The organism is Thauera sp. ZXT1-4 (assembly GCF_052598215.2).
In genome coordinates, this window is the sequence record NZ_JBQWSN020000019.1 from 1 (window position 1) to 57,671 (window position 57,671).

At 65.2% G+C, this 57,671-nt stretch carries 51 protein-coding genes, 1 tRNA gene and 1 other RNA gene (1 of these 53 running past the window's edge); 27 read left to right on the top strand and 26 right to left on the bottom strand.

Annotated features, from left to right (window positions below; translation table 11 throughout):
* Positions 1-107 precede the first annotated feature (107 nt).
* The 4 genes from ACUH78_RS13745 to groES all read right to left on the bottom strand — a co-directional run bounded on the left by ACUH78_RS13745 (position 108) and on the right by groES (position 4,579).
* Positions 108-1,595 (bottom strand): sensor histidine kinase, encoded by a 1,488-nt coding sequence (locus ACUH78_RS13745; protein WP_418364876.1) that lies wholly within the window; start codon positions 1,593-1,595, stop codon positions 108-110.
* A complete protein-coding gene (locus tag ACUH78_RS13750) occupies positions 1,564-2,256 on the bottom strand; it encodes a response regulator transcription factor (RefSeq protein WP_418364875.1) in 693 nt (230 codons plus the stop codon). Before ACUH78_RS13750 ends, ACUH78_RS13745 begins: the two co-directional genes overlap by 32 nt.
* A 326-nt stretch (positions 2,257-2,582) precedes the next feature.
* Positions 2,583-4,235 (bottom strand): chaperonin GroEL, encoded by a 1,653-nt coding sequence (groL, locus tag ACUH78_RS13755; protein WP_418364874.1) that lies wholly within the window; start codon positions 4,233-4,235, stop codon positions 2,583-2,585.
* 53 nt (positions 4,236-4,288) lie between these two features.
* A complete protein-coding gene (gene groES / locus ACUH78_RS13760) occupies positions 4,289-4,579 on the bottom strand; it encodes a co-chaperone GroES (protein WP_002926786.1) in 291 nt (96 codons plus the stop codon).
* A gap of 292 nt (positions 4,580-4,871) precedes the next feature.
* Between groES and ACUH78_RS13765 the strand changes: the two genes are divergently transcribed.
* Positions 4,872-7,274: a Lon protease family protein gene (locus ACUH78_RS13765; RefSeq protein WP_445333763.1), complete on the top strand. Its 2,403-nt coding sequence runs from the start codon at positions 4,872-4,874 to the stop codon at positions 7,272-7,274.
* 18 nt (positions 7,275-7,292) lie between these two features.
* Here the strand turns inward: ACUH78_RS13765 and ACUH78_RS13770 are convergent, their stop codons facing one another.
* Together ACUH78_RS13770 and ACUH78_RS13775 are read right to left on the bottom strand one after the other, a co-directional pair.
* Entirely contained in the window at positions 7,293-9,062 is a 1,770-nt protein-coding gene (locus tag ACUH78_RS13770) for an autotransporter assembly complex protein TamA (RefSeq protein WP_445333762.1), read from the bottom strand.
* Positions 9,063-9,091: 29 nt separating this feature from the next.
* Positions 9,092-10,093 (bottom strand): class 1 fructose-bisphosphatase, encoded by a 1,002-nt coding sequence (locus tag ACUH78_RS13775; protein ID WP_418364871.1) that lies wholly within the window; start codon positions 10,091-10,093, stop codon positions 9,092-9,094.
* Between the two features lie 156 nt (positions 10,094-10,249).
* Between ACUH78_RS13775 and ACUH78_RS13780 the strand changes: the two genes are divergently transcribed.
* Complete coding sequence (locus ACUH78_RS13780; protein ID WP_418364870.1) at positions 10,250-11,512, top strand: D-amino acid dehydrogenase; 1,263 nt, start codon at positions 10,250-10,252, stop codon at positions 11,510-11,512.
* Between the two features lie 21 nt (positions 11,513-11,533).
* On the opposite strand, the gene ACUH78_RS13785 is transcribed toward ACUH78_RS13780, so the two are convergent.
* The 9 genes from ACUH78_RS13785 to dnaX all read right to left on the bottom strand — a co-directional run bounded on the left by ACUH78_RS13785 (position 11,534) and on the right by dnaX (position 19,294).
* Entirely contained in the window at positions 11,534-12,028 is a 495-nt protein-coding gene (locus ACUH78_RS13785) for a hemerythrin domain-containing protein (protein ID WP_445333761.1), read from the bottom strand.
* Between the two features lie 9 nt (positions 12,029-12,037).
* Entirely contained in the window at positions 12,038-12,559 is a 522-nt protein-coding gene (locus tag ACUH78_RS13790; protein ID WP_418364868.1) for a ClpXP protease specificity-enhancing factor, read from the bottom strand.
* Positions 12,560-12,617: 58 nt separating this feature from the next.
* A complete protein-coding gene (locus tag ACUH78_RS13795) occupies positions 12,618-13,214 on the bottom strand; it encodes a glutathione S-transferase N-terminal domain-containing protein (RefSeq protein WP_418364867.1) in 597 nt (198 codons plus the stop codon).
* Positions 13,215-13,321: 107 nt separating this feature from the next.
* A complete protein-coding gene (locus ACUH78_RS13800; protein ID WP_418364866.1) occupies positions 13,322-14,077 on the bottom strand; it encodes a cytochrome c1 in 756 nt (251 codons plus the stop codon).
* Positions 14,074-15,342, bottom strand: coding sequence for a cytochrome b (locus tag ACUH78_RS13805; protein WP_418364865.1), 1,269 nt, complete (start codon positions 15,340-15,342; stop codon positions 14,074-14,076). Before ACUH78_RS13805 ends, ACUH78_RS13800 begins: the two co-directional genes overlap by 4 nt.
* 3 nt (positions 15,343-15,345) lie before the next feature.
* Positions 15,346-15,939, bottom strand: coding sequence for a ubiquinol-cytochrome c reductase iron-sulfur subunit (petA, locus tag ACUH78_RS13810; RefSeq protein WP_418364864.1), 594 nt, complete (start codon positions 15,937-15,939; stop codon positions 15,346-15,348).
* Between the two features lie 185 nt (positions 15,940-16,124).
* Positions 16,125-16,718, bottom strand: a complete 594-nt coding sequence (gene recR, locus ACUH78_RS13815; RefSeq protein WP_418364863.1) for a recombination mediator RecR — start codon at positions 16,716-16,718, stop codon at positions 16,125-16,127.
* 13 nt (positions 16,719-16,731) lie between these two features.
* A complete protein-coding gene (locus tag ACUH78_RS13820) occupies positions 16,732-17,055 on the bottom strand; it encodes a YbaB/EbfC family nucleoid-associated protein (RefSeq protein WP_435749715.1) in 324 nt (107 codons plus the stop codon).
* Between the two features lie 82 nt (positions 17,056-17,137).
* The gene (gene dnaX / locus ACUH78_RS13825; protein WP_445333760.1) at positions 17,138-19,294 is read right to left on the bottom strand and encodes a DNA polymerase III subunit gamma/tau; all 2,157 of its coding nucleotides are present in this window, start codon (positions 19,292-19,294) and stop codon (positions 17,138-17,140) included.
* A gap of 136 nt (positions 19,295-19,430) precedes the next feature.
* Between dnaX and ACUH78_RS13830 the strand changes: the two genes are divergently transcribed.
* The 10 genes from ACUH78_RS13830 (at position 19,431) to ACUH78_RS13875 (ending at position 30,593) form a co-directional block, all read left to right on the top strand.
* Positions 19,431-21,017, top strand: coding sequence for an acyl-CoA ligase (AMP-forming), exosortase A system-associated (locus tag ACUH78_RS13830; protein ID WP_445333759.1), 1,587 nt, complete (start codon positions 19,431-19,433; stop codon positions 21,015-21,017).
* Positions 21,018-21,021: 4 nt separating this feature from the next.
* A complete protein-coding gene (locus ACUH78_RS13835; RefSeq protein ID WP_418364860.1) occupies positions 21,022-22,215 on the top strand; it encodes a right-handed parallel beta-helix repeat-containing protein in 1,194 nt (397 codons plus the stop codon).
* Between the two features lie 78 nt (positions 22,216-22,293).
* Positions 22,294-24,921, top strand: coding sequence for a leucine--tRNA ligase (gene leuS, locus ACUH78_RS13840; protein ID WP_418364859.1), 2,628 nt, complete (start codon positions 22,294-22,296; stop codon positions 24,919-24,921).
* 11 nt (positions 24,922-24,932) lie between these two features.
* On the top strand, positions 24,933-25,541 hold the full coding sequence (locus ACUH78_RS13845; RefSeq protein ID WP_445333758.1) for an LPS-assembly lipoprotein LptE: 609 nt from the start codon (positions 24,933-24,935) through the stop codon (positions 25,539-25,541).
* A 23-nt stretch (positions 25,542-25,564) separates the two neighbouring features.
* A complete protein-coding gene (gene holA / locus ACUH78_RS13850; protein WP_418364857.1) occupies positions 25,565-26,575 on the top strand; it encodes a DNA polymerase III subunit delta in 1,011 nt (336 codons plus the stop codon).
* 56 nt (positions 26,576-26,631) lie between these two features.
* On the top strand, positions 26,632-27,909 hold the full coding sequence (locus ACUH78_RS13855; protein WP_418364856.1) for a glutamate-5-semialdehyde dehydrogenase: 1,278 nt from the start codon (positions 26,632-26,634) through the stop codon (positions 27,907-27,909).
* A gap of 120 nt (positions 27,910-28,029) precedes the next feature.
* A complete protein-coding gene (locus ACUH78_RS13860; protein ID WP_418364855.1) occupies positions 28,030-28,536 on the top strand; it encodes a methylated-DNA--[protein]-cysteine S-methyltransferase in 507 nt (168 codons plus the stop codon).
* On the top strand, positions 28,533-29,462 hold the full coding sequence (gene xerD / locus ACUH78_RS13865) for a site-specific tyrosine recombinase XerD (protein WP_418364854.1): 930 nt from the start codon (positions 28,533-28,535) through the stop codon (positions 29,460-29,462). Before ACUH78_RS13860 ends, xerD begins: the two co-directional genes overlap by 4 nt.
* A 108-nt stretch (positions 29,463-29,570) precedes the next feature.
* The gene (ybaK, locus tag ACUH78_RS13870) at positions 29,571-30,059 is read left to right on the top strand and encodes a Cys-tRNA(Pro) deacylase (protein ID WP_418364853.1); all 489 of its coding nucleotides are present in this window, start codon (positions 29,571-29,573) and stop codon (positions 30,057-30,059) included.
* A gap of 174 nt (positions 30,060-30,233) precedes the next feature.
* A complete protein-coding gene (locus ACUH78_RS13875) occupies positions 30,234-30,593 on the top strand; it encodes an H-NS histone family protein (protein WP_418364852.1) in 360 nt (119 codons plus the stop codon).
* Between the two features lie 128 nt (positions 30,594-30,721).
* Here ACUH78_RS13875 and ACUH78_RS13880 read toward each other — a convergent pair whose 3' ends face one another.
* Positions 30,722-31,096 (bottom strand): dihydroneopterin aldolase, encoded by a 375-nt coding sequence (locus ACUH78_RS13880; protein WP_418364851.1) that lies wholly within the window; start codon positions 31,094-31,096, stop codon positions 30,722-30,724.
* Positions 31,097-31,255: 159 nt separating this feature from the next.
* On the opposite strand from ACUH78_RS13880, the gene plsY reads away from it, so the two are divergent.
* Positions 31,256-31,867 carry a glycerol-3-phosphate 1-O-acyltransferase PlsY gene (plsY, locus tag ACUH78_RS13885; protein ID WP_418364850.1) on the top strand — a complete coding sequence of 204 codons (612 nt, stop codon included), beginning with the start codon at positions 31,256-31,258 and terminating at the stop codon, positions 31,865-31,867.
* 20 nt (positions 31,868-31,887) lie between these two features.
* Here the strand turns inward: plsY and tsaD are convergent, their stop codons facing one another.
* Positions 31,888-32,916: a tRNA (adenosine(37)-N6)-threonylcarbamoyltransferase complex transferase subunit TsaD gene (gene tsaD, locus ACUH78_RS13890; RefSeq protein ID WP_418364849.1), complete on the bottom strand. Its 1,029-nt coding sequence runs from the start codon at positions 32,914-32,916 to the stop codon at positions 31,888-31,890.
* A 138-nt stretch (positions 32,917-33,054) separates the two neighbouring features.
* On the opposite strand from tsaD, the gene rpsU reads away from it, so the two are divergent.
* The 4 genes from rpsU (at position 33,055) to ACUH78_RS13910 (ending at position 37,456) form a co-directional block, all read left to right on the top strand.
* A complete protein-coding gene (rpsU, locus tag ACUH78_RS13895) occupies positions 33,055-33,267 on the top strand; it encodes a 30S ribosomal protein S21 (protein ID WP_004260978.1) in 213 nt (70 codons plus the stop codon).
* 147 nt (positions 33,268-33,414) lie between these two features.
* Positions 33,415-35,310 (top strand): DNA primase, encoded by a 1,896-nt coding sequence (gene dnaG / locus ACUH78_RS13900; RefSeq protein WP_445333764.1) that lies wholly within the window; start codon positions 33,415-33,417, stop codon positions 35,308-35,310.
* A gap of 48 nt (positions 35,311-35,358) precedes the next feature.
* Positions 35,359-37,368, top strand: a complete 2,010-nt coding sequence (gene rpoD / locus ACUH78_RS13905; protein ID WP_418364848.1) for an RNA polymerase sigma factor RpoD — start codon at positions 35,359-35,361, stop codon at positions 37,366-37,368.
* A gap of 9 nt (positions 37,369-37,377) precedes the next feature.
* A tRNA-Ile gene (locus ACUH78_RS13910) sits at positions 37,378-37,456 on the top strand.
* Positions 37,457-37,735: 279 nt separating this feature from the next.
* Here ACUH78_RS13910 and wrbA read toward each other — a convergent pair.
* Positions 37,736-38,338 (bottom strand): NAD(P)H:quinone oxidoreductase, encoded by a 603-nt coding sequence (gene wrbA / locus ACUH78_RS13915; protein ID WP_418364117.1) that lies wholly within the window; start codon positions 38,336-38,338, stop codon positions 37,736-37,738.
* A 320-nt stretch (positions 38,339-38,658) separates the two neighbouring features.
* Positions 38,659-39,504, bottom strand: coding sequence for an IclR family transcriptional regulator (locus tag ACUH78_RS13920; RefSeq protein WP_445333757.1), 846 nt, complete (start codon positions 39,502-39,504; stop codon positions 38,659-38,661).
* 137 nt (positions 39,505-39,641) lie between these two features.
* Between ACUH78_RS13920 and ACUH78_RS13925 the strand changes: the two genes are divergently transcribed.
* From ACUH78_RS13925 to ACUH78_RS13945, 5 genes are all read left to right on the top strand, one after another.
* Entirely contained in the window at positions 39,642-40,838 is a 1,197-nt protein-coding gene (locus tag ACUH78_RS13925) for an acyl-CoA dehydrogenase (protein WP_435749782.1), read from the top strand.
* 2 nt (positions 40,839-40,840) lie between these two features.
* Complete coding sequence (locus ACUH78_RS13930; RefSeq protein WP_445333756.1) at positions 40,841-42,031, top strand: CaiB/BaiF CoA transferase family protein; 1,191 nt, start codon at positions 40,841-40,843, stop codon at positions 42,029-42,031.
* Positions 42,032-42,182: 151 nt separating this feature from the next.
* A complete protein-coding gene (locus tag ACUH78_RS13935; RefSeq protein WP_445333755.1) occupies positions 42,183-43,142 on the top strand; it encodes a TAXI family TRAP transporter solute-binding subunit in 960 nt (319 codons plus the stop codon).
* 170 nt (positions 43,143-43,312) lie between these two features.
* Positions 43,313-45,346, top strand: coding sequence for a TRAP transporter permease (locus ACUH78_RS13940; RefSeq protein ID WP_445333754.1), 2,034 nt, complete (start codon positions 43,313-43,315; stop codon positions 45,344-45,346).
* Positions 45,343-45,768 (top strand): DUF1850 domain-containing protein, encoded by a 426-nt coding sequence (locus ACUH78_RS13945; protein WP_445333753.1) that lies wholly within the window; start codon positions 45,343-45,345, stop codon positions 45,766-45,768. The genes ACUH78_RS13940 and ACUH78_RS13945 overlap by 4 nt, the downstream gene beginning before the upstream one ends.
* 45 nt (positions 45,769-45,813) lie before the next feature.
* On the opposite strand, the gene ssrA is transcribed toward ACUH78_RS13945, so the two are convergent.
* Positions 45,814-46,141: a transfer-messenger RNA gene (gene ssrA, locus ACUH78_RS13950) on the bottom strand.
* Positions 46,142-46,198: 57 nt separating this feature from the next.
* Complete coding sequence (gene acuI / locus ACUH78_RS13955) at positions 46,199-47,182, bottom strand: acrylyl-CoA reductase (NADPH) (RefSeq protein ID WP_445333752.1); 984 nt, start codon at positions 47,180-47,182, stop codon at positions 46,199-46,201.
* A 165-nt stretch (positions 47,183-47,347) separates the two neighbouring features.
* On the opposite strand from acuI, the gene ACUH78_RS13960 reads away from it, so the two are divergent.
* Together ACUH78_RS13960 and ACUH78_RS13965 are read left to right on the top strand one after the other, a co-directional pair.
* Positions 47,348-48,592 carry a nitronate monooxygenase gene (locus tag ACUH78_RS13960; protein WP_445333751.1) on the top strand — a complete coding sequence of 415 codons (1,245 nt, stop codon included), beginning with the start codon at positions 47,348-47,350 and terminating at the stop codon, positions 48,590-48,592.
* Positions 48,593-48,661: 69 nt separating this feature from the next.
* Positions 48,662-49,780, top strand: a complete 1,119-nt coding sequence (locus ACUH78_RS13965) for an HD domain-containing phosphohydrolase (RefSeq protein ID WP_418364126.1) — start codon at positions 48,662-48,664, stop codon at positions 49,778-49,780.
* Position 49,781: 1 nt separating this feature from the next.
* On the opposite strand, the gene gloA is transcribed toward ACUH78_RS13965, so the two are convergent.
* Genes gloA through ffh form a run of 5 tightly spaced genes read right to left on the bottom strand, consistent with a single transcriptional unit; the run spans position 49,782 to position 53,881 of the window.
* Positions 49,782-50,168, bottom strand: a complete 387-nt coding sequence (gene gloA, locus ACUH78_RS13970) for a lactoylglutathione lyase (RefSeq protein WP_418364127.1) — start codon at positions 50,166-50,168, stop codon at positions 49,782-49,784.
* Positions 50,169-50,194: 26 nt separating this feature from the next.
* Complete coding sequence (locus ACUH78_RS13975; protein WP_445333750.1) at positions 50,195-50,962, bottom strand: M48 family metallopeptidase; 768 nt, start codon at positions 50,960-50,962, stop codon at positions 50,195-50,197.
* Positions 50,959-51,708 carry a competence/damage-inducible protein A gene (locus ACUH78_RS13980; protein WP_418364129.1) on the bottom strand — a complete coding sequence of 250 codons (750 nt, stop codon included), beginning with the start codon at positions 51,706-51,708 and terminating at the stop codon, positions 50,959-50,961. Before ACUH78_RS13980 ends, ACUH78_RS13975 begins: the two co-directional genes overlap by 4 nt.
* An 8-nt stretch (positions 51,709-51,716) precedes the next feature.
* Complete coding sequence (locus ACUH78_RS13985) at positions 51,717-52,481, bottom strand: EI24 domain-containing protein (RefSeq protein ID WP_445333749.1); 765 nt, start codon at positions 52,479-52,481, stop codon at positions 51,717-51,719.
* A 29-nt stretch (positions 52,482-52,510) separates the two neighbouring features.
* The gene (gene ffh / locus ACUH78_RS13990; protein ID WP_445333748.1) at positions 52,511-53,881 is read right to left on the bottom strand and encodes a signal recognition particle protein; all 1,371 of its coding nucleotides are present in this window, start codon (positions 53,879-53,881) and stop codon (positions 52,511-52,513) included.
* Positions 53,882-53,929: 48 nt separating this feature from the next.
* On the opposite strand from ffh, the gene ACUH78_RS13995 reads away from it, so the two are divergent.
* The 3 genes from ACUH78_RS13995 to pilB all read left to right on the top strand — a co-directional run.
* Positions 53,930-54,772 (top strand): cytochrome C assembly family protein, encoded by an 843-nt coding sequence (locus ACUH78_RS13995; RefSeq protein WP_418364132.1) that lies wholly within the window; start codon positions 53,930-53,932, stop codon positions 54,770-54,772.
* A gap of 99 nt (positions 54,773-54,871) precedes the next feature.
* Positions 54,872-56,152 (top strand): HlyC/CorC family transporter, encoded by a 1,281-nt coding sequence (locus ACUH78_RS14000; protein ID WP_445333747.1) that lies wholly within the window; start codon positions 54,872-54,874, stop codon positions 56,150-56,152.
* Positions 56,153-56,239: 87 nt separating this feature from the next.
* Positions 56,240-57,671: the 5' portion of a type IV-A pilus assembly ATPase PilB gene (gene pilB, locus ACUH78_RS14005; RefSeq protein ID WP_418364134.1), read on the top strand. Its footprint extends 284 nt past the window's final position; 1,432 of the gene's 1,716 nt are visible here — the first part of the coding sequence; the start codon lies at positions 56,240-56,242; its stop codon lies beyond the right edge, outside the window.

Below are 57,671 nucleotides of genomic sequence, written 5' to 3' on the forward strand. Positions count from 1 at the left end.
ACCGAGCGGACAATTCATTTGCTACAACACCGGACAGTTCTATTTGTTGCCAACAGGGGTCTTTGATCTTTTGGCCTGCTATCTCTTCTCGAAGCGCCTGTCGCAACCTACAGGGCATCGTAGTCGCCCTGCACGATCGGGGGCGGATGCAGGTGGGTACGGGGGAACACCACCCGAGCCAGGGTGCCTTTCCCTCCAGGTGCCGAATCGAGCGTAACGGCTGCGCGGTGCAACTCGGCGATCTCGCGCACGATCGGCAGCCCTAGGCCGGAGCCATCCACGCCGCTGCCGAGCACGCGAAAGAAGCGCTCGAAGACCCGCTCGCGGTCGCCCTCAGGAATCCCCGGGCCAGTATCTTCGACCTCCAGGATCGGCGAGCCGGCGAAGCGCGTGCGGGCCGTGACACTGCCTCCGGACGGCGTGTATTTGACCGCATTGTCGACCAGGTTCTTGACCAGCTCCCGCAGCAGGACGGTGTTTCCCTCAATGAACAGTTCCTGCTCGCCCGCCTCGACCCCCAGGTCGATGTGCTTGGCCTGCGCACGTGGGAAGAGATCGAGGGCGACCTCCCTCACCACGGCATCCAGGCTCACCCGTTCAACCGCATAGAGCTTCTCGAAGCTGGCCTCTGCACGCGCCAGCGACAGAAGCTGGTTGATCAGGTGCGCGGCGCGGTCCGTACTCTCGGCAATCCGGGCCAGCGACTCGCGCAACTGGTCGGGATCGGTTTCGTGCATCGCCAGGTCAGTCTGCATCTTTAGACCCGTCAGCGGGGTGCGCATCTGGTGGGCCGCGTCGGCGATGAAGCGTTGCTGCGCCTGCAGGTTCTCTTCCAGGCGGACCATCATGTCGTTGTAGGCAACGATCAACGGCCGCACCTCCTCGGGCACCGCTGACGGTTCGACCGGAGAGAGGTCCGTCGGCCGCCGTCGCCGGATCAGACTCTGCAGGCGGTTGAGCGGGGCAATGCCTCGGCTCAGACCCACCCACACCAGCACCACCGCAAGCGGGATGATGGCGAACTGCGGCAGCAGCACGCCAGTCACGACGCGCGAGGCCAGGTCGGTGCGCTTGTTCCGCGTCTCCGCCACCTGCACCACCACCAGTCGGTCGGAAACCTCAGGAGCCGGCCTCAGGAAACGGTAGGCAACCCGAACCTCTTCGCCATGAATGAGCTCGTCGCGCAGCAATACCTCCTCGCCGACGAGACTACGGGGCGTGGGCGCAGGCGGGATCTCGGCGTCGCCGGAGAGTGTGCGGCCCTCATCGTCGGCGACCTGGTAATACACCACGTCGTCCTGATCCGCCCGGAACAGCGCCCGTGGCGGCGCGGGGAAGCTCACCGCGACCTGCCCGCCATCGATCGACACGAATCGCGCCAGCGTGCGCACGCTGTCAGCGAGCGCGAGATCGTAGGGCTGGTTGGCGATATTGTCGGCAACGTTGTGCGTGACGATGATGGAAATCGGCCACAGGAACAGCAGCGGCGCGAGCATCCAGTCCAGGATCTCGCCAAACAGGGAGTTCGGCGGGCCGGACTTGCGCGGCGCAGCGCCGCCCTTGTCAGCCTTGGGCTTTCGCCGCAGGGGCAGCATCGGGGTTTTCCAGGCAGTACCCCAGACCGCGCACCGTCACGATGCGTACACCGCTGTCCTCGAGCTTCTTGCGCAGGCGATGCACATAGACCTCGATGGCGTTGCTGGAGACTTCCTCCCCCCAGCCACACAGGTGATCGACGAGCTGGTCCTTGCTCACCAAACGTCCCATGCGGAGAAGGAAGATCTCGAGCAGACCGATCTCGCGGGCGGACAACTCGATGAGCTGACCGCCGATCTTCACGACCCGATCGGCCTGATCGTAACTGAGCTGCCCCACCTCGACACAACGCGGCTGGCCCGTACCGCGCCGGGTCAGCGCCCGCACCCGCGCTTCCAGCTCAGGAAGCGCGAACGGCTTGGTCAGGTAGTCGTCTGCGCCGGCATCGAGCCCGCGCACACGGTCGTCCACCCCGTCCTGTGCGGTCAAGATCAGCACCGGCTGCGCGGACTTGCGCGCGCGCAGGCGCTTGAGCACGTCGATCCCGTTCATGCGTGGCATGCCAAGATCGAGAATGGCGAGATCGTAGGTCTGGCCCGCCAGCGCAGCGTCCGCCTCCATGCCATCCGCTACGTGATCAAGCGCGTAGCCACCGCGACGCAGCGCACGGCAGATGCCATCGGCGATCACGGGATCGTCTTCCGCCAACAGAATACGCATAGGACCTGAGCTGTAAGTTCGTTGTAAGCGGAGCTTCCGAGAATGAAGCCGCTGTTCTCCTTTTGCTCGGTCTTCGGGAACGTTGCCGTCAGCGCGGCGACGTTCCGGGGAGCGGCGCCGGACCGAATCCGCACGCTCCCCACCGACCTTTCTCCCTCGAACACGGCCAGATTATCCCACGCTTCGGCATGCTTCGCGCACCGAGGATCCGTAGCACTGTCGACTCGCAGCCCGGTAAACGAAGAACGGCCCCGCACTTCGCGGAGCCGTTCTTCGTTTACCGCGGCTTGCGCCCCGCCCCAAGAAGAAGGCGAGGCGCGGGCACATTACATGCCCATACCGCCCATGCCGCCCATACCACCCATGCCGCCCATATCGGGCATGCCGCCCATCGGCTTGTCTTCCGCCAGCTCGCCGACCATGCAGTCGGTGGTCAGCATCAGACCAGCGACGGACGCGGCGTTCTGCAGCGCGGTGCGGGTGACCTTGGTCGGATCCAGCACGCCCATCTCGACCATGTCGCCGTACTCGCCGGTAGCGGCGTTGAAACCGTAGTTGCCCGAACCCTCGACAACCTTGTTCACCACCACGCTCGGCTCGTCACCGGCGTTGGCGACGATCTCGCGCAGCGGCTGCTCCATGGCGCGCAGCACGATCTTGATGCCGGCATCCTGGTCGTGGTTGTCGCCCTTCAGCTCGCCCAGTGCAGCACGGGCACGCAGCAGCGCAACACCGCCGCCGGGGACGATGCCCTCTTCCACTGCAGCGCGGGTGGCGTGCAGGGCGTCTTCGACGCGGGCCTTCTTTTCCTTCATCTCGACTTCGGTGGCGGCACCGACCTTGATCACCGCAACACCGCCCGCCAGCTTGGCGACGCGCTCCTGCAGCTTCTCGCGGTCGTAGTCGGAGGTGGCTTCCTCGATCTGCACGCGGATCTGCTTGACGCGGGCTTCGATGCGCTCGGCCTGGCCGGCGCCATCGATGATGATGGTGTTTTCCTTGCCGATCTCGATGCGGGCAGCCTGGCCGAGGTCGTCCAGGGTGGCCTTCTCAAGGGTCAGGCCGACTTCTTCGGCGATGACCTGGCCGCCGGTCAGGATGGCGATGTCTTCCAGCATGGCCTTGCGACGGTCGCCGAAGCCCGGCGCCTTGACGGCGCAGGTCTTGAGGATGCCGCGGATGTTGTTCACCACCAGGGTGGCCAGGGCTTCGCCCTCGACGTCTTCGGCGATGATCAGCAGCGGACGGCCGGCCTTGGCGACCTGCTCGAGCACCGGCAGCAGGTCACGGATGTTGGAGATCTTCTTGTCGAACAGCAGGACGAAGGGCTGCTCGAGGATGGCAACCTGCTTGTCCGGGTTGTTGATGAAGTAGGGCGACAGGTAGCCGCGGTCGAACTGCATGCCCTCGACGACGTCGAGTTCGTTCTGCAGCGACTTGCCGTCTTCGACGGTGATCACACCTTCCTTGCCGACCTTGTCCATCGCCTTGGCGATGATGTCGCCGATGTCGCTGTCCGAGTTTGCGGAGATCGAGCCGACCTGGGCGATTTCCTTGTTGGTCGAGCAGGGCTTCGACAGCTTCTTCAGCTCGTCGATGGTGGCGATGACGGCCTTGTCGATGCCGCGCTTCAGGTCCATCGGGTTCATGCCGGCGGCAACGAACTTCATGCCTTCACGCACGATCGACTGGGCCAGCACGGTGGCGGTGGTGGTGCCGTCACCGGCGATGTCGGAGGTCTTGGAAGCAACTTCCTTGACCATCTGCGCGCCCATGTTCTCGAACTTGTCCTTCAGTTCGATTTCCTTGGCGACGGAGACGCCATCCTTGGTGACGGTGGGGGCGCCGAAGGAGCGCTCCAGCACCACGTTGCGGCCCTTCGGGCCCAGGGTGACCTTGACCGCGTTGGCCAGGATGTTGATGCCGGCGACCATGCGCTCGCGGGCGGAATCGCCAAACTTGACTTCTTTAGCTGCCATTCTTCAGAACTCCGGAAATATTTCGGTTAGCGTTTCTGGGATTCGGGGGAGGCTCAGGCCTCGACCACGCCCATGATGTCTTCCTCGCGCATCACGAGGAGCTCTTCGCCTTCGACCTTCACGGTCTGGCCGGCGTACTTGCCGAACAAGACCTTGTCGCCCACCTTGACGGCCATCGGACGCACCTTGCCGTCGTCCAGGATCTTGCCGTTGCCGACGGCCAGGACCTCACCCTGATCGGGCTTCTCGCCGGCGCTGTCCGGGATCACGATGCCGCTCGCGGTCTTGCGCTCGGCTTCCAGACGCTTGACGATCACGCGATCGTGCAGGGGACGAATCTTCATCGAGTTCTCTCCTTTCGGTTCGACTGTTTGGGTTGGTTCGCGGGACGAGCCCGCAGGACAAAATTCGCAGTGACGCGGATCGGCGCAGGAAGCGCCGCCCGACGCTTGTTAGCACTCACCGCTAACGAGTGCTAATAATAGGGACGGGGTCGGTGGATTTCAAGTCCGAGCCATGCAACTTTTTCTGCGCCGGTCCGGCACACCGGATGGAAGTTCGGCCAGCGCCGGGTTGGGTCGTTCCGCAGGGGCGGTTAAGATGACGCCGAGACGCCCGAATGCGCGAGGCCCCGTCATGCCCAAGCTCGCCCCGCTTGCTGCTGCACAGCTGCATACCGCCTGCGACCCGGAAGCCCTCGGCTTCCAGCGCTCCGACGAACTCCCCGAACTGGACGCCGCAGACCTGCATGGCCGCGCGGTGGACGCAATCCACCTGGGACTCGACATTGCCGGAGAGGGTTTCAATCTGTTCGTGCTCGGCGACGCCGGAAGCGGCCGCCAAGAGATCGTCGCACGCCTGCTCGACGAAAGGCGGCAAGAGGGGCCACCGCCGGGCGACTGGTGCTATGTGTGGAACTTCGAGCACGCCTCGCGACCACGCCTGCTGCGCCTGCCCTGCGGTCGCGGCCCTGCCTTCCGCGACGACATGCAGCACTTCGTAGAGGAGCTGATCCCAGCGATCGCCGCGGTGTTCGAAGGCGACGAGTACCGCGAGCGCATCGAAGCCCTGCAGGACGAAGCAAAACAGCGCGAGGAAACCGCGCTGCGCCAGCTTGGTGACGAAGCCCAGCAACTGGGCATCGCCCTGCTGCGCACCCCGCACGGCTTCGCCTTCCTGCCTATGAAGGACACCGAGAACACGCTCACGCAAGAGGAGTTCGAGAAGCTACCCGAGGACCGCCAGCATGCTCTGGGCGAACACATCAAGGCCCTTCGCGAACGCATGCACCGTCTGGTCGCTGAGTTCCCACGCTGGCGGCGCGAGCTGCAGAATCGCATCCGCGATGCCGGCCGTGACGCACTCGGCGCGACCGTCACCCACATGATCGAGGAGCTCAAGCCACGGTACGCCGATCTGCCCGAGTTGTGCGAGCACCTGGACGAGGTGCTCAAGGACATCATCGCCAGCGGCGAATCGCTACACACCTCACCGCGCAGCGATGAGGACACGGAGACGCTGACCTTTTCGGGCAGCATTTCCGTGCAGCGCTACCTGGTGAATGTGCTGGTGGCCAACCCCGCCGACGGGGCCCTGCCCGTGGTGTACGAGGACCACCCGACCCTGCAGAACCTGGTCGGCCGCATCGACCACCTGGTGCACATGGGTACACTGGTGAGCAATTTCACGCTGATTCGCGCCGGCGCCCTGCACCGCGCAAACGGCGGCTTCCTGGTGCTGGATGCAATGAAGCTGCTCGCCCAGCCCTTTGCATGGGAAGGCCTCAAGCGCGCACTGAAGTCCGGCCGGCTGCGCATCGAGTCTCTGTCAGAACTGATTGGCGTCGCCGGTTCGGTGCAACTCGAACCCGAACCGATGCCGCTCGAACTCAAACTGATCCTGATCGGCGAACGGGTGATCTACTACCTGCTCGGCCAGTACGATCCGGAGTTCCCGGCACTGTTCCGCATCAACGCGGACATGGAGAGCGAGATCGTGCGCAGCGCGGACAACACCGCGGCCTACGCACGCCTGATCGCCGCCCTCGCCCGCCGCGCCGCACTGCCTCCGCTCTCGGCGCCCGCGATGGCGCGCCTGATCGATCAAGCGGCGCGGATCGCCGGCGATGCCGAGCGCCTGAGCACGCATACCCAACCGATCGACGACCGCCTGCGCGAGGCAGCGCACTTTGCCACCGCGAGCGGCGCCGACCGCATCGAGCGCGACCACGTGGAGGCTGCACTTGAGGCCCATCGGCGGCGCCACGAACGCATCCGCTTGCGCCACCAGCAGGAGATCCTGCGCGGGCAGTGGCTAGTGGACACCGACGGCAGCCATGTCGGACAAGTCAACGGGCTGGCCGTGGTGCCCCTCGGCGAGGACAGCTTCGCCCATCCGGTCCGCATCACCGCCACCGTGCGCGTGGGCGAAGGCGAGATCATCGACATTGAGCGCGAGGTGAAACTCGGCGGACCGATCCATTCCAAGGGCGTGCTGATCCTGTCCTCCTTCATGGCTGCGCGTTTCGGCTGGACGATGCCGCTCTCGCTCAAGGCCAGCCTGGTGTTCGAGCAGTCCTACGGCGGCGTCGAGGGAGACAGCGCCTCGCTCGCCGAGCTCACGGCCCTGCTGTCGGCGCTCTCGGGCGTAGCCGTCCGGCAGGCGCTGGCCGTCACCGGCTCGGTCAACCAGTTCGGCGTGGTGCAGCCGGTCGGCGGCATCAACGAGAAGATCGAAGGCTTCTTCGACATCTGCGTAGCGCGCGGCCTGAGCGGTGCGCAGGGCGTGCTCATCCCGCGCGCCAACGTGTGCCACCTGATGTTGCGCGCGGATGTGGTTGAGGCCGTGCGCAGCCGCCGCTTCAGTGTGTGGGCGGTCGCCGACGTCGATGAGGCCCTGGAGTTGCTCACCGGCGTCCCTGCGGGGAAGCCGGATGCGGACGGCGCGATGCCAGTGGGTTCGCTCAACGCAAAGGTGCTTGAGGGGCTGAAGAAGCTCGCCGACCTGCGCGCGCTGGCGGGGCGACTGGACCGGCCGTAGAGTTGAGCCGTCCACAGCTCAGAAAGCGATCGCCACCCCGAAGTGGAGGCGCAGGCGGCGTTCCTGATGGCCCCAGGCAAGATCGATCGCGAGCGGGCCGGCTGGGCTGCGCCAGCGTGCGCCAAGTCCGTAGCCCACGCGCAGGTCGATGTCTTCGCGCGTGTCGGCTGCGTCCCCTGCATCCACAAACACTGCGGCACCCCACTGGGGCTGGAACCAGCGCACGTATTCTGCGCTGGCGGTGGCGAGGTAGCGCCCGCCTACCGTGGCGCTGCCTTCCCTGACGCCCAGGCTCTGGTAGTCGTAGCCGCGCACCGATTGCGCACCCCCGGTGCGGAAAAGGAAATCCTGTGGAATCCCTTCGCGGCTGTCGGCAAGGGTCACCCCCGCCTCGCCACGCAGGATGAACACATCGGTGCCTCGCACGGGCTGGTAGCGCACAAAGCGCGAATACAGCCGCAGAAAGTCCTGCTCGGCGAGGGCGATCTCAGGCGCACCACCGACCTGGAACTCGAGCAGATAACCATCGGTGGGGTCGAGCAGATCGTTCACCGCACGCTTGATCCACGTCCAGTTTGCGGTGAGCGTGTTGCTGCTGCGCGCGTCTGCGCCCGCGGGCTGGATCTTCTCGTGCTGCAGCCGCAGTGCGAGCTGGGTCTCGGTGTCACCACGCTGGCTCGCGCGGGTCGCACCGAGGATCTGGGTGTCGACCTTCAGGCCCTCGAGATCGCTGCGTTGGATGAGCGCGCCAACGCTGTCGCGATGCTCCCCACGCGGCGGCAGGAAGATGTCGGCATACAGCGACTGTCGGTACTGCTCGTAGCGCAGGCCGGTGGAAAACTCCCAGCCACGCTGGCGCAGGTTGGAATCGCGATAATTGAACTCCACCCGTGCGCCGGTGTTGGTCGAGTAGCCCACGCCCATGCCCGCATAGCGCGGCAGAGCCTCCGTCACCTGCACCCGCACCGGAACCGCGGCCGCAAGCGCGGGATCACGCTCGATATCGACGATCACCGAGCCGAAGTGCGGCGTGTTCTGCAATCCCGTCTGAAATGCGAGCAAGGCCTCGCGGTCGTAGGGCGCGCCGCGCTCGAGCTGGCTGTAGCGCGCCACGAGGTCCTCGGGCAGATGTTCGATGCCCTGCACGTCGAGCTCGCCAAGGTAGAAGCTGGGGCCACTGTCGATACGCACGCGCAGCCAAGCCTGAGCGGTCTTGGGATCGATCTCCGCGCGGCTCTCCGCGATGCGCGCGGCGGCATAGCGTCGGGCGTTGATGGCGTCGAGAAGTCCCTGCTTGGCGGCGTCCCACGTCGTCTGGCGGAAGGCTTGCCCGACCGGCAACTGCCAGCGCGCACGCAATTCCTCCAGGTAGGCTGCGGCCCCTTCGCCGCCTGCAGCCCCTTCCACGCCCGCAACCACCTCACCTTCGAAGACGAGCTCCACGCCGGCCACCACGGTCCGCTCGCCGGGCTCGACCTGCAGCACCCAGCGCCGGTCATCACTGCGGTCGAATCGAATGCGCGGGGAAAAATACCCCTCGGTCGCGAGCAGATCCGCCACTTCGCGCCGGGTACGCCGGGTCATCGCAGCACGATCGGCGCTCTCCTCGGGCAGCACGAGCGGCGAGCGCTTGAGCAGCCGCACGTGCTCGGACAGCAGGCCACGCACCGAATCCGGCGTATCGAGACTGACCTCCAGCGTGGGCTGCGCTTCACCCCCATCCTGCGCGGACGCAGGAGACGCCAGAAGGATCGCCGCCAAGCCACAGGCCGCGATGCAGCGGTGCATATCGCGCGCCCTGCTTCCCGCCACGGGGGTCAGCCGCCCTGGTGGTAGGCGGTCACACGCTCGACTTCGTTCTTCGAGCCCAGAATCACCGGGACACGCTGGTGCAGGTGGGTGGGCTTCAGGTCGAGGATGCGCGCACGCCCGGTGGTGGCTGCACCGCCCGCCTGCTCGATGAGCATCGCCATCGGGTTGGCCTCGTACATCAGGCGCAGCTTGCCGCCCTTGGCGCGGCACTTCTCGTCCATCGGATACATGAAGACGCCGCCACGGGTGAGGATGCGATGCACATCCGCGACCATCGAGGCCACCCAGCGCATGTTGTAGTCCTTCCCAAGCGGCCCCTCCTTGCCGAGGGTCATCTCGTCGACGTAGCGCTTGACCGGCGCCTCCCAGTGGCGGGAATTCGATGCGTTGATGGCGAACTCGTGCGTATCGGGCGGGACCGTCATGTAGGGCTGAGTGTAAATGAAGCTGCCCATCTCGCGATCGAGGGTGAAACCATGCACCCCCTTGCCTACGGTGAGCACCAGCATCGTCGATGGACCATATACCGCATAGCCTGCGGCCACCTGCTCATCGCCAGGCTGAAGGAAGTCCTCCTCGGTCGGCTCTGTGTGGTCGGGCGGGTTGCGCAGCACGGAGAAGATCGTGCCAACGGAGATGTTCACGTCGATGTTGGAGGACCCGTCGAGCGGATCGAACAGCAGCAGATAACCGCCCTTGGGGTAGTCGAACGGGATCTGATGCACGGTCTCGACCTCCTCCGAGGCCATTGCAGCCAGGTGGCCGCCCCATTCGTTCGCCTGCAGCAGGATCTCGTTGGCGATCACGTCGAGCTTCTTCTGCGCCTCGCCCTGCACGTTGTCGGTGCCGGCCTCGCCGAGAACACCCGCGAGCGCACCCTTGGAAACGTTGACGCTGATCGCCTTCACCGCGCGCGCGACCACCTCGATCAGGAGACGCAGCTCGGGGTTGATGCGGCCGGCGCGCTGCTGTTCGATCAGAAACTGGGTAAGGGTCACTCGACGCATGAAAGGGCTCCACAAGACACTTAACGGACAGCCTGCGATTATCCCGGTTCCGCACCGCAAGCGCACGGATTAACGCGTCCCCGGAACGGCGCGGCACGGGCAGGTCAGCAGGCAAGGGGGTATCATCCGGGGCAAGTTCATTGCGCAGCACTTCAAATGCACGTCCTGGTTCTCGGCGCCGGCCTGTCCGGTGTCACGACCGCTTGGTACCTGAGCCAGGCGGGGTTTCGCGTGAGCCTGGTCGACCGGCAGGCCGAAGCGGCCTGCGAGACAAGCTTTGCCAACGGCGGACAGATCTCGATCAGCCACCCGGAGCCTTGGGCCAACCCCTCTGCGCCTGGGCTGATCCTGCGATGGCTGGGGCGCGACGAAGCGCCGCTGAAGTTCCGTCCGAGCGGAGATCCCGCACAGTGGCGCTGGGGCGCGCGCTTCCTGTTCGAGTGCCTTCCTGCGCGCGCACGACGCAACACCGCGGCGATCGCAGCACTGGCCGTGTGGAGCGGTATGCAGTTGCGCGCGCTCCGTACGCAGCTCGGCCTCGAGTACGATCAGCTCGAACGCGGCATCCTGCATCTGTTCCATGATCGGGCGGAGTTCGCCCGTGCAAGCGCCCGCGCCGAGGCGCTGCGTGCATTCGGGATCGAGGCCCGCCCCTGTTCTCGCGATCAATGTCTCGCACTGGAGCCGGCGCTCGCTCCACACGCGCACAGGCTCGCCGGCGGGCTGTTCGCGCCTGGCGACGAATCCGGCGACGCGCGCCGTTTCACACGCGCGCTGGCAGCCGAAGTGAGCCGCACAGGCGCAGCGCTGCACTGGAACAAGGAGGTCACCGCACTGCACGCGAACCCCGACGGCAGCATCGGGGGCGTTGACGTGCGCGACACGGCCGGCCGCACCGCCAGACTGGAGGCGGACGCGTATGTGCTCTGCCTGGGCAGCTACGGACCGCGACTCCTCGCCCCGCTCGGGCTGTCGCTTCCGATCTACCCGGTCAAGGGCTACTCGGTGACGATTCCGATCGTGAAGCCGGAGCACGCGCCCAAGGTCAGCCTGACGGATGAATCGCGCCGCATCGTATGCTCACGCTTGGGCCAGCACCTCCGCGTGGCGGGGACGGCAGAGCTGAACGGCTTCGATACTCGCATCCGCCCGGAGCGGGTCGCGCCCATCCTCGCTTGGGCAAGCACGCATTTTCCGGAGGCGCTTGATCTGGCCGGCGCGGAAAGCTGGGCCGGACTGCGCCCGGCGACGCCCGGCAACCTCCCGCTCATCGGACGCAGCGCACGCCAGAAGCTGTGGCTGAACACCGGACACGGCACGCTCGGCTGGACGCTTGCCTGCGGCTCCGCAGCCGCTCTCGCGCAGTTGATGCAGGGCAGCGTACCCCCGGTGGCCTTCCCGTTCCTGCGGACAGGCTGATCCGCGCGCAGCTGGCAGGCTTCAGGCGACAGCGCCCTCGGCCGGCGCATCCTCGGCGGAGAGCGCGGCGCATGCACAGCCGGCCCCACGTGTCTCGCCATCCGCCAGCGGACGCAGTGCGCAGGTGTCGACGTCGAAACCGATGCTGTCGAGATGGAACGCCAGTGCGGCGTCCATGCCGTTGACGTGGTTCTCGAACCACGCTGGCAGTTCCTCGATGAGCCTGCGTGCGAAGAAGAGATCACCGGCAGCAACGCGCTTGCGGATGTCCAGCATCACCGCAAGTACCCGGTCGTGTTCTGCACGATGGCAACCGGGGAAGTCCACGGCCTGCATCCACGCGTTTTCCAGATCGAAATGCCCCTTCGCATGTTCGATCAGGCGATCGAAGGCGGACAGGAAATTTTCCGGCGCTGCGTTCGCGACCGTGTTGTAACACTCGACGAACTCGCGGTGGGTTTCGTCCATCGGAGCGAGGTTGTTGGAGAGCGATTCGCTCCAGGTCATGCTGGGCATGGTCGATCCTTACTTCACGAGCTTCAGATGGCTTCCGCGGCGCGCGGGTGGCGGGACGTGGCCTTCGTCCTCCTCCGCGCTGCCCTCACGATCGTTCTTGCTTCGGTCAGCACCCGCCTCGTCTTCCAGGCGCCCGGCCTGCAGGGCCGCGGTGACCTCAGCCATGTCCTCGGGAACGGCCTGCGCCTCAGGCTGCGTCTCATCTTCCGGCAGATCCGGCTCGAAGGCCATGCCTTGGCCGTTCTCGCGCGCGTAGATCGCGATGACGTTGCCGACCGGAACCACGATCGAATGTGCCACCCCACCGAAGCGCGCCTGGAAGCTCACATACTCGTTGTCCATCTGGAGCTGGCCAGTCGCATCGGGCGACAGGTTCAAGACGATCTGGCCATCGCGTGCGTAGCCGGGCGGCACCCGCGTGCCGGCGTCCACCAGGCAGGCGAGGTAGGGCGTGAAGCCCTGATCCACGCACCACTCCCAGATGGCCCGCAGGAGGTAGGGCTTGGTCGAAACGGTTCTATCGTTGCTCATCGGCTCTCCGGCAGCCATCGGCCGGCGAGCGGCGATGGCTGGATCTGGGGATTGGCGCTCAGCGGCGCATGACCTTTTCAGACGGGGTCAGCGCATCGATGAACCCCTGGCGGCTGAAGATGCGCTCGGCGTACTTCATCAGCGGCGCGGCTGCCTTCGGCAGCTCGATGCCGTAGTGCTCGAGGCGCCACAGCAGCGGCGCGATCGCAACGTCCAGCATCGAGAACTCGTCGCCAAGCATGTACTTCTGCTTGGTGAAGACCGGCGCGAGTTGGGTGAGATGATCGCGGACGTGGGCACGCACCTGGTCGACACCCTTCTGCGCGGCCTCGAGCGCATCGAGGTGGGTAAACAGTTCCTGCTCGAAGGTGTGCAGCAACTGTCGTGCGCGAGCGCGCATGATCGGATCGGGCGGCATCAGTTGGGGATGCGGAAACCGTTCATCGATGTACTCGTTGATGATGTTGGACTCGTACAGCACGAGGTCGCGATCAACGAGGACCGGTACGCGGTTGTAGGGGTTGATGACGGCGATGTCTTCGGGCTTGTTGTAGAGATCAACATCGATGATCTCGAAATCCATGCCTTTCTCATACAGCACGATCCGGCAACGATGGCTGAAGGGATCGGTCGTGCCGGAATAAAGGTTCATCATGGTGTTGCGACTCCGGATTTCAAATGCAAAAGCGCACCACGCGGCTTCGCGTGGTGCGTCTGGGTCAGGATCTGGCTAAACGGCCTGCGGGGCCGTTACGGCTCTGATCAATGAATGTCCTTCCAGTAGTTCTTCTTCAGCGCGTAGGTCAGGAAGAACATACCCACCAGGAAGATCAGCACGAAGGTGCCGATCATCTTGCGCTTCTCGGCGACCGGCTCACCCATCCAGACCAGGAAGGAGACAAGGTCTGCAACGGCCTTGTCGTACTCCTCGACCGACAGCTTGCCGGGCTTGGCCAGCGACAGCTCGAAGTGCTTGGTGCCGTCAGGGTTCTGGGTGACCTTGGCCACCTGTTCACCCTGCAGTTCCCAGAACACGTGCGGCATGCCGACGTTCTCAAAAACCACGTTGTTCCAGCCGCTGGGGCGCTCTGCGTCGCGGTAGAACTGGCGCAGGTAAGTGTAGAGCCAATCTGCACCACTCCCATCGCCCGAAGCACGCTGACGCGCGATCAGGGTCAGGTCGGGGGGCGTGGCGCCAAACCAGACCTTCGACTCCTTCGGACGCATGGCGACCGTCATCAGGTCTCCGACGCGCTCGCCGACAAACATCAGGTTGTCGCGGATCTCGTCTTCCGAAAGGCCGATGTTGGTCAGCTGGTTGTAGCGCATGAAGCTGGCGCTGTGACAGTTCAAACAGTAGTTCACGAACAGCTTCGCGCCATGCTGCAGCGCAGCCGGGTCAGTGCTTACGGGTGCCTTGTCCAGGTTGACCGAGGCGCCCGCCGCCAGCGCCACCGCCGGGGCGAACAGCAGCACCGCCGCCGCCCGCTTGATGAGGTTGATCACGCGCATTTTCATTTGGAAGTCACCCTTTCCGGTTCGGGTTTGCACTTGTCGAGCTTGCTGTACCACGGCATCAGCAGGAAGAACGCGAAATACAGCACCGAGCAGATCTGCGAAACCAGGGTACGGCCCGGAGTCGGCGCCAGCACGCCGAGGTAGCCGAGGATGAAGAAGGCCACCAGGAAGATCGCCAGGGCGATCTTGAAGATCGGCCCCTTGTAGCGGATCGACTTCACCGGGCTGCGGTCGAGCCAAGGCAGGAAGGCAATGATCACGACCGACGCGCCCATGGCCACCACACCCCAGAATTTCGCATCGAGACCGAACAGCGGGTAAGTGACCGCACGCAGGATCGAATAGAAGGGGGTGAAGTACCAGACCGGCGCGATGTGCGGCGGGGTCTTCAGCGGATCGGCCGGGATGAAGTTGTTGTACTCGAGGAAGTAGCCGCCACCCTCGGGCATGAAGAACACGACCGCGCTGAAGAAGAACAGGAAGACCACCACGCCGACGATGTCCTTCACCGTGTAATACGGATGGAAGGGGATGCCGTCGAGCGGTACGCCGCGCGAGTCCTTCTTCTTCTTGATCTCGACGCCGTCGGGGTTGTTGGAGCCGACTTCGTGCAGCGCCACGATGTGCGCCAGCACCAGACCGATCAGCACCAGCGGCACCGCGATAACGTGGAAGGAGAAGAAGCGGTTCAGGGTGGCGTCGCTGATCACGAAGTCACCACGGATCACGAGCGAGAGATCCGGTCCGATGATCGGGATTGCGGAGAACAGGTTCACGATCACCTGCGCGCCCCAGTACGACATCTGCCCCCACGGCAGCAGATAGCCCATGAAGGCCTCGGCCATCAGCGCCAGGAAGATCAGCGTACCGAAGATCCAGATCAGCTCGCGCGGCTTGCGGTACGAGCCGTAGAGCAAGCCGCGGAACATGTGCAGGTACACGACGATGAAGAATGCCGAGGCGCCGGTCGAGTGCAGGTAGCGGATGAGCCAGCCCCCGGGCACCTCGCGCATGATGTACTCGACGCTGGCAAAGGCCACCGGCACGCCCGAGGCGTTGAGGGAGGCGTCCGGCTTGTAGTGCATCACCAGGAAGATGCCGGTAACGATCTGGATCACCAGCACCATCAGGGCCAGCGAGCCGAAGAAGTACCAGAAGTTGAAGTTCTTCGGTGCGTAGTATTCGGACAGATGCGCCTTCCAGGTGGACGTGAGCGGGAAACGCTCATCGATCCAGTTGAGAACGGCTTGGGATTTGGTAGTCATCGCTTATGCCTTCCCGTCTTCGCCAACAAGAATCTTGGTGTCCGCCAGGTACTGGTGCGGCGGAACCTCCAGGTTGGTCGGCGCAGGCATGCTCTTGTACACGCGGCCGGCCAGATCGAAGAGCGAACCGTGGCAGGGGCACAGGAAACCGCCGGGCCAATCCGCACCCATGCCGCTCTCGGCCCCTTCCTTGAACTTGTCGGTCGGCGAACAGCCCAGATGGGTGCAGATACCGACGGCAACCAGGTACTCGGGATTGATCGAGCGATGTTTGTTGGCGGCGTAGTCGGGCTGCTGCGGCTCTTCCGACATCGGGTCGGTGACCTTCTCGTCCGTCTTGTCGAGCGACGCCAGCATCTCGGGCGTGCGGCGGAGGATCCACACGGGTTTGCCGCGCCACTCCACAGTCATCATCTCGCCCGGAGCAAGCTTGCTCACATCGACTTCGACCGGCGCACCGGCCGCCTTGGCGCGCTCGGACGGCGTCAGGCTGGCAACAAACGGCACCGCGGTCGCCACTGCGGCAGCGCCGCCAGCGGCGGACGTTGCCAACAGCAGTGTGCGGCGGCTGCTGTCCATCTTTTGATCAACGCTCATGACCCTCTTCCCAAAAATGGAAAACGAAAGACCTGGATACAAAATAACCGTCTAATTATATCCAAGACGCTGCAGCATAGAAAGCACATCGCTCTGTTCGCCTGATGGAACAAGGCTTTCCGGGCAAAACACGACAAGGATCATGCAATTGCGACGCATTCTCTGCTGCGTTGCAACAAAGACATTCAGAGTGCGCGCCGCTCGAACAGCGCCTGCGCAATGGTTCCGCCGTCAGTGTGCTCCAGTTCGCCGCCCACCGGAACACCTCTGGACAGGCGAGTGACACGCACGCCACGGGCACCGAGCAGGGTCGCGACCGTGTGCGCCGTCGCCTCGCCCTCGTTGGTGAAATTGGTGGCCAGGATCACCTCGCGCACACCCTCCTCGGTGGCGCGCGCGATCAGCTTGTCCAGTCGCAGTTCGCGTGGCCCCACGCCATCGAGCGGCGACAGGCGCCCCATGAGGACGTAGTAGAGGCCGTTGTAGGCCTGCGTCTGTTCGATCACGGCGAGATCCGCCGGCATCTCCACCACGCACAACAGCGAAGCGTCACGGCGCGGATTGGCGCAGCGCTGGCAGATCGATGCCTCGGTGAAGGTATTGCAGCGCTCGCAATGGCGCAGCACCTCCAGCGCATGTGCGAGCGCGTGCCCCAGCCGCGCAGCGCCACGCTGGTCGCGCTGGAGCAGGTGGTACGCCATGCGCTGGGCGGACTTCGGCCCAACCCCAGGCAGGCAGCGCAGCGCCTCGATCAGTTCGTCGAGGCTGGAAGGTGCCATCGGCGCAGCAAGCTCAGAACGGCAGCTTCATGCCCGGGGGCAGGTTCAGACCCGCGGTCACGCTGGCCATCTTTTCCTGCGTGGCGGTCTCGACCTTGCGCACGGCATCATTCAGCGCTGCGGCAACGAGGTCCTCCAGCATCTCCTTGTCGTCCATGACCGACGCGTCGATGGAGACGCGACGCACGTCGTACTTGCAGGTCATCTGCACCTTGACCATGCCTGCGCCGGACTGCCCCTCGACCTCGATCGAGGCGAGCTGATCCTGCATCTTCTTCATGTTGTCCTGCATCTGCTGGGCCTGCTTCATCAGGCCGGCGATTCCGCCTTTCATCATGTCGTCTTCTCCAGTAGGTCGATTGAACGTGGTGCGGGCGCTACGACCACGGGCCGTGCCCCGCATGGCCGCACCACAGGGATCACAAAGGTTTCACCGAGCTCTCGACGAGCGTGGCATCGAAGCGCTCGATCAGTTCGCGAACGAAAGGGTCCGCCTCGAGCGCGGCCACCGCCTCCGCATGACGTGCGCGGCGCTCGAGCGCGTCACGCTGCGCCGGCGTCTCGCCGGCGATGTCGCCGATCTCGATGCGCAGCTTGAGCGACCGGCCAAGCGCGGCCGACAGTTGATCCTGCATGCGTTCAAGCGCGCCGCGGTTCATGTCGAGGAGATGACGATGGGCGGTCGATAGCCGCAACTGCAGGCCATCGTCGCCACACTCGACCCATTCGCAATGCTGTGCCAGTTCGCGAACCAAGCCTCCGAGCCCGAGCGCGCGAATCAGCCCACGCCAGTCGCCCAACGCAAGCAGCGCAGCCGCATCGCCACTTGCCCCTGCGGTCGTCGCGCTTGTCCGGAAAGAATCCCTGCTCGCATCCTGCGCCTCCCCCTCCCGCTGAACGAGAGCCGCGGCCCGCTCGCCCTCCCCGCGCAAATCGGCTGCGGCCTCTGCATGCGACGGATGGCTTCTCGACAGCGCCTTCGGGAGCTGCACCGGCACTTGTGGCACATGCCGCTGCGCGTCGCGCAATTCAGGGCCATCGTCCGCATACGCCTCGGCCGGAATGTCCTCCCAGGGGGGGACGTCAGCCAACACAGCCTGCGAGGCCGCAGGCCCAGAGACTGCAGGATTCGCGGACGAGCCCGCGCCCGCGGGCGGCATGGCCGCATTGGCCGTTACGGCCGCCTGCGTTGCGCCAGGCACTGGCCCCACGGGCGGCTTCGCCTCCACATCGGGTGGAATGGGGTTCTCCGGCGCGCTCGCCCCGGCCAGGCGCGGCGCCGCGGCATTCCCCTTCGCGTCTTGCGGCACGATGACGGCTTGCGGCGCTGCGTTGTCCGGCGAAACGCCCGGCGCGGGCCTGGACGCCCCAGCGGGCGAGAAGGCGGAGCTGCCGGGCAACGCCGCAGCCGCATGCCCCGGTGCCGGAGCGTCCATCGCCCGCGCCCGCCCGGACGGTCCCGCTTGCACTCCGGGCCCGCCCAGCGCCGCAGGCTGCTCGGGGCGAAAAGCGTGCAGGCGCAGCAAGGCCATGGTGAAACCGGTGTAATCGTCCGGCGCCAGCGGCAATTCGTCGCGGCCATGGATTGCGATCTGGTACGCGAGTTGCAGGTATTCCGCATCGAAGCGCGCCGCGTGGGTAAGGATGCGTGCGCGCTCGGTCTCGTCCGCAATCGCCTCCGGCGCGAACTGCGCCAGCGCGGCGCGATGCAGCAAGGTTGCCAGCGCCTGCAGCGCGGCATCGAACGACAGACTGCGCGCCTCCATCCCATCCGCCACCGCGAGCAGCGCCGCCACGTCGGCCGCAGCGAGTGCGTCAAGCACCGCATGCAGGTGATCGTCGCCGACGGTGCCCAGCATATGGGTGACCTGCTCCTCCTCGACCCTGCCGGCGCCGTGCGCGATCGCCTGGTCGAGCAGCGACAACGCATCGCGCATCGACCCAGCGGCAGCCTTGGCGAGGTGGCGCAACGCGCCCGGCTCGAAAGCCACCTCTTCGGCCTGCAGGATGCGCGTGAGGTGGTCGACGATGTGCCCCTGCGGCATCTGCTTTAGATTGAACTGCAGACAGCGCGAAAGCACCGTGACCGGAATCTTCTGCGGGTCGGTGGTGGCCAGGATGAACTTGACGTGCGCCGGAGGCTCCTCGAGCGTCTTCAGCATCGCGTTGAAGGCATGCCCGGTGAGCATGTGCACTTCATCGATCATGTAGACCTTGTACCGCCCCTGCACCGGTGCATAAACAGCCTTGTCGAGCAGCGCAGCCATGTCGTCCACGCCGCGATTGGAGGCAGCATCCATCTCGACATAATCGGGAAAGCGGTCGGCGTCGATCGCACGACAGGCATCACACTCGCCACAGGGCTCTGGGGTGACGCCCGCCTCGCAGTTCAGTGCCTTGGCGAGGATTCGGCTGATCGTGGTCTTGCCCACGCCACGGGTGCCGGTAAACAGCCAGGCGTGATGAAGTCGGCCGGTCGCGAGGGCATGCGTCAGCGCACGCACCACGTGCTCCTGACCGACCAGCGTGCCGAATGATTTCGGCCGCCACTTGCGTGCGAGGACCTGATAGCTCATGGCGGGCGATTCTAGCAGAGCCGGGGCCTCGACTCGGGGCACGATTGTGATTGTCATCGCGCGGCGTTAACCTTCTGCCGTACACGCCCGGAACCCTGCGAATCCAGGCGTCCATATCGATCCTCGCCCGGCCATCATGAACCACACCTCCCTGCTCCATCACCTCATCGCGGCCTCCGCGCAACGCATGCCTGACGCGCCGGCGCTCACCTTCTCGGGGGCCACGCAGAGCTACGCCGAACTCGATGCGGCACTCGGTCGCATCGCGAACGGACTCCTGGCGCTGGGGCTGGAGCGCGGCGAGCGCGTGGCGATCTACCTCGACAAGCGGCCCGAGACGGTCACCGCCTTCTTCGGCACCAGTGCGGCCGGGGGCGTGTTCGTGCCGGTCAACCCGATCCTGAAGGCCGAGCAGGTGGGCTACATCCTGCAGGACTGCAACGTGCGCGTGCTGGTGACCTCGCCGGAGCGCTTCGCCACGCTGCGCGACACGCTCGCCACCTGCCACGACCTGCGCCATGTCGTGCTCACCGGCAAGGCAGATGTACTCCCCGAGTTGCCCGGCGCCAGCGTGGTGCACTGGGATGTGCTGTGCGCCGCGCCACCTGCCGCAGGCCACCGCATCATCGACACCGACATGGCGGCGATCCTGTATACGTCGGGCAGCACCGGCCGCCCGAAGGGGGTGGTGCTATCGCACCGCAACATGGTCGCCGGAGGCAAGAGCGTTGCGCAGTACCTCGGCAACCACCCCGGCGACACCCTGCTTGCCGCGCTACCGCTGTCCTTCGACGCCGGCTTCTCGCAGCTCAGCACCGCCTTCCACGCGGGCGCACGCGTGGTGCTGCTCAACTACCTGATGCCACGCGACGTACTCAAGGCTGTGGAAAAGGAACAGGTCACCGGCCTCACAGCAGTGCCACCGCTGTGGATCCAGCTTTCGCAGTTGCAGTGGCCGGAAACCATTACCGAACATCTGCGCTACATCGCCAACACCGGGGGGCGCATGCCGCTGGAGACGCTCACCACGCTGCGCGGCATGCTGCCGAAGACCAGACCTTTCCTGATGTACGGCCTCACCGAAGCCTTCCGTGCCACCTTCCTGCCCCCGGAGCAGGCAGACGTGCGCCCCGACTCCATCGGCAAGGCCATCCCCAACGCCGAGATCATGGTGCTGCGCGAGGACGGGAGTGAATGCGCGCCCAACGAACCGGGCGAGCTCGTGCAACGCGGCGCGCTGGTGGCCATGGGCTACTGGAACGACCCGGAGAAGACCGCCGAGCGCTTCAAACCCCTGCCCCCTAAGGCGCCCGGCCGCCAGAGCGGGCTGGTGCTGCCCGAAATCGCGGTATTCTCGGGCGACACCGTGCGCCGCGACGAGGAGGACTACCTTTACTTCATCGGCCGTCGCGACGAGATGATCAAGACCTCCGGCTATCGCGTCAGCCCCACCGAGGTGGAAGAGATCCTCTATGCCACAAAACTGGTCGGCGAGTGCGCGGCCTTCGGGGTCGCCCATGACACCCTCGGTCAGAGCATCGTCGTCATCGCCACACCGCCCGAAGGCGGCACGCTCGACACCACTGCGCTCCTGGCTGAATGCCGCAGCCGCATGCCGGCCTACATGGTGCCCGGGCGCATCGAACTGCGCGCGGGCCCGCTGCCGCGCAACCCCAACGGCAAGATCGACCGCAAGACGCTGGCGGGCGAACTCGGGGACTGAGGGCGTGCGCGCAGCCGCGCTACGCACCACGGCCGCAAGCACGCAGGCAAGGCGCTTCACCGCGGCTGCAATCGGCACCCTGGTCTGCCTCTCGGCACAAGCCGACACCCTTCGCGTCGGCCCCAACGAGGCCTTCACCCGCATCGCCGATGCGGCCAAGGTCGCCAGGGACGGCGACACCGTCGAGATCCTGCCCGGCGAGTACCGCGGCGACGTCGCGGTCTGGAAGCAGAGGCGACTGCACATCCGCGGCACCGGCGAAGGTCCGGTACTTATCGCCGACGGGCACATTGCAGAAGGCAAGGCGATCTGGGTACTCCGCGAAGGCGACTTCCTGATCGACAACATCGAATTCCGCGGGGCGCGCGCCGCCGACCAGAACGGCGCCGGCATCCGTTTCGAGCGTGGCCGGCTGGAGGTGCGCAACAGCACGTTCATCGACAATCAGAACGGCATCCTGACCGCGAATTCTGCTGACGCAGAGCTCATCGTCCGGGACAGCCTGTTCGCGCAGGCACCACGGCAGGATGCGAGCCTGCCACACCTGCTCTACGTCGGCCGCATCGCGCGCTTCGAACTCACCGGCAGTCGCTTCCACCAGGGCTACCGCGGCCACCTCGTCAAGTCGCGGGCGCGCCTCAACGACATCCGCTACAACCTGCTCTACGACGGCGCACTGGGCGAGAGTGCCTACGAGCTCGACCTGCCCAACGGCGGGCTCGCCTACGTCATCGGCAACATCATCGGGCAGAGCGCCAACACGCGGAACCCCGTGCTGGTGTCGTACGGCGCGGAGGGCCAGGCCTGGCCTCAGAGCGCGCTTTACCTCGTGCATAACACCCTGGTCAGCGACCGCCATACCGGCACCCTGTTCCTGCGCGCCTGGACCGACCGGCTGCCTGAGAATGCGGAGATCGTCGGCATCAACAACCTGAGCGTCGGGCTCGGCAGCCTGACCTTGGCCAACCGCGGCGCGTATCGCGGCAATCTGCCGCTCCCACCCGGCGCGCTGCACGGCCCGGACGCGCTCGACTTCCGTCCACGCAACGCACAGCTCCTTCGCAGCCTCATCACGCCCGCCAGCGATGCGCACGGGATTTCGCTCGAACCGGACGCCGAATTCGCCCTGCCCATCGGTACCCGCCCGCTCGATCGACCTCGCGCATGGGCTCCGGGTGCCGTGCAGACGGGTTTCTGAGGACCCGCGTACCAGCGCCGTGCCCTGCGCTTCGCGGTATACTGGCGTGTTTTCAACGCCCCCTTGTGCACGCCCGCCATGCAGGAAAAATACCAGCCCGCCGCCCTCGAAACGGCCGCCCAGCAGCACTGGGACTCCACCGACGCCTTCCGCGTGACCGAGGACGCCAGCCGTCCGAAGTACTACTGCCTGTCGATGTTCCCCTACCCCTCGGGCAAGCTGCACATGGGGCACGTGCGCAACTACACCATTGGCGACGTGCTCGCGCGCTTCCACCGCATGAAGGGCTTCAACGTGCTGCAGCCCATGGGCTGGGACGCCTTCGGCATGCCAGCCGAGAACGCCGCGATCCAGAACAACGTGCCGCCGGCGAAGTGGACCTACGCCAACATCGAGTACATGAAGGCGCAGCTGAAGCGCCTCGGCTTCGCCATCGACTGGTCGCGCGAACTCGCCACCTGCACCCCCGAGTACTACCGCTGGGAGCAGTGGCTGTTCACCCGGCTGTTCGAGAAGGGGCTGATCTACAAGCGCCTCGGCACGGTGAACTGGGACCCGGTCGACGAGACCGTGCTTGCCAACGAGCAGGTCATCGACGGCCGCGGCTGGCGCTCGGGCGCGCTCGTCGAGAAGCGCGAGATCCCCATGTACTACATGAAGATCACCGCCTACGCCGACGAGCTGCTGTCCGCGCTGGACGACCTGCCCAACTGGCCCGAGCAGGTCAAGCTGATGCAGAAGAACTGGATCGGCCGCTCGGAAGGCGTGGAGATCAGCTTCCCGTTCGACGTCTCCAGCATCGGCCACGAAGGCGCGCTGAAGGTGTTCACCACCCGCGCCGACACCCTGATGGGCGCGACTTACGTCGCGGTGGCAGCCGAGCACCCGCTCGCCACCCAGGCCGCCGCCGACAACCCTGCGCTCGCCGAATTCATCGAGGAATGCAAGCGCGGCGGTGTGGCCGAAGCCGACATCGCCACGATGGAGAAGAAGGGCATGCCCACCAGCCTCAAGGTGCGCCATCCGCTCACCAATGAGCCGCTCGAGGTCTGGGTCGCCAACTACGTGCTGATGGGCTACGGTGAAGGGGCGGTGATGGCGGTGCCGGCGCACGACGAGCGCGACTTTGCCTTCGCCACCAAATACGAGCTGCCGATCCGCATGGTGGTCGGCTCGGAGGCCTACGCCGACACCGTCGCGCCTTGGCAGGACGCCTACGCCGAGCATGGCCGCCTGGTGAATTCCGGCAAGTACGACGGCCTCGACTTCCAGGGCGCAGTCGATGCGATCGCCACCGACCTCGCCGCGAAAGGCCTCGGCGCCAAGCGCGTGCAGTACCGCCTGCGCGACTGGGGCATCTCGCGCCAGCGCTACTGGGGCTGCCCGATCCCGATGATCCACTGCGCCGACTGCGGCGACGTGCCGGTGCCGGACGTGCAGCTGCCGGTGGTGCTGCCCGAGAACGTGGAGATCACCGGTCGCGGCTCGCCGCTGGCCAAGATGCCCGAGTTCTACGCGTGCAGCTGCCCCAAGTGTGGCAAGCCTGCCAGGCGCGAGACCGACACCATGGACACCTTCGTCGAGTCGTCCTGGTACTTCCTGCGCTACGCCTGCGCCGACAGCACGACCGCGATGGTGGACGAGCGCGTCAACTACTGGGCGCCGGTCGACCAGTACATCGGTGGCATCGAGCACGCCATCCTGCACCTGCTGTACTCGCGCTTCTTCACCCGCGCGATGCGCGACTGCGGTCTGGTCAATGTCTCCGAGCCCTTCAGCGCGCTGCTCACCCAGGGCATGGTGGTGGCCGAGACCTACTACCGCGAGCTGGACGGCGGCAAGAAGCAGTGGATCAATCCGGCCGACGTGGTGGTCGAGCGTGACGAGAAGGGCCGCATCGTCGCCGCGAAGCTCGAAGCGGATGGCCTGCCGGTGGTCATCGGCGGCATTGAGAAGATGTCGAAGTCGAAGAACAACGGCGTCGACCCGCAGTCGCTGGTGGACCAGTACGGCGCCGACACCGCGCGCCTGTTCATGATGTTCGCCGCACCGCCCGACCAGCAGCTCGAGTGGTCCGACGCCGGCGTCGAGGGCGCCTCGCGCTTCCTGCGCCGGGTGTGGAACTACGGCCACGCCTTCGCCACCACCACCCGCACCGCACTACCCGCCGAACGCAAGCTCGCCGCCGGCACCCTGCCCGCCGCCGCGGCCGACGTGCGCCGCGAGGTGCATACGCACCTCAAGCAGGCGAGCTACGACTTCGGCAAGCACCAGTTCAACACCGTGGTGTCGGCGGCGATGAAGATCCTCAACGCGCTCGAGAAGGCGCACAAGGATCTCGCTTCCAGCGAGCCCGCTGCCCATGCGGAACTGGCCGAGGAAGGCTTCTCCATCCTGCTGCGCCTGCTCTCGCCAATCACCCCGCACATCTGCCACGCGCTTTGGCAGGACTGCGGCTTCGGCACCGACATCCTCGCTGCGCACTGGCCGGAAGTTGCCGAGGACGCGCTCAAGCAGGACGAGATCGAGCTGATGGTACAAGTCAACGGCAAGCTGCGCGGCAGCATCAAGGTCGCTGCCGACGCCCCGAAGGCCGACATCGAGGCGATCGCCCTCGCCTCCGAGGCCGCGCAGAAGTTCATGGAAGGCAAGCCGGCAAAGAAGGTCGTCGTCGTCCCCGGCCGTCTGGTCAACATCGTCGCCTGAGGATCCCGCGCATGTCCATCCGCCCCAATCCCGACACCGGCCCTGCCAGCCTGCGCGCGCCCGGGGCCATTGGCGCCGAGGGCCAGCCGCAAGCTGCAATCGTGGAAGGCCCGGCAAGCACGGGTCGAAGACGCCTGTTCATGGCCGGCAGCGTCATCGCTGCCATGCTGCTGTCGGGCTGCGGCTTCCAGCTGCGAGGGCCGCAGGCACTGTCGTTCGCCACCCTGCACATCAACGCCGCGGCACAATCCGAGCTGGGCGCAAGCCTGCGCCGGCTCGTCGCCACCTCCGGCACGACGCGCATCATGGATGAGGCCGAACAGGCCGACGCGCGCCTGCAGATCCTCTCCAGCGACCGCGGCCGGGAGATCCTGAGCCTGACGGGCGCCGGCAAGGTGCGGGAGTACCAACTCACCCAGACCCTGCGCTTCCAACTCCTCGACAAGGCAGGCAAGGCCCTGATCCCACCCACCAGCATCTCCGCGCGCCGTGAGTACACCTTCGATGACAGCCAGGTGCTCGGCAAGGAGCAGGAAGAGGATCTGCTCTACCGCGACATGCAGAACGACCTGGTGCAGCAGATGATGCGCCGGCTCGCAGCCGTGAACCACGCCGGCTGAACGCGCCAGAGAGCCTGCCGCGCATGAACCTGCGCCCCGACCTGCTCACTGCCCAGCTCGAGCGCCCGCTCGCGCCACTGTGGCTACTGCACGGCAACGAACCCTTGCTGGTGCTCGAAGCGGCGGATGCCATCCGTGCCGCCGCCCGCCGCCAGGGCTACGATGAGCGCGAAACCCTGGTGGTCGGACAGGGCTTCAAGTGGGACGCGCTCACCCTCGCTGCGGGCAACCTGTCGCTGTTCGGCGGCAACAAGCTGATCGACCTGCGCATCCCCACCGGCAAGCCCGGGCGCGATGGCGGCGACGCCCTGCAGCGCTATATCACCACCCTTCCGGCACAGACCCTGACCCTGATCACCCTGCCCGAGCTCGACTGGGCAACGCGCAAGACCGTGTGGTTCAAGGCGCTCAGCGACGCGGCGGTGAGCATCGAGCTGAACGCCCCCGAGCGCGAACGCCTGCCCGACTGGGTCGGCCGCCGGCTCGCCACGCAGAAACAGTCCGCACCGCCCGAGGCGCTCGCGTTCATCGCCGACCATGTCGAGGGTAACCTGCTCGCCGCCCACCAGGAGATCCTCAAGCTCGGCCTGTTGCACGGCGAGGGCACATTGACGCTCGAACAGGTGCAGGACGCAGTGCTGAACGTCGCCCGCTACGACATCGACAAGCTGCGCCAAGCAGTGCTGGAGGGCGATCCTGCGCGCTGCGCCCGCCTGCTCGACGGACTTGAGGGCGAGGGCGCTGCACCACCCCTGGTGCTGTGGGCGCTCGCAAACGAGACGCGCAGCCTGGCCACCCTGTGCGCAGGGCGGGACGCCGGCCAGCCACTGGCCGCGCTGTTCAAGGCGGAGCGCATCTTCGAGCCACGCCGGCAGCAGGCGATGAGCAGGGCGCTAAGCCGGCTGGACCAGGCGGGGCTGCGCGCGGCGCTGATGCACGCCGCCCGCATCGACCGCATCATCAAGGGTCTGGCCGCCGGCGAGGTGTGGGACGAGTTCCTGCAGCTCACGCTGCGGCTGGCGCGCCGCCCGTAGCCCAGTCGCGGCAATCGGTGCTTTAATTGCCGCTTTGCCTCACACCCGATACTGCGATGGACATCCAGAACTACATGCAGACGCTCGGCCGCCAGGCTCGCGCGGCGTCACGCGTACTCGCCGCCACTTCGACCGCAAGCAAGAACACCGCGCTGCTGGCGATGGCCACGGAGATCCGCACCCACCGCGACGAACTGCTCGCGGCCAATGCCCGTGATCTGGACGAAGCGCGCGCCGCCGGCCTGGAGCCTGCCCTGATCGACCGCCTGACCCTGAACGAGAAAGGCATCGAGTCCATGGCCTCCGGGCTGGAACAAATCGCCACCCTGCCCGACCCGGTGGGCGAGATGACCGACCTCAAACGGCGCCCCTCCGGCATCCAGCTCGGCAAGATGCGCGTGCCGCTGGGCGTGATCGGCATCATCTACGAGGCCCGGCCCAACGTCACTGCCGATGCTGCGGCGCTGTGCCTGAAGTCCGGCAATGCGGCGATCCTGCGCGGCGGCAAGGAGGCGATCCATTCAAATCGTGCGATCGCCGCCTGCGTGCGCACCGGCCTTGTCGCGGCCGGTCTGCCCGAACACGCGGTGCAGGTGATCGAGACCACCGACCGCGCGGCCGTGGGCGCAATGATCACCATGCCCGAATACATCGACGTGATCGTGCCGCGCGGCGGCAAGGGTTTGATCGAGCGCATCTCGAGGGACGCGCGCGTGCCTGTAATCAAGCACCTCGATGGCAACTGCCATGTGTACATCGATGACGAGGCCGACCCCGCCAAGGTCGTGCCCATCGTAGAGAACGCCAAGACGCAGCGCTACGGGACCTGCAATACCGCCGAATCGCTGCTCGTCGCACGCGATGTGGCCGACATCTACCTCGCGGAGATCGGCCGCATGCTCGCCGCCAAGGGCGTCGAGATGCGCTGCTGCGCGGAATCGCTCGCGCTGCTCGCCGAGGCCGGCATCGACGCCGCAAAGCTGGTTGCCGCCACCGAGACCGACTGGCGCGAGGAGTACCTCGCTCCGATCATCGCGGTGAAGCTGGTCGACGGGCTGGACCAGGCGATCGAGCACATCAACGCCTACAGTTCGGGGCACACCGAGGCCATCGTCACCGAGAACTACACGCACGCCATGCGCTTCCTGCGCGAGGTCGACTCCTCCTCGGTGATGGTCAATGCATCGACCCGCTTCGCCGATGGCTTCGAGTACGGCCTGGGCGCAGAGATCGGTATTTCCACCGACAAGATTCACGCCCGCGGCCCAGTGGGCCTAGAGGGCCTGACCAGCCAAAAATGGGTGGTGTTCGGCAATGGAGAAACGCGCCGCTGAGCCCGGCACCCGGCATACTGGGGCACGGACGCAGGCACCACCCCGCGCGCGGGGCAACTGGCCGCCTCCACGCCCCCAGTCCTCCCGAGTGCACCTTGGTGCAAAGATACGGACCCGGACATGACGAATACGGAGGACTGCGTGCAAGCCATCGACACCACGGGAGGCCTCGATGCGGTCATTGCGCTGCCGTTCGGCCCCTTCGGCATCCGCAGCGAGGGCGAGTTCATCCGAGAGCTCGTCTTCCTGCCCCCGGGCACGCCGCTGCTCGACCCTCAGAACGCCACTGCGGGCGCGGCTGCGCATGCCCTGCGGGGCTGGATCGACGATCCCGACGCCCCCTTCCCCGTTCCACTCGCCCCCTGCGGTACGGCATTCCGCCAGCGGGTGTGGGCCGCGATCCGCGCCATCCCGCGTGGCCAGACCACCACCTACGGTGAACTCGCCACAAGCCTGGGCAGCGCACCACGCGCCGTCGGCCAGGCCTGCGGCGCAAACCCGTTCCCGCTGATCGTGCCGTGCCACCGCGTGACGTCTGCCGCCGGCCTGGGGGGCTTCGCCAACGCGCGCAGCGGCTGGCTGCTCGACGTCAAGCGCTGGCTGCTGGCTTTCGAAGGCGCGCTGTGAGCGCTCGCAAGCCCGCCGTCGAAGCCGGGCTGCAGGCACACCATCGCAGCGCACTCGACCGTTTCACCGACAACCTCTGGCTGGAACACGGCCTGGCGCGCAACACGCTGGCTGGCTATCGCAGCGATCTCGCACACTTCGCCGCCTGGCTCGAACAACGCGACGGACGGCTGCCGGCGGCCTCCGCAGCGGACCTGAGCGCCTATCTCGCGGATTTCAGCCGTAACGCCCGCCCCGCAACCCAGCGCCGCCTGCTAGCGGCATGGCGGCGCTATTACCGCATGCTGCTCGCCAACCGCGAGATTGCCGAAGACCCGACACTTCTGCTCGATTCGCCGATGCCGGCCGAGCGCTTTCCGAAGACGCTGAGCGAAGCCCAGGTCGAAGCGCTGCTCGACACGCCCGACACCGACTCGCCCCAAGGCCTGCGTGACCGCTGCATGCTCGAGGTGCTGTATGCCGCCGGCCTGCGTGTCTCCGAACTGGTCGGCTTGAAAGTATTTGCGATGGGTCTCGCTGAAGGCGTGCTGCGCATCATGGGCAAGGGCAGCAAGGAAAGGCTGGTTCCGATCGGTGAGATTGCCGCTGACTGGCTGCGCCGCTACCTGCTCGAAGCCCGCCCGGCGCTGTTGGGCGGACGCAATTGCGATGAAGTGTTCGTGACCCGATTCGGCACGGGCATGACACGGCAAATGTTCTGGCGCATCATCAAGCAGCATGCAGCTCACGCGGGAATTTCCAGCGACCGCATATCACCGCACACCCTGCGCCACGCCTTTGCGACCCATCTGCTCAATCACGGTGCGGATCTGCGCGTGGTCCAGCTATTGCTGGGACACGCGGACATTTCGACGACCCAGGTCTATACGCATGTTGCACGTGAACGGCTCAAGCAACTGCACGCAAAACACCATCCACGCGCCTGAGTCCCAGATTGCGGAGTGAATACTGCGACGCGCATGCATTCACACCGGACGCGCACGATTGGCTGCGATCCTTTTGACGACAACCACTCCCGGTTCCTCGGATAGATCATGAGCAAAAACGAAAAACACGCCCCCGAAACGCCCGCCACCCGTTTCCTGCGCCAGCATGGCATCGCATTCTCGGCCCATCTTTATGAATACGAGGAGCACGGCGGAACCGAGGTTTCGTCGCGGGAGCTCAATGTTTCGGAGCACTCTGTCATCAAGACCCTGATCATGGAGGACGAAAATAACCAGCCGATGGTGGTGCTGATGCACGGCGACCGCAAGGTTTCCACAAAGGAACTGGCGCGCCAGATTTCCTGCAAGCATGTCGAGCCCTGCAAGCCCGAAACCGCTAACCGGCATAGCGGTTATCTGATCGGCGGCACATCACCCTTCGGCACCCGGCGCAAGATGCCGGTATATATGGAACGCAGCATCCTCGATCTCCCGCTGATCTACATCAACGGCGGACGACGTGGATTTCTGGTCGGCATTCATCCGCACGATCTGATGCGCGCGCTTACCCCTGTGCTGGTGTCGGCAGCAAATTGAACGGCGGAGCGGGAACCGATCATCCTTCCCGATCAGGGCGGTTGCGGAGAAGGGTGTAAAGAAGATCGCGCACGAAATGAAAACGCTTTATCTCTCCGTTTGAAAGGTGGCACAATTGACGCGGAAAGCAGGTGTCAATTACCTGAATCAAGAACGCCCTGGAGCCTGAATAAAATGGATCTTTCCAGCTATACACTTCCCGAATTGCGTCGCCTTCAGGGCAAGATCGAAGCGGAAATCCGCCGCCGCAGTGACGTGACGCGACGCAATCTTCTCAAGCGCATGCAGAAGATGGCGGCCGACGAAGGCCTGTCGCTCGGCGACCTGCTCGAAGGCGCAACCCCCGCGGCAAGTGACGACAAGCCGGCCCGTCGTGGCCGCCGGCCCGGCCCGAAGAAAGTGAAGGCTGCGCCCGTCATCAAGTACCGTAACCCCGCCAACCCGGACCAAGGCTGGAGCGGCCGCGGCCGCAAGCCCCAATGGGCATTGGACTGGCTGGCGCAAGGCAAGTCGCTGGACGATCTCGCAGTCTGATCGGAGAATCGCCCCGATTCCCCCGGGGCGCGATTCAGCGCAGACCTTTCTGCACTGACACCTATCTGCCCGGCGGAACACATCACCACGCCCTTGCAGCCAGCCCGCGCTGCAAGGGCGGCTTCTTTTCATGCCGCAGGCGGAACGACCACGCCCGCGCGGCTGCGCTGGATATGCACACCAACACGCCGCACATCCTTCATTACGCCGATCTTGGCGACCTTCAGCTTCACCCACGGCGCACCGAACTCTTCGAAAAGCAGATTGACGACAAATTCACCCAGACTTTCGATCAGGTTGAAATGCCGTTCCGATAATTCCTTTCGGATACGTTCGGTCACCACCGCGTAGTCGATCGTGTCGGCAATGTCGTCATGCTCGGCGGCAGCGTCTGGCACGCCGAAGGTCAGATTGAGTTCGACGGTTTGCGGTCCGGTCTTCTCGCGCGCGTAGATGCCGACCCAGGCCTTGACCCGCAATTCTTCGATAAAGATGAAATCCATGCTGCTTCCCGTTTAGAATCCCTGCGATTCTAACGTGCCCAAGCCAGCCTGCCGCGTGATTGCCACGCACAGCACGAGGCTTGCCCAATGCTTCGACACGCCGCCCCTTCATGCAGTCCGTAACGGATCTACCCGCGCAAAGCGGGTCGCGGAGCCAAGATGTCCCTTCTGCTGTTGCTCGCCGCCGCCTACCTGCTAGGCTCCATCCCCTTCGCAATCGTGACCAGCAAGCTCTTCGGCCTGCAGGACCCACGCAAATATGGCTCAGGCAACCCGGGCGCCACCAATGTGCTGCGCAGCGGAAACAAGTTCGCAGCCGCACTGACGCTGATCGGCGACAGCGCAAAGGGCTGGCTCGCCGTCTGGGCGGCCACACAGCTTGGCTTTGATCTGGGACAGGCGGCGCTCGCCGGCCTGGCGGCCTTCCTTGGCCATGCATTCTCGATGTTCCTGCGCTTCAACGGCGGCAAGGGCGTCGCCACAGCGCTCGGCGTGCTGGCCGGCGTGGATGCACGGGTCGCCATCTTCAGCGCCGTGATCTGGCTGATGATTGCCTACACCACCCGCTACTCCTCGGCTGCAGCGCTGTCCGCGGCAATCGCGGCGCCCTTTGCGGCCCTGCAGTTCCTCGGCCCGCAGTTCGCCACGGGCGTGCTCGCGGTGATGGCGGCTGCGCTCGTATGGCGCCACAAGGAAAACATCGCTCGCCTGCGCGCGGGTACGGAAGGCAAGATCGGCGGCAAGAAGAAGGGCAACCCGCCCGAATCCTGAACCCGGATCGGCAAGGCGCGTCAGATCCGAACCGGCGGCTGAAGTTCAGTCATCGGCCAGCGCGACTTGACACGCACGGCGGGGGCTTCCGGCGCACCGTCTCCCGCAGCCAGGCGCATGGCGCCCGCAAAGGCGATCATCGCGCCATTGTCGGTGCACAGCGCGGGCTCCGGGTAATGCACCCGCCCCCCCCTGGCCGCGAGCGCGGCATCCAGCGTTGTCCGCAGGCACCTGTTCGCGCCCACGCCGCCAGCGACCACCAGAGTTTTCAGGCCCACCTTCTTCAGCGCAGCCAGCGCCTTGGCGCACAAGACCTCAACCACCGCCTGCTGGAACTCCGCTGCAAGGTCAGCCATATCGCCGGGGTTCCAGCCCGGCGCGGAAACGACGTTCAGCACTGCCGTCTTCAAGCCGCTGAAGCTGAAATCGAGGTCGCCGGAGTGCAGCATGGGACGCGGCAGACGAAACCGCCCCGCCACCCCCTGCTCGGCCAACTGCGCCAGTTGCGGACCTCCCGGATAGCCCAGTCCCAGCAGTTTGGCTGTTTTGTCGAAGGCCTCACCCGCTGCGTCATCCACCGACTCACCCAGGAGCGCATAGTCACCGATGCCCCGCACCCGCATCAGTTGGGTATGTCCACCGGACACAAGCAGCGCAACGAACGGAAACTGTGGCGGATCGGCCGACAGCAGCGGCGAAAGCAGATGCCCTTCGAGGTGGTGCACCGGCAGCGCCGGAATGCCCCGCGCCATGGCGAAGGATTCGGCCACGCTCGCCCCCACCAGCAGCGCCCCGGCCAGTCCCGGCCCTGCTGTGTAGGCTACGGCATCGAGATCACTCGCCTGCAACCCGGCTTCCGCCAAGGTCTGCTTCAGCAGCAGCGGAAGCCGGCGGATGTGGTCGCGCGAAGCAAGCTCCGGCACTACGCCACCGTAGGCCGCGTGGAGATCGATCTGGGAATGCAGGCTATGAGCCAGCAGACCCGCGCCAGTATCGTAGATCGCCACCCCAGTTTCGTCGCAGGAGGTTTCGATGCCGAGAACTTTCATGAGAACGGAAGCCCTTTTTTGGATGTCGCATTCTAACCTCCGGCGGGCGGGTCGCGCGCGCCACACCTCTTGCCTTCATCGGAGCCCTAGTTTATATTCGCGGTCTTTCTGCCCACCAGACACCCAAGGAAGTCCGCAATGCCCGGTATCCGCGTCAAGGAAAACGAGCCGTTTGAAGTTGCGATCCGCCGCTTCAAGCGCACCATCGAGAAGACCGGTGTGCTGACCGAACTGCGCTCGCGCGAGTTCTACGAAAAGCCCACCGCCGAGCGCAAGCGCAAGCTGGCAGCCGCAGTCAAGCGCAACCACAAGCGCCTGCGCAGCCAGATGCTGCCGCCGAAGCTGTACTGAGCCCTGCTGCGCCCCGCTTCAGGGGACGCCCGCACGCCGGCCGAAGGTTCGTTGACCTTCGCCCGGCGTGATGCTTTTTGATCTGCGCGCACCGCCGCCGCCATCCATGACGGATCTGGCAGGCGCGCGCAGTCGTCCTTGCGCACGATGATCCCACAGTCCTTCGTTCAGGAACTGCTGTCCCGCGTCGATATCGTCGACGTCATCGAGCGCTACCTGCCTTTGAAGAAGAGCGGCGCGAACTACTTCGCCTGCTGCCCCTTCCACGGCGAGAAGTCCGCATCCTTCTCGGTCAGTCCCTCGAAGCAGTTCTACCACTGCTTCGGTTGCGGCGTTCACGGCAGCGCCATCGGCTTCCTGATGGAATACAGCGGACTGGGCTTCGTCGATGCCGTGAAGGAACTCGCGGGGCAGGTCGGCCTGCAGGTGCCGGACGACGGCCGCAGCGCCAGTGCGGTACACAACGACATCAGCGAGCCGCTCTACGAGGCGCTCGGGATCGCCGCGCGCTTCTACCAGGACCAACTGAAGACCACGCCGCATGCAGTCGAGTACCTCAAGCGCCGAGGGCTGTCGGGAAAGGTTGCAGCGCGCTTCGGTCTCGGCTATGCACCAGACGATTGGCAAAGCCTGAAAGAGACCGTTTCCGACTATCAAGCCAAGACGCTGGCCGACGCAGGTCTGGTGATCGACAACGACCAGGGGCGGCGCTACGACCGCTTCCGCGGCCGCATCATGTTCCCGATCCACGACCGCCGCGGGCGCATCATCGCCTTCGGTGGCCGCGTACTGGACAAGGGAGAGCCCAAGTACCTCAACTCGCCCGAAACGCCGCTGTTCGAGAAGGGGCGCGAGTTGTACGGACTCTTCCTCGCGCAGAAGGCGATCCGCGATGCGGGGTTTGCGGTCGTGGTCGAGGGCTACATGGACGTGGTCGCCCTCGCGCAATATGGGCTCGAGAACGCGGTCGCCACACTGGGCACCGCCACCACGCCGCAGCACGTGCACACCCTGCTGCGCCAGACCGATCGCATCGTCTTCTGCTTCGACGGCGACGCTGCCGGTCGCCGTGCAGCCTGGCGTGCCCTCGAGAATGCACTGGAGTCCCTGCGCGACGACGCCACGCTGGCCTTTCTGTTCCTGCCTGCCGAGCACGACCCGGACTCCTTCGTGCGCGCCGAAGGCGTCGAAGCATTCCGTTCCGCCGCCAGCGCCGCCACACCCCTGGCCGGATTCTTGATCCAGGAACTCCGCAGTCGCCATCACCTCGAGAGCGCCGAGGGTCGCGCCGCGTTCGTACACGAAGCCGCGCCGCTCGTCACCCGGATTGCCGCCCCCTTGCTTCGATTACAGGTCATCAAGGCCGTCGCGGAAAGCGCGGGCATGACACAGGCGGAGGTCGAATACGCCTTCGAACAGATCGCCAGCAGCGCAAAACGCAGGCGCGGTGCGGACCCACAGCCGGCAGCACACTCGCCCTCACCGGCGAGCAATGACGGTGCACACACGGATGACGCCACCTCCACCCCCACAAGCACGTCACGCATCCGCCCCAGGGGCACTCCGACCCCACGCCCGCGGCCCGGAGGGCGCCGCAAGCCGCCCTCGACCGCGGGCACCCTGCTGCGCCTCGTCATGCAGCATCCGACCTGGGCAGCGCGACTGCCCGTGGCCCTGGTCCCGGATGACAGCCCTGAAGGCCAGGCGCTGATCGCCATCATCGACCTGCTCAGTCTGGGCGAGGCGATTCCGGCCAACGGCCTGGGCGCACTCATCGAGCGCTTCCGCGACACTCCGCACGGCGACACACTCTCACGCGTGGCGGCCGAGTTGGTCGAAGCGGAGTTCGACGAGAGCGTGGTGGAGGCCCTTTTCGACGACGCGCTGCGCAAACTGCAGATGGACGCGATCGGTAAGGAAATCGACCTTCTTCTCAAGCAGGACCGCGACGAAGGCCTCGACGGGCCCCGTCGCCATCGCCTGAACGGCCTTCTGATGGAGAAGCGGAACTTGGCCAGCAGCGGCAAAGTCTCAGATTTATAGTACAATTTTCGGTTTCCCTATTTCTTACACCCTCACCTGAGGAGTGCTATGGCACGCGAAAAAGCCAAGGATCCGCGCAAGGACGCGCCCTCCGCCAAGGGGCGCCCCTCCAAGGCGAAGGCCAAGGACAAGGCAGCCCCCGTCGTTGAAAGCCCCGCCACCACCCCGCTTGACGCGGAGGTGCGTCGTACGCGCCTGAAGACCCTGATCACGCTCGGCAAGGAACGCGGCTATCTCACCTACGCCGAAATCAGCGACCACCTTCCGGACGACGTCGCTGATGCGGAACAGATCGAGGGCATCATCGCGACCTTCAACAACATGGGCATCCAGGTCTATGACGCGGCGCCTGCCGCCGAAGACCTGCTCATGTCGGACAGCGTCGCCACCAATGTCGACGAGGATGTCGCCGAAGAGGAAGCCGAACAGGCGCTGTCCTCCGTCGACTCCGAATTCGGGCGCACGACCGATCCGGTCCGCATGTACATGCGCGAGATGGGGACGGTCGAGTTGCTGACCCGCGAGGGCGAGATCGAGATCGCCAAGCGCATCGAGGATGGTCTCAAGCACATGGTGCAGGCAATCTCCGCCTGCCCGACGACGATTGCCGAGATGCTCGAGATCGTCGACCGCATCGCGCGCGACGAGGCCAAGATAGATGAGCTGATCGACGGCCTGATCGACCCCAACGCCAGCAGCGAAGAGGGCACCGAAGACGAAGCCGCCGCAGCCAGCGCCGAAGACGAGGAAGAGGCCAGCGAAGACGAGGACAGCGGCGACGACGGCGACGACGAAGAAGACGACGCGGACAGCGCCGAACGCGCCAACGCCGCCTCGCTACTCCAGCTCAAGAACGACGCGCTCGCCCGCTTCGACGTCATCCGCGCGCTCTACGCGAAGAAGATGGCAGTCCTCGACAAGAAGGACTCGCAGGACAAAGCCTACCTCGAGCTCAAGCAGCAGATCTCGGACGAGTTGCTCAACATCCGCTTCACCGCCAAGGCCATCGAGAAGCTGTGCGACTCGGTGCGCCACATGGTCGAGCAGGTGCGCAGCCACGAACGCCAGATCCTGCAGCTCTGCGTCGACCGCGCCGGCATGCCGCGACAGCACTTCATCAAGGTCTTCCCTGGCCAGGAGGTCAAGCTGGACTGGCTCAAGGACGAGATTGCCTCCGGCAAGAACTACGCCGAAGGCCTGATGCGCATTCACCCGGCCGTACTCGAAGAGCAGCAAAAGCTGATCGACCTCCAGGACAGGCTCGGCATCCCGCTGAAGGAGTTGAAGGACATCAACCGCCAGATGTCCACCGGCGAAGCCAAGATGCGCCGCGCCAAGCGCGAGATGACGGAGGCCAACCTGCGCCTGGTAATCTCGATCGCCAAGAAGTACACCAACCGCGGCCTGCAGTTCCTCGACCTCATCCAGGAAGGCAACATCGGCCTGATGAAGGCGGTGGACAAGTTCGAATACCGCCGCGGTTACAAGTTCTCGACCTACGCCACGTGGTGGATCCGCCAGGCCATCACGCGATCGATCGCCGACCAGGCCCGCACCATCCGCATCCCGGTGCACATGATCGAGACGATCAACAAGATGAACCGCATCAGCCGCCAGATCCTGCAGGAAACCGGCCAGGAGCCCGATCCCGCGACGCTGGCCGAGAAGATGGAGATGCCCGAGGAGAAGATCCGCAAGATCATGAAAATCTCCAAGGAGCCGATCTCCATGGAGACGCCGATCGGCGACGACGACGACTCCCACCTGGGCGACTTCATCGAGGACACCGCGACCCTGGCCCCGGCCGAGGCCGCGATGTACTCCGGCCTGCGCGACGCTACCTGCGAGGTGCTCGACTCCTTGACTCAGCGCGAGGCCAAGGTGTTGCGCATGCGTTTTGGTATCGAGATGAACACGGACCACACACTGGAAGAGGTCGGCAAACAATTCGACGTCACCCGCGAGCGTATCCGCCAGATCGAAGCCAAGGCCCTGCGCAAGCTGCGTCACCCGAGCCGCTCGGAAAAACTGCGCAGTTTCCTGGATAGCGACCAGTAAGGCAGCACCGGGCCTCTAGCTCATGCCTGGTTAGAGCAGCGGACTCATAATCCGTTGGTGCTGGGTTCGACTCCCAGGGGGCCCACCAATTTCATCAAGCACTTACGCCAGTCCCTCGGGGCTGGCGTTTTGCTTTTCTTTTCAGAGCATCCGCGTTCTCCGTTCTCCCGGAGTTCCAGCGCCTCGCCGCTACTCGCCACGCACACCGCTTGTGGATCGCTGCCACCGCTCTCACGCCCCGCATCAGTACCCTCCAGTCTCGACTGCGCACTCCGGGTCTCTGAATGGTGGCGAGCCGTAATGGCGCTGGCTGGGCACACCCAGATGCAACGTCTGTGCTCAGGCCCCATAGGCCCTCGGCGCGTGCCTATCCCGCGGCAAGCTTCGCGGCGATTGCCGCGACGTGCCGGCCCTGAAACCGGGCGATGCCAAGCTCGTTCTCGCTCGGCATGCGCGAACCATCACCCGCGGCAAGCGTGGTCGCGCCGTAGGGGCTACCACCCGTGATTTCACTCATGATCGTCTGACGTGCTTCCGAGTACGGCACGCCAACGATGACCATGCCGTGATGCAGCAGCGTGGTGTGGAAACTGGTGATCGTCGTCTCCTGGCCGCCGTGCTGGGTCGCGGTACTGGCAAACACGCTCCCGACCTTGCCGATCAGCGCGCCTTTGGCCCACAGGCCACCGGTCTGGTCGAGGAAGTTGCGCATCTGCGAGGCCATGTTGCCGAAGCGGGTCGGAGTACCGAAGATGATCGCGTCGTAGTCAGGGAGCTCGGCCACCGTGGCGATCGGCGCGACCTGGTCGAGCTTGATGCCGGACGATCGGGCAACCTGCTCCGGCACCAGCTCCGGGACACGCTTGATCGTCGCCTGTGCCCCTGTTTCCCTCACGCCTTCGGCGACGGCGGATGCCATCGCTTCAATGTGTCCATACGACGAGTAGTACAGAACAAGTACCTTGGTCATGGCGTTTTTCTCCGTGGGATTGATCGTGCAGCAAGGAACTGCCGTTCAAGCGCCTGGAGCCCGCGTGGGCGGTCCGGGCATCCTGCAGTATAGGCAGGCCGCGCCACGCGCGATGTCGCAGATTGCCTTCTGGCTTCTCATGCATCATGCGGTGCGCTCGACGATACCCCCCTCAACCCGCAAGGTCGCGCCCGTCGATGCAGCCCGTCGATGCGCCATGTCGCGTTGGCAGCGGGGAATCAGCCGTCTGTACGCACCAGCGGTCAAACTCGCCGCGCCTCACACCGCATGGCGGAGACTGCAAGGCAACCGACAACGGGTCAGTCACTTAGCTCCCCTTCGGAACTGGCATCTCGTTCTGTCGCCCCCGCCTCGATTCCCCGCGCAAGGTAGACCAGCCGCGGTCCCAGGTCGCGCTCGATCCGCTCGCGGGTGAGCGCATAGGCTGGCCCGCTCGCCGAGAGGACCAACAGATCCTGACCCGGGCACCGCATTGGAACCGCGACCGCATGCGTGTCACGGTTCCAATGCCCGAACGAAGTGCAGTAGCCGTGCTCGCGGAACTCCTCGTCGGCGCGCAGCAAGCCCTCGGCCAGGGCAGGCCAGGCCTCGGGGTCACGCAAGCGGATCTGCTCGACGAGGAAGCGGCGCTCCGCGTCGGGCAGCGCACACAGGAAGGCGCGCCCCATCGAGGTGGAGGCAATCGGCAACTGCATTCCCGCGCTCACCTGCAGCGTCATCAGCGAGCGGGGCTGACAGCTTTCCAGATAGATCATGCTGAGCCGATCACGCGCGGAAAGTGCCACCAAGGCCTGCGCGTAATCGGCCAGATCCTGCATCAGCGGCCGGGCCATCTCGCGCATGTGGACATTGGCGAGCGCGGCATGTCCCAGCGCCAGCACCGCACTGGTCAGGCGATAGCGCCCCGATGCGTCATCCAGGCCAAGGTAGCCAAGCTGCACCAAGGTATGCGTCAGCCTGGAAACGGTCGACCTGGCGAGCCCGGTGCGCTCGGCCAGCTCACCATTGGACAGCAGGCGGGCGTCGTTGGAGAAGCAGCGCAGCAGTTCGAGTCCACGGGCGAGCGCCGTCACGAACTGACGATCTACGCCATCCCCAGAGGCCTCTTCTGCCCCCCGCGACACCCCGGCCTTTCTGTTCTGCATAGCGGAACACTCTATGAAATTTTTCGATTCTATGGCGATTGAGTGCGCATCCCGCTTCTCATTCGGCGCGATATTTGCAACGATTCCAGCACATTGATGATTATTTGTTCTGCACAGCGGAACTTCAACCGGATTTGATCATGTCCAGCACAGCCTCTTTTCAATGGGATGACCCGCTGCTACTCATCCAGCAGCTGAGTAACGAGGAGCGCATGGTGATGGATACCGCGCGCGCCTTTGCGGGGGACCAGCTCCTGCCACGCGTCACGGAAGCCTTCCGCCACGAGCGCACCGACCCGTCGATCTTCCGCGAGATGGGTGCGCTCGGCCTGCTCGGGCCGACCATCCCCGAGGAATATGGCGGTGCGGGACTGAGCTATGTCAGCTACGGGTTGATCGCCCGCGAGATCGAGCGCGTCGATTCGGGCTACCGCTCGATGATGAGCGTGCAGAGTTCGCTGGTGATGGTGCCGATCTTCGAGTTCGGCACCGAAGCCACGAAGCGCAAGTATCTGCCACGGCTGGCGACGGGCGAGTGGATCGGCTGCTTCGGCCTCACCGAGCCCGACCACGGCTCGGATCCAGGCTCGATGGCGAGCCGGGCGAGGCGCGTGGAGGGCGGCTGGCTGCTCAGCGGCAGCAAGATGTGGATCAGCAACAGCCCGATCGCGGACGTCTTCGTGGTCTGGGCCAAGGCCCAGGATGAGGACGGGGTCGAGCGCATCCGCGGATTCGTGCTCGAGAAGGGCTGGAAGGGACTGTCCGCGCCTGCCATCCACGGCAAGGTCGGGCTGCGTGCATCGATCACCGGCGAGATCGTCATGGACGAGGTCTTCTGCCCGGAGGAGAACGCCTTCCCCGATATCCGCGGCCTGAAGGGGCCTTTCACCTGCCTCAACTCCGCACGCTACGGCATCGCGTGGGGCGCACTCGGCGCGGCAGAGTCCTGCTGGCACACCGCGCGCCAGTACGTGCTCGACCGCAAGCAGTTCGGTCGCCCGCTGGCGGCCAACCAGCTCATACAAAAGAAGCTCGCTGACATGCAGACCGAGATCACCCTGGGCCTGCAGGGCTGCCTTCGCCTGGGCCGGATGAAGGACGAGGGCACGGCTGCGGTCGAGATCACCAGCATCATGAAACGCAACTCCTGCGGCAAGGCACTGGACATCGCCCGCATGGCGCGCGACATGATGGGCGGAAACGGCATCTCGGACGAGTTCGGCGTGGCGCGCCATCTGGTCAATCTCGAAGTGGTTAACACCTACGAGGGGACACACGACATCCACGCGCTGATCCTCGGCCGCGCGCAGACCGGCATCCAGGCCTTCTGCTGACCATGGCCGGCGCCCTCTCACACCTGCGCGTGCTCGACCTGTCACGCGTGCTCGCGGGCCCGTGGGCCTCGCAACTGCTGGGCGACCTTGGCGCGGAGGTGATCAAGATCGAACGCCCCGGTGGCGGCGACGACACCCGCGCCTGGGGCCCGCCCTGGTTCGAAGCAGACGGCCGGCGCGATGCGGCGTATTACCTCTCCACCAACCGCAACAAGGAATCGGTGGCGGTGGACATCACCCATCCCGCGGGGCAGGCGCTGGTGCGCGAACTCGCCATGCACTGCGACGTGCTGATCGAGAACTACAAGGTCGGCGGGCTGAAGCGGTACGGGCTCGATTTCGCCAGCCTGCAGGCGCTCAACCCGCGCCTGGTGTACTGCTCGATCACCGGCTTCGGGCAGGACGGCCCCTATGCCGAGCGCCCCGGCTACGACTTCCTGCTGCAGGCCATGGGCGGTCTGATGAGTCTCACCGGCGAGCCGGACGGGCCACCGCAGAAGGTGGGCGTGGCGCTCACCGACATCCTGACCGGGCTCTACGCCACGGTCGGGGTTCTCGCCGCGCTCGCACACCGTGAGCGCACGAACGAAGGTCAGCATATCGACCTTGCGCTGCTGGATGTACAGGTCGCCTGCCTGGCCAACCAGGCCATGAATTACCTGGTTTCGGGCAAGGCACCCACGCGCATGGGTAACGCGCATCCCAACATCGTCCCCTACCAGGCCTTTCCGACCGCGGACGGGGATATCGTGCTCACGATCGGCAATGACCGCCAGTGGGCCGCCTTCTGTCGCCTTGCCGGGCGCGAGGAGTGGATCACGGATGCTCGCTTCCAGAGCAACGCGGCACGGGTCGAGCACCGCCAGACCCTGATCCCGCTGCTGCGTCAGACGACGGTGATGCGCAGTACCGACGACTGGGTGCGGGCGCTCGAGGCGGCGGGCGTACCAGGCGGCCCGATCAACGACCTTGCGCGCGTATTCGCAGACCCACAGATCCGCCACCGCCGCATGAGGACCGAAATCGGCGGCATCCCCCAGCTCGCCAATCCGCTTCACCTGTCGGCGACGCCACCCGCCTACCGTCATGCGCCTCCCGCGGTGGGCGAGCACACGGAGAACGTCCTCCAACGCGTCCTCGGGTTGGACGAGGCGCGCATTGAAACCCTGCGCAGGGAGGGCGCAATCGACTGAAATTCAATCGCCTTCGGGGTATCAAGGTTCGGGCAAACACGCATTGCCTCCAGGGTGCCGCCCGACGCACAGTTTCACCGCCCAAGCCGGGCACAAGATCCGGCCTCAGCCAATACGACCATTTGTCTGATCAACCAGGTAGGAGACAACCATGAAGTTGATTCGCACGCTCGGCCTCGCCGCGTTCACGGCCCTTGCCACCGTCGGCAGCGGCATCACGCACGCACAGCAGCAGTTCGTCACCGTACTGACCGGCGGCACCAGCGGCGTGTATTACCCGCTCGGTGTCGCGCTCTCCAAAGTGTATGGCGATGCGCTGCCCAGCGCTCGCGTCAGCGTGCAATCCACCAAGGCCAGCGCAGAGAACCTCAATCTGCTGCAGGCGGGCCGTGGCGAAGTGGCATTCGCCCTGGGCGATTCCGTTTCCGCGGCATGGAACGGGGTGGAAGAGGCCGGCTTCAAGAGCAAGCTCGACAAGCTGCGGGGTCTGGCTGGCATTTACAACAACTACATCCAGATCGTTGCGGCCGCCGATTCCGGCATCCGCAGCCTGGCGGATCTCAAGGGCAAGCGCGTATCCGTGGGCGCAGCGCGTTCGGGCACCGAGCTCAACGCACGCGCCATCTTCAAGGGCGCGGGAATGAGCTACGAGGATCTCGCCAAGGTCGAATACCTGCCGTTTGGCGAGTCCGTCGAACTCATCAAGAACCGCCAGCTCGACGCCACCCTGCAATCCGCCGGGCTGGGGGTCGCATCGATCCGCGATCTCGCCAATGCACTCAATATCACGGTGATTCCCGTCCCTGCCGAGGTGGTCGCGAGCATCGGGGACACGGCGTACCAACCCTCCGTGATCCCGGCGAACACGTATCAAGGGCAGGCCGAGGACGTGCCGACGGTGGCGATCCGCAATATTCTCGTCACGCACGCTGAAGTGCCGGACGAGGTGGTGTACGCAAAGACCAAGTCGATGTTCGAGAACCTCGACCAGCTCGTATCGGCCCATGCCGCCGCACGCGGCATCCAGGCCGAGGGGGCGGCCGACAATCTGCCGCTGCCGCTGCACCCCGGGGCCGAGCGCTACTACCGAGAGGCGGGCCTGCTCAACTGAGCCCGGCAGCGTGACGGCGCCTCCTCCAGGCGCCGCCACGCCGTCTTTCCGACACTCCCCTCACCACACGCCCCGGTGGGCAGACGGTAGCGCACAGGATCGAGGTTGTCCTGTGATCGAAGCCTGCCGGTGAGGCATGCAACCCACGGCACACCCACAGGCTCAGTCAAATGCAGGACGCACACGTCGCCCCCTTCGGTTGGGACAAGGGCTTGCAGGGGCGCGCCCTGTTCCTGATCGCAATCGCGTTCTCCGCCTTCCAGATCGTGGTGGCGGCCTACCACCCGCTGTCCTCGCAGGTCGTGCGTGCGATTCACGTCGGCTTCATGCTGCTGATGACCTTCGCGCTGATGCAGCACTGGCTCCCACGTCGGTCGGTGCCCGCACTCGCATGGTTGCTGGGGGTGCTCGCCCTTCTGCTCGCGTCGTATCACTGGCTGTTCGAATCGGATCTGATCGTACGCGCTGGCGACCCGACCCGAGCCGACATCGTCGTCGGCAGCCTCACCCTGCTGCTGGTGTTCGAAGCCGCACGTCGCATCATGGGCCCGGCGCTGCCGCTGATCTGCGCCGCCTTCTTCGCCTATGCCCTGTTCGGCCAACACCTGCCCGGTGACTTCGCCCACCGAGGCTACGGCTTCGACCAGCTCATCGAGCACCTCACCTTCGGCACCGAGGGCATCTACGGTATCCCAACCTACGTCAGCGCCACCTACATCTTCCTGTTCATCCTGTTTGGCGCCTTTCTCGAGCAGGCCGGCATGATCCGGCTGTTCACCGATTTCGCCCTCGGGACGGTCGGCCACACGCGCGGGGGGCCAGCCAAGGTATCCGTCGTCACCTCGGGCATGATGGGTACGATCAACGGCTCGGGCGTGGCCAATGTGGTCACCACCGGCCAGTTCACCATTCCGCTGATGAAGCGCTTCGGGTATCGGCCCGAGTTTGCCGGCGGCGTCGAAGCAACCTCGAGCATGGGCGGGCAGATCATGCCCCCGGTGATGGGCGCGGTCGCCTTCATCATGGCCGAGACGATCGGGGTGGCGTATGTGGAGATCGTCAAGGCGGCGATCATCCCTGCCCTGCTCTATTTCGTCACTGCGTTCTGGATGGTCCATCTCGAGGCCGGGCGCGCCGGCCTGCACGGCATTCCCAAGGACGAGTGCCCCGACCCCTGGGCAGCAGTGAGGCGACAGTGGTACCTGCTGCTGCCGCTTGCGGTGCTGGTCGGGCTCCTGTTTTCGGGGTACACGCCCCTGTTCTCGGGCATGGTCGGTCTGGCGCTGACCGCGGTGCTGATCCTTGGCGCTGCAGTGGCGCTCCGCCTGCGTGGCAATGCGCTGCGCTTCGCGTTCTGGATCGCGCTGGGCGTCTTCTGCGCCGGCTTCTTCAAATGGGGCATCAGCGCGATCCTGAGCGTGATCGCCGGCCTCGTACTGCTCTGCTTCTTCGTCAGCGGCGGGCGCGCCACGCTGCGCATCGCCGCCAACGCCCTCGCTGACGGCGCCCGCCACGCGCTTCCGGTGGGCGTGGCCTGCGCCCTGGTGGGCGTCATCATCGGCGTGCTCACCCTCACCGGCGCTGCCACCACCTTCGCCAACGCCATCATCTCGCTCGGCAAGGACAACCTGCTGCTGTCGCTGATGCTGACCATGCTCGTCTGCCTGCTGCTGGGCATGGGCATCCCGACCATCCCCAACTACATCATCACCAGCTCACTGGCCGCACCCGCGCTGCTGGAGTTGGGCGTGCCGCTGATCGTGTCGCACATGTTCGTGTTCTACTTCGGAATCCTGGCCGATCTCACGCCGCCGGTGGCACTAGCCGCCTTCGCGGCGGCACCGATCGCCGGCGTGTCAGGGATGCGCATCGGCCTGCAGGCGGTGCGGGTGGCGCTCGCGGGCTTCGTCGTGCCCTACATGGCGGTCTATGCACCAGAGCTGATGCTGCAGGGCGACCCGACAGTTCTCGCAGTCGCATGGATCGTCTTCAAGGCGCTGGTGGCGATTGCGCTCTGGGGCGTCGCCTCGATTGGCTATCTGTGGCAGCCGGTGAGTTGGCCGCTGCGCATCTGGGCCTTCCTGAGCGCCCTCTTTCTCGTCGCCGCACTGCCGATCACCGACGAGATCGGTCTGGGCAGTGCGGCCCTTCTGTTCGGCTGGCTGGCCTGGCGCCAGCGCCGCAGCGTCGTGGCGACCACATGATCGGCATCTGCCTGCTGAGCGGCACGCTGGCGGCATTCGTACCCGCAGAGCGATTCACCCTGGCGTGGACCCACTCGATCGAGAAGCAGCGCTGGGAAGAAGACTGGCAGATCCAGCCCGCCGACCTGGGATCCCAAGGCGACACGAAGTCCTGGGCGCTGGCGCTGATGGAAGCCCGGGTCCGCGGTTCGGGTGCCGGCATGGAGCCTCCGGCCGGCGCCGAACTCCGAGACGGCGTTTGGCACTACCGCGTGAGCCGCGTCGTCGAGGCGCTGGAACTGACACACAGTGCGTATGCCGCGCCCTACGAACTCTGCACCGGCGGGCACTGCCGACCCCTCGCAGACCACCTGCCCGGGCTGGAGCCGCAGCCCGCAGAGGCCGTCGTCGTGACCCTGCGGGGTTGCAGGCAAACGCCCTGAGAAACCATCGCGAGGCCTGGGCGCAAACAGGCCTGGGCGTAGACGTGACGATGGGGACCGAAGTCCCCACCGGCTTTTCTTTGGTAACAAGGCTCAAGCAGCCTCGGCATAGGCCTTAAGCGGCCAGTGCGAAACGCTCATCGTTGGCGTTTATGGATTTGCGCGGATTACGTCCGTCGCCTCTCGGGTTGCCTGCTCACCTTTGCCCGCCCTGTCGAAACCGGTACACCCCCACCCAAGCACACTCCCGAATGCACTTGGGTGGAGGTGAGGGGAATCGAACCCCTGTCCAGAACGCCTCCAGATTGCCGGGATTACAACCATGCGGCGAATCTTACGCAGGTCGCCCTTCGTATTCAATGCCTCGGCGCAATCCGACCGGGCGAGCTTTGTAAGCGCTTGTCTCGTGCAGGCTCGCCCTGCGACCAGATCAGCGGTCCACGTTCACCACGATACGGCCCCGCTCCTTGCCATCGAGCAGGGCGGTAGCGGTGTCGATGACCTCGTCGAGCCCAATCTCCCGGGTCATCAACTCGAGCTTGCTCACGTCGAGGTCGCGTGCGAGCCGGCGCCAAGCTTCCAGGCGATCCTCGCGCGGCGCCATCACGCAGTCGATGCCGACCAAGGTCACGCCGCGCAGGATGAAAGGCGCGACCGACGCCGGAAAATCGAGCCCCTGCGCGAGTCCGCAGGCGGCGACGGTGCCCCGATACTTCGTTGTGGCACATGCGTTGGCCAGGGTGTGACTGCCGACCGCATCGATCACGCCCGCCCAACGCTCCTTGCCCAGAGGCTTTCCGGGCAAACCGAGTTCATTCCGGTCGATGATCTCGCTGGCCCCGAGGGACTTCAGGTAATCCGCCTCCTGTGGCCGGCCGGTGGACGCAACGACCGTAAATCCGAGCTTCGCGAGCAAGGCGATCGCCACACTACCCACGCCACCGCTCGCCCCGGTTACGAGGACTTCGCCGCGCTCCGGCGTCACCCCATGGCGCTCGAGCGCCATCACGCACAGCATGGCGGTGTAGCCAGCGGTGCCAATCGCCATCGCCTGACGCGGGGTGAACGCCTCCGGCAGCGGCACCAGCCATTCGCCACGGACCTGCGCCCGTTGCGCCAGTCCGCCCCAGTGCACCTCGCTCAGCCCCCATCCATTGAGGATCACCGCATCGCCGACTGCCACGCCGGGGTGGCTGCTGGCTTCCACGGTGCCGACGAGGTCGATGCCCGGCACCATGGGGAACTTGCGCACGACCGCACCGCGGCCGGTGATCGCCAGCCCGTCCTTGTAATTGAGCGAGGAATAGGCGACGCGTACGCTGACATCGCCCTCGGGCAGCGTGGATTCATCCAACGCCTTGACCGACGCACGGTAGCCTGCGTCGTCCTTCTCGATCAGAACCGCCCTGAACATGGTGTCGACCTCCGTTGTGAAAACTAAAATGCCCACGCGGGATCATAAGTCAGGTGATGCATCACCCGCACGCCTGCCCCGAACGGCCGACGGGCGCCACGGGGCTGTAATGAAACGCCTCGGCGGGTGATAATGCGGGACTTCCGAACAAACGGACTCGAAGCAATGAAGCGTGTTGATGATTTCCGCCTGAAACTGGGTTCCAGCGAACTCGTGCCGATCATGGTCGGGGGTATGGGAGTGGACATCTCCACTTCCGACCTGGCACTCGAGGCTGCACGCCTGGGCGGAGTCGGGCACATTTCCGATGCCATGCTGCCGACGGTATCCGACCGGCGCTACAACACCAAGTACGTCAAGAACAAGCTGCAGCAGTATAAGTTCAACGTCGCCAACGCCGACAAGTCAGTGGTGCAGTTCGACCTCGGACTGATCGCCGAGGCCACCGCGACCCACGTCAGTCGCACCATGGAGCGCAAGCGCGGCCCAGGGATGGTGTTCATCAACTGCATGGAAAAGCTGACGATGAACGCGCCGAAGGAAACCCTGCGCGTGCGCCTGCGCACCGCGATGGATCACGGCATCGACGGCATCACGCTCGCCGCCGGCCTGCATCTGGGCTCGTTCGCGCTCATCGAGGACCACCCGCGCTTCCGCGATGTGCAACTGGGCATCATCGTCAGTTCGCTGCGTGCGCTGCAGCTCTTTCTGAAGAAGAGCGCCCGTACCGGCCGCATGCCCGACTACGTTGTGGTCGAGGGGCCGCTCGCCGGCGGCCACCTCGGGTTCGGCCTCGACTGGGCAGAGTACGATCTCGCCACCATCGTCACCGAGATCCGCGACTGGCTGCGCGAGCAGCAGCTCGACATTCCGCTGATTCCGGCCGGCGGCATCTTCACCGGCACCGATGCGGTGAACTTCCTCGACGCCGGGGCGGCTGCGGTGCAGGTTGCAACCCGCTTCACCGTAACCGCCGAATGCGGCCTGCCCGACGACGTCAAGCAGCATTATTTCAAAGCAAGCGAAGAGCAGATCGAGGTCAACCAGATCTCGCCTACCGGCTACCCGATGCGGATGCTCAAGAGCAGCCCGGCAATCGGCAGCGGCATCCGCCCCAACTGCGAAGCATACGGCTATCTGCTCGATTCGACCGGCAACTGCCAGTACATCGAGGCCTACAACCGGGAGGTGGCTGCGCACCCCGAGGCAAAGAAGGTGAAAGTCTTCGACAAGACCTGTCTGTGCACGCACATGCGCAACTTCGACTGCTGGACCTGCGGGCACTACACTTACCGACTCAAGGACACCTCGGTATGCGGGGAGACGGGTGATTACCGCATCCTGTCCGCCGAGCACGTGTTCAAGGATTATCAATTCAGCACCGAGGGCCGTATCGCCCTGCCGGAGTGATTCCGCTCAGACAGGCAGCCGAGGAATAGTTCCTCGGCATGCGCGCCCGCAGAGGAAATACTTGCGCGCATGGAACGTCTGCCCGAAAGATCGATGCAGGTCGTCGTGCTCGACGACACGCCACTCAACCTCGCCCTGATGCGTTCGCTCGTCGACCGGCTCGGGGGGGCTCGCGCGCTCCCTTTCGAAGCGCCTCGCGATGCGCTTGCGTGGTGCCAGGGCAATGAGCCAGACCTGATCATCCTCGACTACATGATGCCGGAGATGGATGGACTGGAGTTCCTGCGCCGGATACGGGCTGACCGCGACCGGGACAGCCTGCCGATCCTCATGGTCACTGCCAGCCACGAGCGCGAAGTGCGTTACCAGGCGCTGGATCTGGGCGCAAACGACTTCCTGACGAAACCGATCGACGGCCATGAGTTCAGCGCCCGGGTGCGCAACATGCTCAAACTGCGCGAGGCCCATCTCGCCACTCAACAGCGTGCCGAGATACTCGCCGCCGAAGTGCGCAAGGCGACGGCGGCGATCGTGGACCGCGAACAAGAGACTGTCACCCGGCTGGCGCGCGCAGCCGAGTTCCGCGACCCGGAGACGGGAGCGCACATCCAGCGCATGGCACATTACTCGGCGCTGATCGCACGACAGCTGGGGCATTCGACCGCGTCGGCCGATGCCCTGCTGCTGGCAGCCCCGATGCACGACGTGGGTAAACTCGGCATCCCTGACACCATCCTGCTCAAACCAGGAAAGCTGTCCACGGAAGAGCTTGCGGTGATGCGGCGCCACTCCCAGATCGGCTATGACATCCTGAAGGATTCCTCATCGAGCATCCTGCGCCTGGGCGCCACGATCGCCCTGACTCACCACGAGAAGTTCGACGGCAGCGGCTATCCGAACGGCCTTGCCGGCACGGACATTCCGGTCGAGGGGCGGATTGTCGCCGTGGCCGATGTATTTGATGCGCTTACGTCGGCACGCCCCTACAAACCCGCATGGCCCATGTCGCGCGCGATTGCGTTGCTGCGCGATGGTCGCGGCCGGCACTTCGACGGTGACTGCGTCGATGCGCTACTGCATGCCTGGGAGGCCGTGCTGGAGATTCGCGTACGCTTCCGCGACGACGACGCGGGCTTCCGCGATGACGACGAGCTTGGTATCCCGTCGCCCCCGGAATCGCCGCACTGATTCAGTCTTTGCGTTCGATCAGCTCGACCTTGTAGCCATCGGGATCTTCGACAAAGGCAATCACCGTGCTGCCGTGCTTCATCGGGCCCGCTTCGCGCACCACCTTTCCACCGCGTGTACGGATCTCGTCGCAGGCCTTCTTTGCATCCGCAACCTCGAGCGCGACATGGCCATAGGCCGTGCCGAGCGCGTACTCGGTCACTCCCCAGTTGTGCGTGAGTTCGAGCACGGCGCCCTCGGCCTCGTCCTGATAGCCGACGAAGGCGAGGGTGAATTTGCCCTCGGGGTAATCCTGCCGGCGCAGCAGACGCATGCCCAGCACATCGGTGTAGAACGCAAGGGACCGGTCGAGATCGCCGACGCGCAGCATGGTGTGGAGAATTCGCATGGGTGGTGTCCTGTTCGTTTGCTTGTTCAATGTTCCCGTGCGCCGCGCGCAGAACCGACTGCGCAGGTGAGGACCGGCAGGGTCGCCGTGGCCTCGCGCAACTGGGCCCGCGCTTCGCGCCAGCCCGGGTAAAGACGCTCGACGACCGCCCAGAAGCGCGGCGAGTGGTTCATCTCCAGCAAATGAGCGACTTCATGCGCCACCACGTAGTCGATCAGGGCCGGGCGGAGATGAACCAGCCTCCAGTGCAGGCGAATACCCGAGCGCACACTGCAACTGCCCCAGCGTGTGCGTGCGTTCGACAGTCGCACCGGCGGCACGGGCAGCGCAAGTCGATGACAGCATTCCTCCACCCGCCCGTGATACCAGGCAAGCGCCCGGGCCTGCAACGCACGTACGAGCGCACGTTGCGTGTCGACGGCGGTAGGTAGCATGAGTTCCTCCCGCGCGCCATCCAGCTGCCAGCGCACGCTGCGGCCCGGGTGCAGGCGAAGCGTCAATGGGCAGCCGAAAAGCGGCAGCGTGGCCCCATCGACAATGTCCATCGCCGGCGCGGCGCGCACCGCAGTCCGCGCCTGCAGCCGGTCCAGCAGCCAACGGCCGTGGCTGTGGATGAAGCGCTCAATCTCGTCCAGCGGAGTGCGCAAGGGCACCGCCACACGCGCGCCACGGTGGTCGACCTGAAGTGCGAAGGAACGTCGCGCGGAGCGGCGCAGGATCAGGTCGACACGCGTTCCTTCGACCAAGAGGCTGTGCGCCTGCTCCTGTGCCGCAACGCGGCCGCGAGCGCTCAAGCCTTGTCTTCCCAGGTCAGGCCGCGGGCACCGAGATCGGCCTTGATCACCGCCATCGCATCGGCCACGCGCGCGGCCTTGCCCTTCATGCCCAGCTCCAGCGAGCGGCGCTGCCCTTCTGCCGCGATGGTAGGCAGGCTGAACAACGTGGCGTCGGGATAGTCGGCGCAGACCTGACGCATCAGGCCGATGAGTTGCCCCTCGTAGGCATCCCACACGGTCACCGCCTGCTCGACGTAGTCCTCGGCGTGATGCAGATGGGCAAACCGGGTATCGAGCACCCACTCCACCATGGGCCACGCCATCACCGGGAAGCCGGGGGTGAAGTAGTGCTGCCGGATCGAAAAGCCGGGAATGCGGTTGAAACTGTTGGGAATGATCTCGCTTCCGACCGGATAAACGCCCATCTGCAGCCGCTCGGGTGTGATCTCATCGCCAAAACGGGCGCGGATCTCGGCTTCTGCCTGCGGGTGCAGGGCGAGCTCCAGACCAAGCGCCGCCCCTGCCGCCTGGCGGGTCCGATCGTCCGGGGTGGCCCCGATGCCGCCGAAGCTGAACACCACGTCGCCGGTGGCAAAGGTCTGACGCAGAGTCTCGGCCAGGCGGGCAAAATCGTCGCCGACGTAGCGCGCCCAGGACAGTTTCAGGCCACGCGCGCCAAGCAGCTCGACCAGCCTCGCCAGATGTTTGTCGCTGCGGCGGCCGGAAAGGATCTCGTCGCCGATGATCAGAGCACCGAAGTTCATGAGGGTTCTCAACGAATGGCGCCGGGCTCTGCATCGAGCACGGTCACGCCGTACTTGAGCCGATGGCGGCGCAGGGTTTCGAGCATGTAATGGACGAACGCGAGACCGGCAAAGGCAGGCGCGACCAGGTTGATCACCGGCACGTAAGCGAGCAATGCTGTGCCCCCACCGAGCAGGAGCATCTGCGGCCGCCAGTCATCGCGCAGGCGCTGGAGTTCGCCCCTGTCGGCGTGGAACATCAGCGCGTCGTAGCCGAAGGCACGCTGGTTGAGCCAGCCCGTGAGGCCTACGGAAATCAGCAGGCCCGCTCCGGGAATCAGCCAGAGCGGAAGGGAGATCAGAAGTGCGGCCAGGAACAGGACGCCCGCGAGGATCGAATTCCACGCACTACCGAGGTTGGAGCCGCCACGACGCTGCTCGACTTCCGCGTAGTCGCTGCGAGCCACGCGCTCGAGCATCAGCGGCAACGCGATCGTCGCCACCAGCATCGCCGCGGTGACATAGACCAGCGGCACAACCAGCAAGGCGGCGGCGATCTGAACCAGCACCAGCACGATGGCCGCCGTCGTTTCCGAGGCCGAGATCCAGCCGCCGACAAAGGACCAGTTGCTCACCTGCTCGAAGATCCATCCGGTGACCGGCGTCCACGCATAGAAGGCCACGCCGGCCCAAACCAGGACCGAGAGCAGCCCCGGCCAGAGCAGATGCCAGAAGATGTCGCGCCGTCCCAAGCTACGCGCGGCGCGTCCCAGGGCAACCAGAATGTCCTTCATTCGCCCACCTCGCCTCCGGACTCAAGCGTTCAGCGCGGCATGCCCGGGAGCCCGCCCGGCATCATGCCCTTCATGGCGCGCATCATCTTCTGCATGCCGCCCTTGGAGAACTGCTTCATCACTTTCTGTGTCTGCTCGAACTGGTTGAGCAGGCGATTCACCTCCTGCACGGTGACCCCTGCGCCGGCCGCAATGCGGCGCTTGCGGCTGGCCTTGAGCAATTCGGGCTTTGTGCGCTCGAGCGGGGTCATCGAGTTGATGATGCCCTCGATGCGGGAGATGGCCTTCTCTTCCGCCCCACCCTGCAGCTTGCCCGCGGCTTGCGCGAACTGCGCCGGCAGCTTGTCCATCATCGAGGACAGCCCGCCCATCTTGCGCATCTGGGCAATCTGCTCCTTGAAGTCGTTGAGATCAAACCCTTTTCCGGTCTTGAGCTTCTGCGCGAAGACCCGCGCCTTCTCCTCGTCGACGCCACGGCGCGCCTCCTCGACCAGGCCGAGGATGTCGCCCATGCCGAGAATACGGCTGGCCATGCGGTCCGGATGGAAGGGCTCCAGCCCGGAGAGCTTCTCGCCGACACCGGCGAACTTGAGCGGCTTGCCGGTGACGTGGCGCACCGACAGCGCCGCACCGCCACGCGAATCACCGTCGAGCTTGGTGAGCACGACGCCAGTGAGCGGCAGTGCTTCGTTGAAGGCGCGCGCCGTGTTGACCGCGTCCTGGCCAAGCATCGCGTCGACCACGAACAGGGTTTCGATCGGCTTGGCTGCGACATGTAGATCCTTGATCTCGGCCATCATGGCCTCATCCACCGCAAGCCGGCCAGCGGTGTCGACCAGGAGCACGTCGACGTGATGCTTGCGCGCGTAATCGAGCGCGGCGAGCGCGATGTCGACCGGCTTCTGCACCGTCTCGGAGGGGAAGAAGCCGACGCCGGCCTGGGCGGCCACCGTCTTCAGCTGCTCGATCGCTGCCGGGCGATAGACGTCGGTCGACACCACCAACACCTTTTTCTTCTGCTGCTCATGCAGGAACTTGGCGAGCTTGCCGGTGGTGGTGGTCTTGCCCGCGCCCTGCAGGCCGGCCATCAGCACGACCGCCGGCGGCTGAGTGGCAAGATTCAGGCCCTCGTGCGCACCGCCCATGAGCGCCTTGAGTTCGTCATGCACGACACCCACCAGCGCCTGCCCGGGCGTCAGGGAGGCGATCACCTCCTGGCCGACCGCCTTTTCCTTGACTCGGGCGACGAAGTCCTTGACCACGGGGAGCGCAACGTCCGCCTCGAGCAGAGCCATGCGCACCTCTCGCATGGCCTCCTGGATGTTCTCTTCTGTGAGGCGAGCCTGGCCACGCAAGGTCTTCACGACCTTGGACAGCCGTTGAGTCAGATTGTCGAGCATTGTGTAAGAGGCCTTCCGCGCGTGACTTGGAGTAAACTGCAGCTACGTATGGGCACAATTCTACTTCATCTGCTTCCCGCCTCGCTTTATGCCGGGCTCGGGGTCTTCTTCTGGCGGACCTGCATGGCAGGAGACGTGGGCGTCTCGCGCCTGAGCGCAAGGCGCGAGTGCATGAGCACCCGCGAGCGCCTGCTGTTGCTCGTCGCGATGATTGCACACGGCCTGACCCTGCACGTCAGCATCTTCCCCGGCGACGAGATGCGCTTCGGCTTCGGTCTTGCAGTTTCCCTCATGGTCTGGCTGGCAGTGTGCTTCTACTGGGTGGAAACGCTGTACACCCGGCTCGACGGCTTGCACGCGGCAGTGATGCCTGCCGGGGCCATCGCCAGTCTGATCCCGCTGCTGTTCCCGGGTGACCATGTGCTGGCCAACGCCACCTCAGCCGGATTCCGCGCGCATTTCGTGATCGCGATGCTGGCCTACAGCCTATTCACCCTCGCCGCGCTGCACGCCATGCTGATGTCGATCGCAAGCCGCCAGTTGCACAATGCCCATTTCAGCCGCCTGCTCTCAGGGCTGCCGCCCTTGCTGACCATGGAGGCATTGCTGTTCCGCCTCATCGGCATTGCCTTCGTGCTGCTGACACTCACCCTCGCCAGCGGTGTGCTGTTTTCCGAGACCCTGTTTGGGCAAGCCTTCCGCGTGGACCACAAGACGGTCTTCGCCTTCATCTCGTGGCTCCTGTTCGGCGGGCTCCTGCTCGGTCGACGGCTGTGGGGCTGGCGCGGACGGCTGGCGCTGCGCTGGACGCTCGCGGGCTTCGTCGCGCTCATGCTTGCCTACGTAGGCAGCCGCTTCGTTCTTGAAGTCCTGCTCGGCCGCGCGGCCTGAGCAGGCCTTGCGCGTGCTGGGCTCGAGCGTACCGGGCGCGAGTTGACAGCGTCCTGACCCACGCGAATACTCGGGGTCCCTCTCAACACCCCGTTACCCGTGTCGGACCTTAGCCTGACGCTCCAAGTCGTCGCACTGATCGTGCTGCTCATACTCTCGGGCAGCTTCTCGATGTCCGAAACGGTCATGATGGCCGCAAACCGCTACCGCCTCCGCTCCCTGGCTGCCCAGGGGCATCGCGGTGCAGTCCTGGCCCTCGACCTGCTCGCCCACACCGACAGGTTGCTGGGCGTGATCCTGCTCTTCAACAACCTGGTGAATACCGCCGCAGCTACCCTGGTCAGCGTACTGACGATGGAGCTTTTCGGCGATGAGCGCTGGGTGCTCGGCGCGGCAACGCTGCTGGTGACCTTCGCGATCCTGGTGTTCGCGGAGATCACTCCAAAGGTGGTCGGCGCCACGCATGCCGACCGCCTCGCGCCGATCGTCGCGTATCCGCTCACGGCACTCCTGCGTACGTTCTATTTCGCGGTGTGGTTCGTCAATCTGTTTTCCAGCGCGCTGCTGCGGACGTTCAGGCTCAACCCCAGGAAGGACGCCGAGACTGGGCTCTCGGTCGATGAGCTGCGCGCGATGGTGGCGGAATCGGGACACTACATCCCGCACAAGCACCGCAGCATCCTCCTCAACCTGTTCGACCTCGAGAACATCACCGTGGAAGACGTGATGACGCCGCGCGGAGCGATCGAGGGGATCGATCTCTCCGAGCCGGAAGCAGAGATCCGGCGCCAGATCGCGACCAGCTTTCACACCCGGCTGGCCGTGCATGACGGTGACAGCGAGCACGTGATCGGGGTGCTGCACCAGCGCCGCCTGCTCAGCGACACCCTGGAACAGGACTTCGACGTCGAGCGCATTCGCGAACTGCTCGCGCGGCCCTACTTCGTTCCTGCCGACACACCACTGTATTCGCAACTCCAGTTTTTCCAGGAGAACCAGCAGCGTCTGGCCTTCGTCGTGGACGAGTACGGCGAACTGCTCGGCCTGATCACGCTCGAGGACATCATCGAGGAACTGATCGGCAAGTTCACCACCAGCACGCCGGACGCCGGCAACCGCATGAACTGGAGCGAAGACGGCAGCGTGCTGGTCGACGGCTCGTCCAACCTGCGGGAACTCAACCGCCGCCTCGATCTGGATCTGCCCATCGACGGCCCCAAGACCCTCAACGGCCTGATTCTCGAGTTTCTCCAGGACATCCCGGAGACCGGCGTATCAATGAAGATCGGCAATACTCCGGTGGAGGTGGTACAGACGGAAGACCGCATGGTGCGCACTGCCCGCCTGTATCGCCCGCTCCAGGAGCGGCCGCAGCCCTGAGGAAGGCATCACACATGGCATGACAGAGCACTTTACAAGGTCGGGCACGACGTGCAAGATCGGCCGCACTCCGGAGAAGAGCAAGGTATGGCGGCAACTTCCAAACCGGCCCTGAGCGGCTTCGCCAGGGCATTGATTCAGCATGGGCACCTGCGCGAAGAAGATGCGATCGCATGCTCGACGCAAGCCCATGATGGCAGCAACGCCTTCATCCTCGAAGTCGCCGGAAAAGGCCTGGTCAGCTGCACGGCAATGGCGCACTTCGCGGCGGAGACCTTCGGCTACCCGCTACTGGACATTTCCGCATTCGACGCGCAGGTGTTTGCACGCGATGCGGTCGACCGCAAGCTTCTCACCAAGCATCAGGTCGTGCCCCTGCTCAAGCGCCAGAACCGGATCACGCTTGCCGTTGCAGACCCCTCGAACCTGCGCGCGCTGGACGAGATCCGCTTCCAGACCGGCATGCAGCTCGATCTCGTCATCGCCGAGGCGGACAAGCTCAAGCGCATCGTAGAGGGCCTTTCGGAGTCAACGTCCGAAACGCTCAAGGACCTCACCGGCGAGGCCTTCGACATGGACCTGCTGCAGCAGGAAGGTCCAGGACAGCAAGCCGAAGAAGAGGACAGCAGCGATGTCGATGACGCCCCGGTCGTCAAGTTCATCCAGAAGGTGCTGATCGACGCCATCAATGAGGGCGCCTCCGACATCCACTTCGAACCCTACGAAAAGTTCTACCGCATCCGCGTGCGCACCGACGGCATCCTGCGCGACATCGCCCAGCCGCCCCTGGTACTCAAGGAAAAGATCGCCGCACGCATCAAGGTCATCTCCCGTCTCGACATCTCGGAGAAGCGCGTTCCGCAGGACGGCCGCATGAAGCTCGTGCTGTCGAAGAACAAGGCGATCGACTTCCGCGTATCGACGCTGCCGACCCTGCACGGCGAGAAGATCGTCATGCGTATCCTCGATCCGAGCTCGGCCATGCTCGGCATCGATGCGCTTGGCTACGATCCGGACCAGAAGCAGGCCATGCTGGCCGCAATCGAGCGCCCCTACGGCATGATCCTCGTCACTGGTCCCACGGGCTCGGGCAAGACGGTGTCGCTGTACACCTGTCTCAACCTCCTCAACAAGCCGGGGATCAACATCTCCACGGCAGAGGATCCGGCGGAAATCAATCTTGCCGGCATCAACCAGGTGAACGTGAACGAGAAGGCAGGCCTCACCTTTTCGGCAGCGCTGCGCGCATTCCTGCGCCAGGATCCGGACGTCATCATGGTGGGCGAGATCCGCGACCTCGAAACGGCCGAGATCTCGATCAAGGCGGCCCAGACGGGGCACCTGGTGATGTCCACCCTGCATACCAACGACGCACCATCCACCCTCGAGCGACTCAAGAACATGGGGGTTGCACCGTTCAATATCGCGTCTTCGGTGATCCTCATCACGGCCCAGCGCCTCGCCCGCCGGCTATGCTCATGCAAGAAGCCGGTGGACATCCCGCTCGAGGCGCTCATCG

Coding starts and splice junctions, on each gene's coding strand:
- rpsU (WP_004260978.1), top strand. CDS start 33,055: ATGCCCGGTATCCGCGTCAAGGAAAACGAGCCGTTTGAAGTTGCGATC.
- wrbA (WP_418364117.1), bottom strand. CDS start 38,338: ATGACCAAGGTACTTGTTCTGTACTACTCGTCGTATGGACACATTGAA.
- ACUH78_RS13795 (WP_418364867.1), bottom strand. CDS start 13,214: ATGATGAACCTTTATTCCGGCACGACCGATCCCTTCAGCCATCGTTGC.
- petA (WP_418364864.1), bottom strand. CDS start 15,939: ATGAGCGTTGATCAAAAGATGGACAGCAGCCGCCGCACACTGCTGTTG.
- ACUH78_RS13965 (WP_418364126.1), top strand. CDS start 48,662: ATGGAACGTCTGCCCGAAAGATCGATGCAGGTCGTCGTGCTCGACGAC.
- ybaK (WP_418364853.1), top strand. CDS start 29,571: ATGAGCAAAAACGAAAAACACGCCCCCGAAACGCCCGCCACCCGTTTC.
- ACUH78_RS13800 (WP_418364866.1), bottom strand. CDS start 14,077: ATGAAAATGCGCGTGATCAACCTCATCAAGCGGGCGGCGGCGGTGCTG.
- gloA (WP_418364127.1), bottom strand. CDS start 50,168: ATGCGAATTCTCCACACCATGCTGCGCGTCGGCGATCTCGACCGGTCC.
- ACUH78_RS13880 (WP_418364851.1), bottom strand. CDS start 31,096: ATGGATTTCATCTTTATCGAAGAATTGCGGGTCAAGGCCTGGGTCGGC.
- ACUH78_RS13960 (WP_445333751.1), top strand. CDS start 47,348: ATGAAGCGTGTTGATGATTTCCGCCTGAAACTGGGTTCCAGCGAACTC.
- ACUH78_RS13785 (WP_445333761.1), bottom strand. CDS start 12,028: ATGCCCAGCATGACCTGGAGCGAATCGCTCTCCAACAACCTCGCTCCG.
- ACUH78_RS13830 (WP_445333759.1), top strand. CDS start 19,431: ATGAACCACACCTCCCTGCTCCATCACCTCATCGCGGCCTCCGCGCAA.
- ACUH78_RS13935 (WP_445333755.1), top strand. CDS start 42,183: ATGAAGTTGATTCGCACGCTCGGCCTCGCCGCGTTCACGGCCCTTGCC.
- ACUH78_RS13820 (WP_435749715.1), bottom strand. CDS start 17,055: ATGATGAAAGGCGGAATCGCCGGCCTGATGAAGCAGGCCCAGCAGATG.
- holA (WP_418364857.1), top strand. CDS start 25,565: ATGAACCTGCGCCCCGACCTGCTCACTGCCCAGCTCGAGCGCCCGCTC.
- ACUH78_RS13845 (WP_445333758.1), top strand. CDS start 24,933: ATGTCCATCCGCCCCAATCCCGACACCGGCCCTGCCAGCCTGCGCGCG.
- ACUH78_RS13940 (WP_445333754.1), top strand. CDS start 43,313: ATGCAGGACGCACACGTCGCCCCCTTCGGTTGGGACAAGGGCTTGCAG.
- tsaD (WP_418364849.1), bottom strand. CDS start 32,916: ATGAAAGTTCTCGGCATCGAAACCTCCTGCGACGAAACTGGGGTGGCG.
- ACUH78_RS13920 (WP_445333757.1), bottom strand. CDS start 39,504: ATGCAGAACAGAAAGGCCGGGGTGTCGCGGGGGGCAGAAGAGGCCTCT.
- acuI (WP_445333752.1), bottom strand. CDS start 47,182: ATGTTCAGGGCGGTTCTGATCGAGAAGGACGACGCAGGCTACCGTGCG.
- ACUH78_RS13770 (WP_445333762.1), bottom strand. CDS start 9,062: ATGCACCGCTGCATCGCGGCCTGTGGCTTGGCGGCGATCCTTCTGGCG.
- ACUH78_RS13805 (WP_418364865.1), bottom strand. CDS start 15,342: ATGACTACCAAATCCCAAGCCGTTCTCAACTGGATCGATGAGCGTTTC.
- plsY (WP_418364850.1), top strand. CDS start 31,256: ATGTCCCTTCTGCTGTTGCTCGCCGCCGCCTACCTGCTAGGCTCCATC.
- ACUH78_RS13750 (WP_418364875.1), bottom strand. CDS start 2,256: ATGCGTATTCTGTTGGCGGAAGACGATCCCGTGATCGCCGATGGCATC.
- ACUH78_RS13875 (WP_418364852.1), top strand. CDS start 30,234: ATGGATCTTTCCAGCTATACACTTCCCGAATTGCGTCGCCTTCAGGGC.
- ACUH78_RS13860 (WP_418364855.1), top strand. CDS start 28,030: ATGACGAATACGGAGGACTGCGTGCAAGCCATCGACACCACGGGAGGC.
- ACUH78_RS13930 (WP_445333756.1), top strand. CDS start 40,841: ATGGCCGGCGCCCTCTCACACCTGCGCGTGCTCGACCTGTCACGCGTG.
- ACUH78_RS13855 (WP_418364856.1), top strand. CDS start 26,632: ATGGACATCCAGAACTACATGCAGACGCTCGGCCGCCAGGCTCGCGCG.
- ACUH78_RS13790 (WP_418364868.1), bottom strand. CDS start 12,559: ATGAGCAACGATAGAACCGTTTCGACCAAGCCCTACCTCCTGCGGGCC.
- groES (WP_002926786.1), bottom strand. CDS start 4,579: ATGAAGATTCGTCCCCTGCACGATCGCGTGATCGTCAAGCGTCTGGAA.
- ffh (WP_445333748.1), bottom strand. CDS start 53,881: ATGCTCGACAATCTGACTCAACGGCTGTCCAAGGTCGTGAAGACCTTG.
- ACUH78_RS13745 (WP_418364876.1), bottom strand. CDS start 1,595: ATGCTGCCCCTGCGGCGAAAGCCCAAGGCTGACAAGGGCGGCGCTGCG.
- ACUH78_RS13780 (WP_418364870.1), top strand. CDS start 10,250: ATGCACGTCCTGGTTCTCGGCGCCGGCCTGTCCGGTGTCACGACCGCT.
- leuS (WP_418364859.1), top strand. CDS start 22,294: ATGCAGGAAAAATACCAGCCCGCCGCCCTCGAAACGGCCGCCCAGCAG.
- ACUH78_RS13995 (WP_418364132.1), top strand. CDS start 53,930: ATGGGCACAATTCTACTTCATCTGCTTCCCGCCTCGCTTTATGCCGGG.
- dnaX (WP_445333760.1), bottom strand. CDS start 19,294: ATGAGCTATCAGGTCCTCGCACGCAAGTGGCGGCCGAAATCATTCGGC.
- ACUH78_RS13980 (WP_418364129.1), bottom strand. CDS start 51,708: ATGAACTTCGGTGCTCTGATCATCGGCGACGAGATCCTTTCCGGCCGC.
- ACUH78_RS13985 (WP_445333749.1), bottom strand. CDS start 52,481: ATGAAGGACATTCTGGTTGCCCTGGGACGCGCCGCGCGTAGCTTGGGA.
- ACUH78_RS13765 (WP_445333763.1), top strand. CDS start 4,872: ATGCCCAAGCTCGCCCCGCTTGCTGCTGCACAGCTGCATACCGCCTGC.
- ACUH78_RS13945 (WP_445333753.1), top strand. CDS start 45,343: ATGATCGGCATCTGCCTGCTGAGCGGCACGCTGGCGGCATTCGTACCC.
- ACUH78_RS13775 (WP_418364871.1), bottom strand. CDS start 10,093: ATGCGTCGAGTGACCCTTACCCAGTTTCTGATCGAACAGCAGCGCGCC.
- groL (WP_418364874.1), bottom strand. CDS start 4,235: ATGGCAGCTAAAGAAGTCAAGTTTGGCGATTCCGCCCGCGAGCGCATG.
- dnaG (WP_445333764.1), top strand. CDS start 33,415: ATGATCCCACAGTCCTTCGTTCAGGAACTGCTGTCCCGCGTCGATATC.
- recR (WP_418364863.1), bottom strand. CDS start 16,718: ATGGCACCTTCCAGCCTCGACGAACTGATCGAGGCGCTGCGCTGCCTG.
- rpoD (WP_418364848.1), top strand. CDS start 35,359: ATGGCACGCGAAAAAGCCAAGGATCCGCGCAAGGACGCGCCCTCCGCC.